The following is a 56,842-nucleotide window of genomic DNA, read 5'->3' as shown; positions in this document are numbered from 1 at the left end:
CTCGGACTGCTCGCGGCCTGTGGTGGCAACCGGGCGCACATCCGCCGGGTGGTGCTCGGCGGCGGCATCGTGCTCGGCGGCGTGGGCGCGCTGGCGGGTGTGGGGCTCGGCGCGCTCACCGTGCTGGCCGGCCGGTCCTGGCTGGAGGGCAGGTCAGGGGCACGCTTCGGACACTTCGCGCTGGACCCCACCGACCTGCTGGGCATCGTGGCGATCGGTGTGGTGACCGGGCTACTGGCCGCAGTCGTACCGGCGGTGCAGGCCGCCCGGCAGCCCGTGGTGGCAGCGCTCAGCGGCCGGGTCACCGCCCGGCCGCCGGCCAAGTGGCTCGCTGTGGCCGGCGGGCTCACGGCCCTGGCCGGCGCGGCCGTCGCCCTGAGCGGTGAGCTCTCCTCCTCCGGCTCGCACGCCGTCCTGGCGGGCTCGGTGCTCGCCGAACTCGGACTGATCGCCTGCACCCCGCTGCTGATCAGCCTGTTCGGCCGGCTCGGCCGCTTCCTCCCGCTCTCCCCCCGGCTCGCGCTCCGTGACTCGGCCCGCAACCGGGGACGTACCGCCCCGGCGGTCGCCGCCGTGATGGCAGCCGTCGCCGGCGCGGTCGCGGTGCTGACCTTCCAGACCAGCAGTGACTCGGCCGCCCGGGCCGCGTACGTGGCCTCGGCCCCGTCCGGCGCGGTGGTGCTGGACGTCTACCCCGTCAGGGGGACCGCCCCGGGCGCGGCCACCGAGCGGAACGGCGCCGCGCTGCGGACCGCCGTGGAGAGCGCCGTACCCGCGCTCGGGCAGCGCGCCGACCTGAGCACCCTCACGTACGGGGTCTGCGACGGTACGCCCGGCTCGTTCTGCGGCGGGGTCCGGGTGGTCCCGGCGCCCGGGAACGACTGCCTGGCCCCGCCCGGACCCGGCGGCCTGGACCTCCGCTGCGCGCGCGCCGCGCAGGACCCCGACGACATCAGGGAGGTCATCAGCGGCGACGGCACCGTGCTGCACAACCTGCTCGGAGTGGACTCCCCCGCCGCTGCCCAGGCCCTCACGGCCGGTCAGGTTGTGGTGGCGGACCCCGGCTACCTCCGGGACGGCAAGGTGACCCTGCAGCTGATCCGGTACGGCGCCACCGGCCCGCAGGACAACCAGGTCAGCACGGTCAGCCTGCCGGCCGTGGTCGCTCCCGGCACCGTCCGGGCCGCCCGCGCGGTGCTGTCCCCGGCGGCCGCCGCGGCGATCGGGCTGGTCCCGTCCGTCCAGCAGTCGGTCTGGCGGCCAGCGCACACCCTGGCCCCGGCCGAGGAGCAGCGCGCCACCGCCGCCGTGACGGAGGCCGGTTCCGGAAAGCTCGCGGTGGAGCGCGGCTACCAGTCCGGTTCCACCAACGCCATCGCGCTCGGGCTCGCCATCGCCGCCTCGGCGGTGGCCATCGCCGCCGCCGCCATCGCCACCGGCCTCGCGGCGACCGACAGCCGGGGTGACCTGGCGACCCTGGCGGCCGTGGGTGCCACCCCGGGCATCCGGCGGCGACTGTCCGCCTTCCAGTGCGCCGTGGTGGCCGCGATGGGCGCCGTGATCGGAGCACTGGCCGGGCTGGTGCCCGCCGCCGCCCTCCAACGGGTGCAGAACCTCGGTGTCGAGGCCCGGTTCGGCTCCGCCGGCTCGCTCCGGATCGGCAGCAACCCGCTGGTGGTCCCGTGGCCCGAGCTGGCCGCCCTGGTGATCGGGCTGCCGCTGCTGGCCTGGGTGCTGGCCGCCGTCTTCACCCGCTCCCGGGTGGCGCTGACCCGGCGGGCGCAGTAACACGGGGCGACATGGTGCGGCCCCGCCGGGAACCCCGGCGGGGCCGCACCATGTCGTCAGCCGCATCCGCGCCGGGCGGTGGCGGCCCGCACCGTTCCGCCGGGTCGGCGCGATCGGGTTTGATGGGGGGATGAGCAACGAGAAGAGTCCCGTACCGGAGTGGGAGCAGCGGTTCCGGGCGGCACGGGTCTCCCTGCCGGACTGGGCCGAGCAGGCCCCCGAACGCGCCCTGTACGTCTCCAACTCCACCGGCACGTACGAGATCTACGCCTGGCACCGGTCGGCCGACAGCCACCGCCAGGTCACCTCTCGCCCGAACGGGACCACCGACGCCGAGCTCAGCCCGGACGGCGAGTGGATCTGGTGGTTCGACGACACCGACGGCGACGAACTGGGCGTCTGGCGCCGCCAGCCGTTCACCGGCGGCCCCGACGAGTTGGCCGTCCCCGGCGTGCCCGCCGCGTACGACGCGGGGCTGGCGCTCGGCCTGGACGGCACCGTGGTGGTCGGCACCTCGGACGAGGAGCACGGCACCACCCTCTATCTGCGCCGACCGGGCGCCGCCGAGGTCGAGACGGTGTACCGGCACGAGGAGTACGGCGGGGTCGGCGACCTCAGCCACGACTCCTCCCTGCTCGCCGTCGACCACACCGAACACGGCGACGCGATGCACTCGGCGATCCGGGTGCTCCGGCTCTCGGACGGCGCCACGGTGGCCGAACTGGACGAGGTGACGGGACGTCGGAACCCCAGCGGGGTGGCCTGCCTGGGCTTCGCCCCGGCCGACGGCGACACCCGGCTGCTGATCGCCCACCAGCGCACCGGCCGCTGGGAGCCCGCCCTCTGGGACGTGACGACCGGCACCGAGACCGCGCTGCCGCTCCGCGACGACCAGGGCCGGGAGTTCCCCGGCGACCTGTCGGCGCAGTGGCGCCCCGACGCCCGCGCCCTGCTGGTCGAGCACGAGTACGAGGCGCGCAGCGAGCTGTTCTCGTACGAGCTGGCCACCGGCGAGCTGACCCGGCTGGACACGCCGCGCGGCACGGTCTCCGGCGCGACCGCCCGGCCGGACGGGACGGTGGAGTTCCTCTGGTCCTCGGCCGCGGAGCCCTCGGCGGTCCGCTCGACGGCGGGCGGCGTGGTGCTGCGGGCACCCGGACCGGTGCCGCCCGGCTCGGTGCCGGTCGAGGACGTCTGGGTGGAGGGACCGGGCGGGCGGGTGCACGCGCTGGTCCAACGCCCGTCCGGGGATGGTCCGTTCCCCACCCTGTTCGAGGTGCACGGCGGTCCGACCCACCACGACAGCGACTCCTTCGCGGCCGGGCCCGCCGCCTGGCTGGACCACGGCTTCGCGGTGGTCCGGGTCAACTACCGCGGTTCCACCGGCTACGGCCAGGCCTGGACCGACGCCCTGCACGGCCGGGTCGGCCTGATCGAGCTGGAGGACATCGGCGCCGTCCGGGACTGGGCGGTCGACTCCGGCCTGGCCGACCCGTCCCAACTCGTGCTCTCCGGCGGCTCCTGGGGTGGCTACCTCACCCTGCTCGGCCTCGGCACCCAGGCCGACAGCTGGTCGCTCGGCCTGGCCGCCGTACCGGTCGCCGACTACCTCGCCTCGTACGAGGACGAGATGGAGGCGCTGAAGTCGCTGGACCGCACCCTGTTCGGCGGCTCGCCCGAGGAGGTGCCCGAACTCTGGCACGCCTCCTCGCCGTTGACCTACGTCGAGCAGGTGAAGGTGCCCGTCTACCTCAGCGCAGGGGTGAACGACCCGCGCTGCCCGATCCGGCAGATCGACAACTACGTGGCCCGGCTGGAACAGCTCGGCAAGGAACACGAGGTCTACCGCTACGATGCCGGGCACGGCTCACTGGTGGTCGAGGAGCGGATCAAGCAGCTCCGCCTGGAGATCGACTTCACACTGCGACACCTGGGGAGAGCGCGTTGAGCATCAGACGTGGAGTGGTGGCCTCGGGCGCCGTACTGGCGCTCCTGCTGACCGCGGCGGGATGCTCGTCCCGCTCCGACGACGACTGCGACGACAACCGCTCGGCGGGCGGCGTGACCACGACGGTCGCGCCCGTCCAGGCCCAGCTGCTGGCCAAGTCCAGCAAGGGGTCGAAGAGTTCGAAGAGCTCCAAGAAGTCGAAGACCCACAAGAGCACCACGCACCGGAGTAGCAGCGACGACTGCGACGACTGACCGTCCGAGCCGTCACCGGGTCAGTTCGGGACCGGGTCCAGTCCGAGGGCCCGGTCCCTGGCGTTCTCCGCCTCGCGGCGCGCCAGCCGGAACCACATGAAGACCACGAACCCGCCGAAGACGAACCACTCCAGTGTGTAGCCGAGGTTCTGGAACGCCCGCAGGCTCAGGCCGTTCCCGCCCTGCGGCTGCACGGTCGGCACCACGGTGAGCCCGTCGGGCACCGCGTCGGCGGCCACCCAGCCGTCGTACGTACCGTACGGCAGCACGTTCACCAGCGCCGCGGGACTGATCGTGCCCAGCTGCCCCTCCGGCAGTCCGCCGGCCACCGCGCCGTTGCTGCCGCTGTTCTCCGGAGCCTGCAGCCGCCCGGTGACGGTCACCTGCTCGGGACCGACCTCCGGCGCCGTACGTCCCACGGCCTGGCCCGGCGCCCAGCCCCGGACCACCGCCACGCAGCGGCCGTCACCCGGGCAGAGCGGGGTGAGCACGTAGTAGCCCTGCTTCCCGGCCACCGTGCGGTTGGGGACGAGCAGTTGGTGAGCCGGGTCGTACCGCCCGGTCAGCGTGACCGCGCGGCCGACCGTCTCGGTGCTGACCCTGGCGCCCGCGTCCGGCAGCAGCTCGGCGAACGGGACCGCCTCTCCGCCGGTGGCCGCACCGGCGGAACGTACCGCGTCCCGGTGCCGGTTCACCTGGCCCTCGAACCGGCTGAGCTGCCACGAACCGAGGAACAGGCACACCACGACCGCCAGCAGGGCGACCACGGTGCCGCCGAGCCATCGCGAAGTCAGGAGAAACCGGTACACACGCACCACGGTAACCACCCCTACACCCACCCCCGACACCAGGGGCCTCGCACGGGAAGGCAGGTGATCGAGGCTGTCCTGATGTGCGACGCCGGCTCGGCGCCCCGCGAGGTTCAGCCCGTCGCCGACGGCGAGGCCGCCGGGATGCGTTCCGGCCCGTTCCGGTAGACCGTCCCGGCGCAGGCGGTGGTCAGCGTGGCGACCACCTGCGGCCCGCCCGGGTCCGCGGTGTGCGTGAGGGTGACGGTGGCCCGGGAGGCCGTCGGGCTCGAGGTCGGCTCGGGTGAGGTGACCGGCGACGGCGAGTTGCCGGAGCCCGGGGCCACCGTCGGTGCAGCCGCCCCGGACGCCACCGCCGGCGCCGCGGCCACCCGGCTGCCGGGCCCGTCACCGCTCGGACAGGCCCCGTCCGGCACCCAGCCGAACCGGACCTGGTACCCCGTTCGTGGCGGCAGCAGCACCGGCCCTTCCGGGACCGGCTCGGCCAGCCCGGTGGCCGGCCCTCCGGCGGTGTGCGGAGCCACCCGCACCATCGCGGAGTCGGCCGCCAACAGCCCGCCGCCGGCCACCTCGCAGGACCGCCCCGAGGTGTTGACGACCCGGAACCAGCCGTACACCCGGCCGTCCGCCTCGGCCGCCCCCAGGTGGGAGCTGCCCTGGCCGAGGTCGGCCGGACCGCACCCGGGCGCGGGCGCCGTACCCGCCGACGGCGAACCGGTGACGCCGGCCAGCGAACCGCTGGTGGTCACCTCGGGCACCGGACCGGGCGGGGAACCGGCAGGCGTGGCGGTGATCACCGGCATCGGCAGCGCGGTCGGCCGCCCGGCGCCGCCGCTCACCGACGGCCCCGGCGAAGCGGTCGAGCTGGCGGGCCCGGCGGCGAGCGGACCGTCCACCGGGCCGCCGGAGAGGTCGAGTCGCTGCGCGCCGTGGATGGTCGGCAGCACGGCGGCGGTGAGCAGTGCGGCCGCCGCCGCACCCGTCCACAGGTTGCGGTGCCTGGCCCGCCGCCGGGGCACCTGGTCGCGCAGCCGGGGCAGCGCCGTCGGGTCGGGCTGAACCTCGGCCACCGCCCGGTGCAACCGCGCGCGCAGCTCCCGCACCAACGGGTCCTCCCCCGGAGACCGTTGATCGTCAGTCATCACTGCTCTCCATCAGCACCCGCAGCGCGGCCAGCCCACGCGAGCCGTACGCCTTCACCGACCCCACCGAGATCCCCAGCGCGTCGGCCACCTGGGCCTCCGTCAGATCGGCGAAGTAGCGCAGCACCAGCACCTCCCGCTGACGGCGTTGCAAGCGTCGGAGCGCGACCTTCAACTGGTCCCGCTCCAGCGCATCGTAGGCGCCTTCTTCTGCACTGGCCATGTCAGGCATCGGCTTGGGCAGCAGACGCAGGCCCAGGATGCGGCGGCGCAGGGTGGAGCGGGACAGGTTGACCACGGTCTGCCGCAGGTAGGCGAGCGTCTTCTCGGGCTCCCGGACCCGGCGCCGGGCGGCGTGCACCCGGATGAACGCCTCCTGCACGACGTCCTCGCAGGAGGCGATGTCGTCCAGCAGCAGGGCCGCCAGCCGGAGCAGGGAGCGGTAGTGCGCCTGGTAGGTCGCGGTCAGGTGGTCGACGCTGGCTCCCGCCGCGTCCGCTGCGGCGGTTCCCATCCGGCTATCGACCGGTCGCGCCGCCACGCGCACCGTGCCCACCCGCACTGCCCCCACCATGTTCGCCACGCATGTCGGACACTTGATCCCCTGTCATGGTTGCCCCCGCCTGCCGGGCCATTCTCCCGCACCGGCCGGAGCGCCTCCAGTGCCCCTACGGGGGAATCTGACGGATCGTCTCCCGTTCACCACCACGCAACTTCACCCGGGCTCCACGTCACCGGGCCAGGCTTCACCGGGTCACCCCAGCAGGGAGAACTCCGCCGCCACGAGTTCGGCGATCTGCACCGCGTTCAGCGCGGCGCCCTTGCGCAGGTTGTCGCCGCAGACGAACAGGTCGAGCGCGGTGGGGTCGTCCAGCGCCACCCGCACCCGGCCGACCCAGACCGGATCCGTACCGACGGCGTCGTTCGGCGTGGGGAACTCCCCCGCCGCCGGGTCGTCGTAGAGCACCACGCCGGGGGCGTTCTCGAGGATCTCCCGGGCGGCGGCCTGGCTCACCTCGCGTTCGAAGACCGCGTGCACGGCCAGCGAGTGGGTGGTGATCACCGGGATCCGTACGCAGGTGGCGGAGACCTTCAGGCCGGGCAGGCCGAGGATCTTCCGCGACTCGTTGCGGACCTTGAGCTCCTCGGAGGACCAGCCGCCGTCCTCCAGCGTGCCGGACCACGGCACCGCGTTCAGCGCGAGCGGCGCGGCGAACGGGCCGTTGTCGCTGACCACGGCCCGCAGGTCACCGGTCTGCTCGCCGACGGAGCTGCCCGCCACCTCGGCGACCTGGGCGCGCAGCGCGTCCACCCCGCTCTGCCCGGCACCGGAGGCGGCCTGGTACGCGGCGACCACCAGCTCGCTCAGCCCGTACTCGGAGTGCAGCGCGGCCAGCCCGCCGATCATCGTGAGGACGGTGCAGTTGGGGTTGGCGATGATGCCGCGCGGCCGGATCTGCGCGGCCGGGGCGTTCACCTCGGGTACCACCAGCGGGACGTCCTGGTCCATCCGGAACGCGCCGGAGTTGTCGATCACCACCACGCCCTTGGCGGCGGCGATCGGGGCCCAGCGGGCGGCGACCTCGTCCGGTACGTCGAACACCGCCACGTCGATCCCGGCGAACGCCTCCTCGGTGAGCCCGACCACCTCGGTCTCCACCCCGCGGACCGTCAGCCGACGGCCCGCCGAGCGCGAGGAGGCGATCAGCCGGATCTCGCCCCAGACGTCCCGTCGGAGGGAGAGGAGGCCGAGCAGCACGGCTCCGACGGCGCCCGTGGCGCCGACCACCGCGAGGCTCGGCCTCCTCTCCGGCGTCATCGGCCGGTACCGCCGTAGACGACCGCCTCGTCCGTCTCGCTGTCCAACCCGAAGGCGCTGTGCACCGCCCGGACCGCCTCGTTGACGTCGTCCGCCCGGGTGACCACCGAGATCCGGATCTCCGAGGTGGAGATCAGCTCGATGTTCACGCCGGCCTCGGAGAGCGCCTCGAAGAAGGTCGCGGTGACGCCGGGGTTGGAGCGCATGCCCGCGCCGACCAGCGAGATCTTGCCGATCGCGTCGTCGTAGCGGAGCGACTCGAAGCCGATGCCCTCCTTGACCCGGCCCAGCGCGTCGATGGCCTTCTGGCCCTCGGTCTTCGGACAGGTGAAGGAGATGTCGGTGAGACCGGTGGCCGCCGCCGAGACGTTCTGCACCACCATGTCGATGTTGACCTCGGCGTCCGCGATCGCGCGGAAGATCCGGGCGGCCTCGCCCGGCTTGTCGGGCACGCCAACGACCGTGACCTTGGCCTCGGACGTGTCGTGGGCGACTCCGGAGATGATCGCCTGCTCCATCTCGCCCCCTTCGGGCTTGGTCGGGTTGATGCTGCTGACAATGGTCCCCGGCAGGCCGGAGAAGGACGAGCGTACGTGAATCGGGATGTTGTAGCGCCGCGCGTACTCCACACAGCGGTCCAGTAGGACCTTCGAGCCGGACGAGGCCAGCTCCAGCATGTCCTCGAAGCCGATCCAGTCGATCTTGCGGGCCTTCTTCACCACCCGCGGGTCGGCGGTGAACACGCCGTCCACGTCGGTGTAGATCTCGCAGACCTCGGCGCTCAGCGCGGCGGCCAGCGCCACCGCGGTGGTGTCCGAGCCGCCCCGGCCCAGCGTGGTGATGTCCTTGCTGACCTGGGAGACGCCCTGGAAACCGGCCACGATCGCGATGTTGCCCTCGTCCAGGGCGTTCCGGATCCGGCCCGGCGTCACGTCGATGATGCGCGCCTTGTTGTGGACCGAGTCGGTGATGACCCCGGCCTGGCTACCCGTGAAGGACTGGGCCTCGTGGCCCAGCGACCGGATCGCCATGGCCAGCAGGGCCATCGAGATCCGCTCTCCGGCGGTCAGCAGCATGTCGAACTCGCGCCCGGAGGGGATCGGGGAGACCTGCTCCGCGAGTTCGATGAGCTCGTCCGTCGTGTCGCCCATGGCGGACACCACGACGACGACCTCATGGCCGGCCTTCTTGGTGTCGACGATCCTGCGGGCTACGCGCTTGATGCCCTCGGCATCCGCAACGGATGAGCCGCCGTACTTCTGCACGACAAGGCCCACGAAAGCTCCTCGACTAGTGTCGTTTTTCGGGGGACTGGTGGCCCCCGCACCCCCGGCGGACGGGGGCTCTGCGGTCGGCGCCAGTCTAGCGAGCGCCCCGGGGCCGACCGGCGGTTTCCATATGCTGAGACGCGAATATCACGAGGTGGGCAGCGGTCCGACCGGCAGGACAGGCAGGTCTGCGGGCCGCCCCCGGCCTCCCCGGAGAATTGCCGGGGAGGGGGGCGCGACACCTCGAATTTCGCTCCGCCGCCCGCGCGGTGACTGTTTCGTCACACCGCGCTGGTTCAGAGGCCGAGCTCGGCCGCCATCAGGTCGCCCGCCTGCTGCTCCAGCTGCTCGTCCGTCAGCCCGTCGTCGTCGGTGTCCGCACCGTCCGCCGCCGCACCGATCGGGCTGTCCAGCCGGACGTGCGCGATCAGCGACTGCAGCGCCCGCAGCACCGCCGTACAGGTCGAACCCCAGCTGGACAGGTACGAGAACTGCCACCACCAGAGCGCCTCGCTGACCCGGCCCTCCTGGTAGTGCGTCAGCCCGTGCCGCAGCTCGGCGACCACACCCGCCAGATCGTCCGAGATCCGGAACGCACTCGGCTTCTCCGGCGGCCCGTACGGGTCGAAGACCTCGTGGAAGACGTCGATCGGGGCGAGCAGCCCGGCCAGCCGCTCGCGCAGCTCGACACCGTCCGGCTCCGGGCCCGCGTCCGGCTCGAACCGGTCCTCCGGTACGACGTCCTCGATCGCGCCCAGCCGGCCACCGGCCAGCAGGAGCTGCGAGACCTCCAGCAGGAGCATGGAGACCACGCTCCCCGGCTCGTCGCCCTTGGCGACCTCGGTCACCGCGAGCACGAAGCTCTCCACCGAGTCCGCGATCTGCACCGCGAAGTCGTCGGGCTCGTGCTTGTGCGGTGCGCCGCCGGCCGGGGTGCCGGTGGACGGGATGCCGGTGGTCGAGGTGGCGCCCGGCGGGGTGCTGGGCGGAATGCTGCTGGGATGGGTGCTGCTGGGCTGCTCAGACATCGAGAAGTCGTCTCCCTTCGAAGGCCCGTCCGAGGGTGACCTCGTCGGCGTACTCCAAATCCCCACCGACCGGCAGGCCGCTGGCCAGCCGGGTCACCTTCAGGCCCATCGGCTTGCACAGCCGGGCCAGGTAGGTGGCGGTCGCCTCCCCCTCCAGGTTGGGGTCGGTGGCCAGGATCAGCTCGGTCACCGTGCCGTCCGCGAGCCTGGTCATCAGCTCCCGGATCCGCAGGTCGTCCGGACCGATGCCCTCGATCGGGCTGATCGCGCCGCCCAGCACGTGGTACCGGCCGCGGAACTCACGGGTCCGCTCCACCGCCACCACGTCCTTGGGCTCCTCGACCACGCAGATCACCGCGCGGTCGCGCCGTTGGTCCAGGCAGACCCGGCACTGCTCGGCCTCCGCGACATTGCCGCAGACCACGCAGAACCGGACCTTCTCCTTGACCTCCAGCAGCGCATGCGCCAGTCGGCGGACGTCCACCGGGTCGGCCTGCAGCACGTGGAAGGCGATCCGCTGCGCGCTCTTGGGCCCGACGCCGGGCAGCCTGCCCAGTTCGTCGATCAGGTCCTGAACCACGCCCTCGTACAACTTCGCGCCTTCCCTCGGGCCCTGGCCGCCGGCGATGCCGTCGGCTCCGGTGCCATCATCCAACGAATCGGGCGCCGGACACACCGTCCGACGCCCGACTCACCATAAATCTCCACGGCCCTCGGAGAGCTCCGTCAGAACGGCAGACCGGGGATGCCGCCGCCGAGGCCCTGGGCCAGCGGGCCCATCCGCTCGGCCTGCATCTTCTGCGCCGTGGCGTTGGCGTCCCGGACCGCGGCCAGGATCAGGTCGGCCAGCGTCTCGGTGTCCTCCGGATCGACCGCAGCCGGCGCGATGGTCAGCGCCAGCAGCTCACCCGCACCGGTCACCGTCACCTCGACCAGACCCCCGCCCGCCGAACCGGAGACGTGCGCCTCGGCCAGCTCGCGCTGCGCCTTGGCGAGCTCTTCCTGCATCTTCTGCGCCTGCTTGAGCAGCTGCTGCATATTGGGCTGGCCACCACCAGGGAACACGGCTCACTCCTGTACCTGTGCGACTACTACTTGTACGACTGGCTGTACGACTACGGAAAGCTTCCGGTCCGAGCCTACGTCGCCCGGGCTCAGCGGTTGTGGTGAATCTCCTCCAGGACGGTGGCCCCCAGCTCACGCACGATCAGCTCCTGGCTGTTCACGCCCTGGTCGACCTGGGTGGGCGACGGGCCGGTGAAGCTGGCGTCGCCCTCCAGGTCGTAGTCGTCCGGCGGGTACTCGTCCGCCGGCGGCCCCTCGACCGGCGCGGGCGCGGGCGCGCGAACCGGCGCGGGCGCCCTGGGCGGAATGGACGGGGCTACCGCCTGCTGCGGGGGCGGGGTCGACTGCGCCTGCGGCGGCGCTGCCTGGGTGGGCGCCGGGCGGGGGGGCTGTGGCTGCTGCTGCGTTGGCTGCGGCTGCGGGGCTCCCCAGCCTCCGGCCGACGACGAGGGGGTGCTGCCGCCGGCCGCCACGCCGCCGCTGGTGCCGCCGGACGGGTCGACGATGCACTCGACCCGCCAGTCCACCCCGAGGGCGTCGGCCAGCGCCTGCTTGAGCACGTCGTCGCTGTTGCTGCTCACGAAGCTGTCGCGGGCGCCCGCGTTGATGAACGAGACCTGGAGGACACTGCCGTCGAAGCCCGCGACCTGGCCGTTCTGGCTGAGCAGGATCCAGGTGAAACGGCGACGGTTCTTCACCGCCTCCAGGATCTGCGGCCAGAGCTGCCGGACCTGGCCCGCACCCTGCTGGGCGGAGACCGAGGGCTGACCGGCCGTCGACTGCGGGGCCGGTGCCACCGGCGCGGCGACGGGTACGGGAGCGGGGGCGGCTGCCGGGGCGGGGGCCGCTGCTTCCTGCGCCGTCGGCGCGCCGGCGGCCGAGAAGCTGCGCGGGATGGGCCACGCGCCGGGCGCGGCTGCGGGCTGACTCGGCGTCACCTCCACGGGCGGGGCCGCCTGGGGCTGTACCGGCTGGGGCGCCGCCTGCACCGCCTGCACCGCCTGCATCGCCTGCATCGCCTGCATCGGCGGAGCCTGCTGTGCCTGCATGACCGGCTGGGCCTGCGCCGCGAACCCACCCGTCGTGGCCCTGCGCTCCAGCTTGTCCAGCCGCGCCTGCAAGGAGAGCTCGTCCCCGTACGCGCCGGGCAGCATCACCCGGGCGCAGATCAGCTCCAGCTGCAGCCTCGGCGCCGAGTTCCCCCGCATCTCGGTCAGCCCGGTGTTGACCAGGTCGGCCGCCCGGCTCAGGTCGGCCGGGCCGAACCGGTCCGCCTGGGCCTGCATGATCGCGACCCGGTCGGCCGGGGCGTCGATCAGCCCCTTCTCCCCCGCGTCCGGCACGGTGGCCAGGATCACCAGGTCACGCAGCCGCTCCAGCAGATCGGTGACGAACCGCCGCGGGTCGTGGCCCCCCTCGACCACCCGGTCGACCACCTGGAACACCGTCGCGCCGTCGTGCGCGGCGAACGCGTCCACCACCTCGTCCAGCAGCACCGAGTCGGTGTAGCCGAGCAGCGCAGTGGCCATCGGGTACGTGACGCCGCCCTCGCCCGCCCCGGCGAGCAGCTGGTCCATCACCGACATCGAGTCGCGGACCGAACCGCCACCGGCCCGGACCACCAGCGGGAACACCGAGTCCTCGACCGCGATCTGCTCCCGCTCGCACACCTGCGCCAGGTAGTCCCGCAGCGTGCCGGGCGGCACCAGCCGGAAGGGGTAGTGGTGTGTCCGGGACCGGATCGTCCCGATCACCTTCTCCGGCTCCGTCGTGGCGAAGATGAACTTGAGGTGCTCCGGCGGCTCCTCCACCACCTTCAGCAGCGCGTTGAAGCCGGCCGAGGTGACCATGTGCGCCTCGTCCAGGATGAAGATCTTGTACCTGCTGTGCACCGGCGCGAAGAAGGCCCGCTCCCGCAGCTCACGCGCGTCGTCCACACCACCGTGCGAGGCGGCGTCGATCTCGATCACGTCGATCGAACCCGGCCCCCCGGTCGCCAGGTCCGTACAGGACTGGCACTCACCGCAGGGAGTGGGCGTCGGCCCCTGCGCACAGTTCAGACAGCGGGCCAGGATGCGCGCACTGGTCGTCTTCCCGCACCCGCGCGGGCCACTGAACAGGTAGGCGTGGTTGACCCTGTTGTTGCGCAGGGCCTGCTGGAGCGGAGCGGTCACGTGCTCCTGCCCGATGACCTCGGCGAAAGTCTCGGGGCGATAGCGGCGGTACAGGGCTAGGGACACACCCCCGACGATATCGGGACGAGCCGACAAACGCGGTCCCCCGCAAACGCGAAGACCCCTCGTGCACCCGCCAGAGCCCTCCTACCCTTGCTGCCTTCCGGCCCTGGGGGAGTTCAGAGAGATAACGCCGCACGAGGGGCTGCCCCAAGAGTACCGGATCCCCGACCGAAGCCCCACCACCACCCCACCACCCCGATCCGCAGGCCACCACCCCCCGCTCACCTGCGGAAGGGTGGTCGCGAGCACCCCCGAACATGTACTAAGCTCTCCCACGGAGGATTCGCCTAGTGGCCTAGGGCGCACGCTTGGAAAGCGTGTTGGGGGCAACCCCTCACGAGTTCGAATCTCGTATCCTCCGCCATGGCTGAGCAGCCATAACGAAGGCCCCGACCGCCCAGCGGTCGGGGCCTTCGTCGTTCTCTGGTTGCAGTTTTGGTTGCAGTTACCGCAGCGACCGCAGGTCACGGCGCTGAAGCCACTCCGCAAAAGGTATTGGCGTGGTAAAGATGTCAGTGTGACTGACCTAGTTGGGGGCTCCGGCATGGACGAGCAGGCGTTCAATAAAGAAGTGGGTGCGCGAGTTCGCGCTGCTCGGGAGAAGGCGGAGCTGACCCAGAGTGCGCTGGCGCGCCTGACCGGGCTGACGCGGGGGTCGATCACGAACATCGAGTCCGGCACCCAGTCCACCTCTTTGTTCCGATTGGCCCGGATCGCGGCAGCAGTACGAGTACGGCCGGCAGATCTCATCCCGGACCTGGTCGAGGCCCCGGCTACGAGCGGCCTTCCCGATCACCTGGCGGACGCTGTTGCCGCTGTTACGCAAGCCGCCCAGCGACTGATGAAGGTGGGCCATGGCGAGGGCTGATGCGGCGGCCAAGGCACTGCTGGAGAAGTTCAGTGTCATCAGGCCCCCGATCGATCCATACCGGCTGGCCGAGCAGCTCGGGGCGACTGTCGTCCCACAGAAGCTGGCCCCCGACGTCTCCGGCATGCTGCTGCGCAACGACGGGCAGCAGGTGATCGGCGTGAACGGGACCCACGCAAAGAACCGTCGAAAGTTCACCGTGGCGCACGAGCTCGGCCATCTCCTGTTGCACCGCGGTCGGCCGCTGATCTTGGACACCGATCTGCGCATCAACTACCGCGATGCCATCTCGGGCATGGCGACCGACCGGGAGGAGATCGAGGCCAACCGCTTCGCCGCAGCGCTGCTCGCCCCGGAGGAGATGGTCCGGGCCAGCGCGGCGAAAGCTTCGGCACTCTCCGCCGACGAGCTCGTGGATGTACTGGCGGGCGAATTCGAGATCAGCGCACAGGCGATGAGCTTCCGCCTGATGAACCTCGGCTTCATCTCGGCGGGCCAGTAGGGCTCCGCGCGGACACTCCGCCTCGATCTTGGGGCGGCGGTTTGGCATTCAGTAGAAGGACAGTTTGGCTGACATTAGACAGATGCTTGCCAAACTGGTGGCGGGTGTGCATCCTGGGACTGGCGAAACCTGCCGAGGCGTGTACCGCACCACGGCAGCATCCGTCCGGAGCGCGCACCGACGCGTCGCTCCGCTCTGCCGCCTCCTGTAAGGAGCAACTCATGACCGAGCAGGTCAACACCCCCGACCACGCCGAGGCTGGCCCGCAGCATGGCCAGCTCACCGTCACCGTCTACGCCCCCCGCGACCCCGGCCCAAAGACCTTCCACTTCCCGCGCACGGAGACCGTCGGCGCTGCGGCCGCCCACGCAGCCCAGCAGTTCGGCTACGCCGGTGGCACGCCCTCGTTCCAGAACAGCGAGGGCGAGGTCCTCAACCGCGACCTCAGCCTGGTCGCCGCCCGCGTCCACAACGGCGACACCCTCGAGCTCGTCGACGTCGGCGGCGGGGTCTGACATGCTCCCGGAGCAGGTGACCCGCGCGGTGATGGCCAGCGAGATGCTGGCCATCACCGCCTGGGCCGAACGCCACCGGTGGACGGTCCACGTCGACCCCGACAGTCAGACCCTGACCGCGCAGACCAACCACCCGGCCATGGCCGAGGTGACACCGGTGATCTTCCACGCTGAGCTCACCGGCTACCCGGCCGTCCCTCCCGCGTGGACCTGCCGCGACGACCAGGGCGGCACACCCCGCAATGCCTTCCCCCTCGCTGGCACCGGCGCCGGGCTCCCCGGATCGGTCTTCCATCCGCTCCCGGTCATCTGCGCCCCCTGGAACCGGCTCGCGTACAAGGAGCACGACGGCCCGCACCAGGACTGGGGCGGCCCCACCCAGTGGAAGACGGCGGCCCCCGCCTCCACCCGCGCCCACACCCTCGCCGACATGCTCAACACGTTGCGCGCGCACCTGGCCGTCAGCCCCGGGATGACGACATGACCGTTCACCGCCTCACCCCGCTGCCCACCGGCCCGGCCCGCGGACAGCTCCTGGTCTCCGAGAACGTTCTCGCACCGACCCAGGCGGCACTACAGGCCAGTAGCGGAGCCGACGGGCGCCGCCACGAAGGGGCGGTCCTGTGGCTCGGCCGCGTCCTGGACACCGCAACCCTCGTCCTAGCAGCCGCCACACCACCCGCCGTCACCAGCCCCGGCCGCGTCCACCTCGACGAGCACACGGTGGGCGCCGTCGCCCGCACCGCCCGAGCACACGGTCTCGGTGTCGTCGCTCAGGTGCACTCCCACCCCGGGGCAGACACCCGGCACTCCGACGGCGACGACCAACTCGTCCTCATGCCCTTCGAAGGCATGTTCTCCCTCGTCGTCGCCTCCTACGGCACCGGCGCGCTCCGTCCCGACCGCGGAGCCGGACTCCACCAGTACCAAGACGGGCGCTGGGTCCGCATCACCGACCTCACCGCGATGATCATCGTCCCCTCCCACCTAAGCATCCAGGAGCCCCGGTGAACGAGATCGCCAGGCGCTTCTACGCCGAGCGCGATGTCCGCACCCTCCAGTACGGCGCGGACACGACCGTCTTGGAACGCCCCGTTGCTCTCCTCGTCGGTATCGACGCCACCGGCCGCGCGGCGCAGGTCGCGGCCCTCGCCCTGGTCAACATGCTCGCCCGGGTGCACCGACGCCTCCACCTCGTCGTGCCGCCGGCTGACCTGCAGGCTCGAGCACTGATCGACGCCCCGACCCTGGCGGACGCCCTGTTCGCTATGGCCACCGCCATCAACCCGGTCCTGGACCTCACCACCGCCCCGATGTCCGCGTCGATCCCGACCAACGCGATCACCATCGGCATCGGAACCGACCTGCCGGACGAACTCGACATCTATCTGGGCTGGAACGGCGGCCGCGGGGAAATCGCTGCAGTCCCCTGCCGGTGCCCCTCAACGGGGCCGGAGGAGCACATCCTCGGCGCCGCCACCGCGGCATGCCTCGCCGCAGCCATGGCCTTCCGCGCAGCCCACGGCAGCACTATCCGCCCCACGCGCCTGAACCTGCTCGAGCGCACCGCCGACGCGGACGCCGGCACCACCAGTCGGACCAGTCCCATCGACGTGGGCCGCGTCCTGGTCGTCGGTGCCGGAGCGGTCAGCCAAGCTCTGTTCTACTGGCTGCGCGAGATCGGCGTCGTCGGCACCTGGGACGTCGTCGACGCGGACCTCACCGAGCTGCACAACACCAACCGATGCCTGGGCACGACCGCCGCCGACGCAGGCTGGCCGGACGCACTCCCGAACGGAGAGCAGAGGCACAAGGCGAGCATCACGGCTGGGCTCACCGGTGCCCAGGAGCACCTCTATTGGCTCGACACGTGGCCCGACCTGGCCGACGCACCCCGCTACGACCTCGTCCTGCCCCTTGCCAACGAGCGCGGCGTCCGCGCCGAGGTCGCGGCTCTGGGACAGCCGGTCCTCCTCCACGCCACCACTTCGTCCAACTGGACCGCGGAGCTGCACCGCCACATCCCCGATCGCGACGACTGCCCGGCCTGTCGCATCCCCACGGCCCCGACCGGCAGCTTCCTCTGCGGTACCGGCCCCGCAATCCCCACCACTCTGGGGAGCCCCGACGCGGCTCTACCGTTCCTCTCTGCAGCCGCTGGCCTCCTTCTTGCGTCAGCTCTCCTCGAACTCCGTGAAGAGAGCCGACTCATCACGGGGCGCCAGAACCACTGGCGCCTCCACCTCGAACTCGGCCACCGTCTGTGGCAGTCGGCCATCCACCCGAACGACGGCTGCCCCCACACCCTGCCTCCTGAGGCACGCCAGATCCTGCACACTCCTACCCCAGGACGCTGGAGCACCATCGACCCAGCAATGTGACTCTCAGTGCGACGGTCTGCCCGACTCGGAACGACGGGAAGGGCGGGTCGGAGCCTTGAGGTATTCGACTGCCGACACGGTCCCGGGCCTGCGTTCCGCGTAATTCAGCGGCCTGGAGTCACGAATCTGGGGTCTGACCTGCGCGGACATGGGTGAGGGCGCCTGAGAAGCGTTTCTCTAGGCGCTGGTGTTCGTGCTGGTCAGCGGGGTGCGGGTTCGAGGGCGATGATCTGCTTCGGTGCGGGGATGCCGAGCTTGGCCAGGAGGTCGGTCTGGGGCTTGGTGAGGGTGGTGACCTGCCGGAACAGGCCGGTGGGGCCGGTGAACGTGCCGAGGTGGAGCCGGTCGAGCTCGCGGCGGACAGTCGTCCAGGTCTCGCCGGTGGTGGTCTCGATGATGCGGATCAGCAGCAGGGCGAGCCAGCAGAGGACGACGTGTGCGCGTATGCGTTCCTCGAGCCGGTGATAGACGGGCCGCAGGTCGATGATCTGTTTCATGTCCCGCCAGCCCCGCTCGACTTCGAGGAGTTGCTTGTAGCCCAGGGCGATGTCCTCGGCCGACAGGTGCGGGTCGGAGCATCGCAGCAGGTATTTGCCGTCGAGGTTCTCCTCGGTCTTGATCTTCGCGGTGTCGATGCGGAGCTTGCCGGCCGGGGTGGTGCGGAGGTAGCGGTTGAGGCCGGGCTTGTCGGCGAGCTTGCCGCGGAGCTCGCCGCGCTTGAAGTCGCTGAGCTTGTCGGTGCCTTCGATCAGGGTCGTGAGCTGGGCGACGAGCTGTTCGCGTATGTGCTGGTCACGGGTGGCGGCTTCGGGGTTGTGGCAGATCACGAACCGTTCGGTCTCCGAGATCCGCACCTCCTTGACCCGCATGTTCCCGGCGATCTCGCTGTAGCGGCCCTGGCGGGACAGGGCGGCCTTCACCTCCGGGCTGCCGGAGCGGAGTTTCTCGCCGACGATGTAGGCGTGGTCGCCCTGGCGGAGGTAGCGGCGGTTGCGTTCGCTGGAGAATCCCCGGTCGGTGACCCACACGATCTTGCTCAGGGTCCAGTCCCGCATGTCGTCCTTGACCTGCCGGATCAGCTTCTGGTCACCGGTGTTGCCGGGCCAGGACCAGACGCGGACCGGGATCCCGTCCCGCGTCACGGCCATCCCGATCACGATCTGCGGCAGGTCGTCGCGGGAGTCCTTCGACTTGCCGAAAGTGCGGAACCCGGCCTGCTCCGCGGGCTCGCCGTCCTCTTCGGCGGTTGGGCCATCGTCCGTCAGGAGACGGCCCCTGTCGTCCCGGGCGGCGGGTTCGTCGGCCTCCTCCAGCTCGAAGTAGGTGCTGGTGGTGTCGAAGAACAGCAGGTCGACCTCGAGGTTGAGGAGGTTCGCGACCTCGTCGAACACCCGCTTCTCCAGGTCGTCGGTCACCTCGTGGAGCCAGTCCATCGCCCGGTAGCAGGCGTCGTCGTCGGTGGCCGGCAGGCCCTCGATGTGCACGTCGTGCGTGACCCAGTCCGCGGCTGCCAGCTTCGACGACGGGGCCAGGGCCCGGTTCGCGACCAGCGAGAACAGCACCCGCTCGGTCACTGACATGTCCCGGCGCCGGCCCCGTTTGTGCTGCCCGACCTGCCCGACGATCCTGTCGATCCTCAGCTGCCGCCAGAGATGATCGAGGACGTAGGTGCCGCCGAAGGGGACCGATGAGACGAACTCCAGGTCACCCGCTGCCGTCGACGCCAGTGCCTCGCCCGGCTCCAGCAGCCTCGATAGAGACGCGACCAGGCGCTTCACCGCGTCCCGGTCGAGGTCGTCCTCACGGCCGAACGTGAACAGGACCTTCGGGACCGCCCGGCCCTTCACCGGATCCCACTCGTTGTGGGCCAGGTGCAGGTACCGGACCGTGCCGGACTTGTTCTCCCGCTTCGTCGTCTTCACGTACACGACTCCAGACCCTATGGACCAACTCCAGGTCAGCGCAGGCGAATCAGAAAAATCGCGTCTCTAGGCGAATCCGGCCGCGTCACCAGCCCCCAGCCCACTGACCTGCACCTTCAACCCGGCAGGGACTCCAGAACCCCCGAATTACGCGGAACGCAGGCCGGGCGGCGATGGCGATACTTTCTCCGTGACGAACCCCCAGAAGCCGAAGATCGAGCACTCGGCTCCCGTCGGATCCGTTGATCTGGCGGCCTTCGACGACGACGGCAGCCCTTACGAAATCTGACCCTGCCATGACTGCTACCCCTGGCATGCCGAGGTGGTTCGCGACGGCCCTGACGTCGTCATACGGGAGTGGCCCGCCATCGAGTGCCCGCACTTCCAGCAGCTGATCGCTGACGAGTAACGCAAGAGCTTCGGATTCGGAGCAACAGGTTGGTCCGAATCCGAAGCTCGGGTCTAGCCATAGCACCCGCCTACCAGTCGGCGCTGTCGCCGTACTTGCCGGGATTCTGGGCACGATCAACGGCTTGGGCTCGGGCCTCGGCAAACGCTGCAGCGACAGCGCTCTTGTCCGTACCGCGGACCTGGGCCTCCACCAGCCCCTCCGGGCCTGGGCGATGGGCCGTACGCCAGGACGCGGAGCGATCGGTATAGAGGTCAGCTTCGAAGTCCCAAGCGGAGACCGTCCACTGCTCCGGCATGGCCAGGTCCAGCCGACCGCCATCGGGGCGAAAGACTGCGTAGGCGTGGAACACGACCCGCTGTTCAAGAGGACGCTGCCGGACCGCCAGGAGGCCACCTGGTCCTGCCTGGTCCCACTTCTCGCGCTCCCACTGCTCGACCTGAGCGACACCGCCTGGCCGCTCGGCGGTCCAACGGCCGACCAACTCTTGGGCGTGCTCGGCGTGCAGGAAGGGGATCCGCTGCTGGCCGATGTAGGCGACGAACACCAGGGACTGGCCCACGGCGACAGCGGGGCTCGGGTCGGGCACGTCGGTCCCCGATGAGTCGGCAGCCTGCGGCGGCTCGGCCCGGGGACCGGTGGTGTCTGCGTCGGCAGCGGCTTCAGCGGGCCAGAGCAGGTCACCGATCTTCTCGGCGGTCTGCTGCAGGACTGGGTTGGTGAGGTGCTGGTAGCGCCGACGCATCCGAGCGGACTTGCCGGGCTCCCAGCCCATGATGGCGTCGACCACCGCGTCCGAGACGCCGAGAATCAGGAGCACGGTAGCCGCCGTGTGGCGGGCGTCGTGGAGACGTCCGTCGCGAACCTCCGCCGCCTTCAAGAGGTCCTTCCAGCGGTGGTAGTCGGTGTTCGGGTTGAGGGGCTCGCCGGTCGGCGAGGTGAACACGTAGTCCTTCTCCATCCAGAGGTCGCGGGCGAGGACGCGCTCGCGGTCCTGCTGCCGCTTGTGCTGGAGCAGGAGCCTCATCAGCTCGTCGGGGGCGCCGATCGGGCGCTTGCCCGCGCGCGTCTTGGTGCCCTTCGTCTCCCGCCGGATGTTGATCTTTTTCGGGCAGTAGCCGGGCTTGCGCCCGCAGCGGTCTCCGCAGCCGTGCTGGTAGCGGGGCCGCAGTCGGCCGCGCCGGACCCGGATCACGTTGGCCACGAAGTCGACGTCGGACCACTGCAGGCCCAGGACCTCGCCCTGCCGCAGGCCGAGCGCCAGGGCGATGACCCACCGGGCGGTGTTGCGGTGCGTGGCGGCCTCAGCGAGCAGTCGCTGCACCTCCTCGACCGAGTACGGCTCGACCTCCTCCTCGTCCGGGGTCGGGGCCTTCGCCACGGTCGCCGGGTTGTCGGTGAGGTGGCGCCGCCGCACTGCCTCGTTCAGAGCCGCGCGCACAGTGCGGTGGACCTGGTTCGCGGTGCCAGCCGCGCTGCCGTTGTCCTGCATCTTCTTGTAGAAGAGTTCCAGGTGCTCCGGCTCCAACTTCTGCAGCTGGTGGGCTCCCAGGCCGGGTATGAGGTGGTGGTACACGGCGACGCGGTAGCCGTCGATCGTGTTCTCGCCCACGTGCAGAGCGGCGATGTTCTCGACCCAGTGGGTGAGCCAGGACTTGAGCGTCCACCTCTGGCCGGCCTTCGGCACCCGGCCGGAGTCACGCTTCTTCTCCAGCTCGCGGACCGCCTTGGTGATCTCGGGGCGAGTCTTGCGGGTGACGTGCCGACGGTCGGGGCGACCGTCGTCCTTGATGCCGACAGTGACGTAGCCGTGCCAACGGCCTTCCTTGTCCTGGGAGATCGAAGAAGCGCCGTTGGGCTGACGGGAGGTTGCCATGTCCGCCCCCTCAGGCCGCAGCGACGAGGTCGACCGCGCGAAGGCGCTTGGCAAGGAACGCGCCCACTGCCTCGGCAGGTATCCGGCGTAGGCTGCCGATCTTCACGGAGGGGATCTCGCCGGAGACGACGAACTCGTACATCTTCGTGCGCCCGATACCGAGTCGGCGGGCAGCTTCCTCGACCGTGAGCGCGACCAGGGCGGGGTCGGCCGCAGAACCGTCCTGATCGGCGATCAGGCGAAGGAGCAAGCGCTCGGTGGTACCCAGGGCGTGGGCCACTCGGGAGAGCTCGAACGGCGTTTCGGACATGGGTGTCCTATCCCGACGGCGCTTTCGGCTATGCGCCGCCGTTGTCGATGTTCCAGGGATGGGCGATTGGGTTGAGCGGGTCCGCGTGGCGACCCCCGGCGTTCGTAGCGCCGGGGGGCTGCGGAGGGCATGACTGGTCAAGGGGTTCACGGGCTGGCGAAGCCTGTGGTCGGACCGGCGGGACGGGACGTTAGCCGGTGATTCCGGCCGCACCAAACCACCCGGGGCCCGGCATGATGCCGGCCATCATCGGATCGGCGATGGGACTGACGTGCGGAACCAGCGGAGTGCAACAGGTGCCCTCTGGCAGCCAGGGCATGCTCTCGGATGCTCTGGCTATGCCTCGGTTCCCGGGTCGCCGAGACCCTCCGCGGCGGGCGAGCCGGGCGGGAAGTTCGGCGAGCGGTAGTCGTCACCGGCCGCATCCGCCACGACCCGAGTGATCATCGCTCTGATGAGCTCTTCGAGGTTCGGGTGAGCACGGCCGTAGGAGTCGAGCGCCTCGCGGGCGCGGTCCATCTCCTTGCGAGCGGCGACTGACTTCTGCCAGCTCCCTGCGAACTCTGCCAGCAGCCGTTTCACGTGGGCATTCGCGGCGATCTCGGGTGGTCCGACCAGGTTGTCCAGGGAGATGTCGAAGACCTTGGCGAAGCCGATGGCCTCGTCCAGGTTGACCCTACGGCGCGGCTCGCCGCTCTCGATACGCCACACCGCCGACTGGTTGAGCGGGTAGCCAGCCTTGGTCAGGCGCTCAGCGAGCGTGGCAGTGCTCCACCCACGCGCCTCGCGCTCCATCTTGATGCGCCGGGCGACGTTCTCCTCCCCTTCCAGCCGTTGTCGCCGGTCCTCGTCAGCCACAGCCACAGCCAACCCTCCATGCATCGTAGTTAAACCCATTTGCAATGCGTCGAGCACGACGTTAACGTGATGCAAGATGAAACGCAACTGAGCCGAACCGCATCGGCCAGCCGGGCCAGTCACCCGGCACCACGACGAAAAAGGCCCCCAGTGCTACGAACACCGGGGGCCACAGCAGAAACCTCGAAACCGCCCATCCCTGGAACAGTCGACAACGGAGGACCCGGGTAGCCGCCCGAATCCTCCGAGTGAGGACACCGCTGTGGACAAGCCTACGGCCCCGCCGCCAGGCCCGTCATCCCACGACCGGCGAAGGGACCAACGCGCGTCGGACCCCTATCCCGCGCTCGTCGGCACCACCTCCGGGGAGCCGCCGCACAACATCGACGCCGAACAGGCGGTCCTCGGCGCGTGCATGCTGAAGCACCAAGTGGTGGACCAGGTCCGGGGCACGCTGGACGCGGGCGACTTCTACCGGCCCGCCCACGAGACCATCTGGCGCGCGATCCTCGCCCTGCGCGCCGAGGACGCCCCGACCGACCCCATCGCCCTCGCGGACCACCTGCAGAGCAAGGGAGATCTCTCCCGCGTCGGGGGCTCGTCCTACCTCCACACGCTGGTCACCGTCGCGCCGCCCTCGACGGACAACGCCGACTACTACGCGCAGATCGTGCGCCGCGACGCCCAACTGCGGACCCTGCACAGCACCGGCATCCGCACCGTCCACCACGCGCTGACCCCGGGTGCCGACCCGGACGAGATCCGCACGGCCATCGAGACGGAGATCCGTGCCGAGCGCGAGCGCGCCCTGGCCTCCGGCGGCAGCCGCCTGTCCCGCTACATCGTCAACGGCTGGGACTTCGTCACCAAGACCGGCGCGGACAAGGAACCCCTGTGGGGAACCCGCGAACAGACCGCCTGGGCCTCCGGCGAAAGCCTGATGATCGTCGGCGCACCCGGCGTCGGCAAGACCACCATCGCTCACCAGGTCGTCCTCGCCCGCCTCGGCCTGCAAGCCTCCGTGCTCGACCTGCCCGTCGCCGAGGGAGAACGCGTCCTCTACCTCGCCATGGACCGCCCCCAGCAGATCGCCCGCGCCATGGCCCGCCGCATCACCCCCGCCGACGAGGCCCACCTGCGCGACCGGCTCGCCGTGTGGCAAGGGCCTCTCCCCGCCACCCTCGACAAGGAACCCGACCTCCTCGCCGAACTCGCCGCCACCCACCGCGCCGACACCATCGTCATCGACAGCCTCAAGGACGCGGTCAGCACCCTCGTGGACGACTCCCTGGCCGTCGCCTTCAACAACGCCCGCATGCGCGCCCTGCGCGCTGGCGTCCAGATCATGGAGCTCCACCACCAGCGCAAGGCCGCAGCCGACGCCCCACGAGGAATGCGACCCACCCTGGACCGGGTGTACGGGTCGACGTGGCTGACCGCCGGAGCGGGCAGCGTCCTGTTCATCGCCGGAGAGGCCGGCGACCCGGCGGTCACCATCCACCACCTCAAGACCGTGACCGGCGAGATCGGCCCCCTGCCAGTCGTCCACGACCACCAGCGCGGCACCACCTACGTCGAGCCCACCCTCGACCCGGTCACCATCCTGCGCGCCGCCCCGGACGGCCTGACCACCCGTGACCTGGCCACTGCCCTGACCGGCGAAGCCAACCCCGACCGCGCCGACATCGAGAAGGCCCGCCGCCACCTCGACCGCCTGGTCAAGACCGGACTCGCGGTCAAGGCCGAAGGCACCTCCGGAGGCACCGGAGGCGGCCAGCAGGCCCGCTACCGCCCCTCCGCCCGGCACATCACCGCCGTCTCGTAACCGCCACCACGGTTACCGGACTGACCGGGGGCAACGCAGTGACTGCGCCCCCGGTCAGTCCGTCGTACTGACCGACCCCAGTGACCGAGGCTCCGGTCAGCCGGTTCCTCCGACCGACCGAACTGACCGGAGTGCCACGCAGGCCAGCAGCCCGTCGAACGACCAACGGACGGTACCCGCCAGGGCCACCGGGCGGCCGGTCAGTGAGCGGATCACCAGCCCAACCGGGCACCGACAACCAGGCGCGGATCGTTCACGGGACCGTACACGCACCCCTCCCGCGAAGGGCCCGGCGAAAACCGTTCACACCGTCCACGCGGAGCAGAGAAACCGCAGGTAAAGCGACCACGGAGACGTACACGCCGTCCACGCGACCCAGCGTTCACGCGCGAGCCCCCCTTTAGAAGGGGGCTCGCGTGTACGCCCCACCGTGAACGCCCCGCCTTCGAGCAGATCTCCGAACTTCCGCCGCCCGCTGTAGCCAGGTAGACCCACAACAAGAGATCACCGTGATCCGAATCCTGATCAGACCACCGGAAGCCGGAGCAAGTTGTGGGGTAAGGACTCCTTACCCGGCCTCGCTCCTGGCGGAGCAAGTTGTCGCATCGGACGGTCCTACGGCCCGCCGCACGCAGTTGCCCTCGCCCAGGGGTGCGAGAGCAAGCCTGGAACCAGCGGCAGCGGGGAGGCATGGAGCCACCGATGCTCACGATCGGACAGTCACGGTCCGCCGTCAGTCATTGGCCGTGGGCGCGAAGTAGTCGCGGAGCATGACAGTCGTCCATTCGGCCTGGCGTTGCTCTCCGCGAGGTCCCATCTCACCGAACCACGGCTTCACGTCCAGGACCGGAGTGCCGTCGACGGCGTCGAGGTCTTCGACGTGGAGGTCCAGGCCGTCGACCTTGATCAGGCGGCAGCGGGAGACCCCGAGCCAGTTCAGGCGTCGCATGTTGCGGTGCCCGAAGATACCGACCTCCGGCCACTCTGGGTTGTCCCGAGGCCGGCGGGCGCCGAGGTTCAGGTCGGTCGGGTCGGTGAGGTGGAATCGGAAGACGATCTCCAGGTGCGAGAAGTCCTCAAGGCCCTTGGTCGCGTCGGTGGTGAAGAGGGATCCGTCCAGCCGGATGATCGCCCGGGTGCCGCCCCAGAAGTCGTCTGTTGGTTCGATCCGCCCGCCGACCACGTGGCCGAGGGCCTCGACCTCGAACGTCTCACGGTCTGCCATCAGTGACTCCTCATCAGGCTGTTTCGGTCAGGTATGCGGCAGCGCGTGCGTCGATCTCGGTGATCGCCGCGGTACCGCGCCGCCGGTAAGGGGAGAGCAGAGTGCGCATGTCGGCGGCGGCCTGGCGGGTGCGGCCGGACCGTACGCCGTCCATGGCATCGAGCGCCTGCGACCAGGTGGCACAGGCCCGGTCGATGTTGTTCATCTGCGCGTACACGGAGCCGAGATATCCCAGCGTCACCGCGTGAGTGCGGGTGAACTTCGTCGCCTTGCGGGTGCGGACGCTGTGGTGGAACTCGCGCACCGAGCCGTCGAGATCGCCTATGTCGCGCAGGGCGCACGCGGTCTCGTGGGCGAGGCTCGCCTCGCCGAAGAAGAACACCCTGTCCGGCTCGGCGATGTCGTCGCTCGCGGCGGACAGGTCGTCCTCGGCCCGTAGCAGCGCCTTTGCGGCGGCGTTCTTACGTCCGGCGGCGGCCAGGCTCCGGGCGTGGACGACGCCGAGGAGAGCCCGCTCCCGTGGGGACGCGAGCGCGTACCGGTCGCCGTCGACGGATGCGGCAGCGAGGTTGAGAGCCTGCTGGTGGTGTCCGAGATCGATGGCCTGGTGCGCCATGGCCCGCAGCACGTGAGCGGCCATCGGCGGATCGCCGGCCTCAGCCGCAAGTTTCACCGCCTCGGCGAAGTACCGCTGCGCCGTCGCGTGCTGGCCGCCGTCGAACGCCATCCAACCCGCCAGGTAGGCGAGTTCACTGGCTGCGGAGAAGAGATCACGGCGAACACGCTCGTCCGTGAACTTCCCCCGCAGGTAGGCGGTGACGTCGGTCGCCAGGTACTGCACCACGGATGTCCAGGCGTGACCACCGCCCCGCCGCTGATCGACCTGCGAGAACAGGGTGGTCATGTCGCGGACGGCTGCCAGGTCGCCAGGGCCAACCCGCCGCGTTGCGGCAGAGCTGCGCGCACTGCCCCGCTCGGCCATGCGCTGCCACCAGTCTTCGCCGGGCAGGGAGAGCGCGGCCACCGAGTAGACCGTCACCCCCAGGGCCCGCCTGCGTTCCACGTCCACGTCGGTTCTCCCGAGTTCGGCCAGCGCGCTCAGCGTATCCGCGTCCCAGTCGGGTTTTCGGGGAGCAGGCGCGATCAGGCCGATCTCGTCTAGCGTCACGACCCGTCCGCCGAGCGCGCGGCCTAACGCCTCGGCCAGGAAGGCACCGACGTTCCCGGCCGGCTGACCGCCGTTCTTCCAGTGCGTGATGCTCGACTTGTTGGTCTCCAAAAGCTCGTCATGCTCGGCCGCCACCCGCCTGACCAGGCGCGCGATCGCATCGCCGGAAAGCTTCGTCTCCCTGATGACCGCCCGCAGCCGCTCGTTCGGTTCCCTCGTCGGCGCCAAAGCGCACCTCCCTGACGGGCCGTTAAACCGCTTAAACCGCATAGCGTGCCCAACACCGTACTCCCAGTAGCGTTTAGGCGGTTCACTAACTGCATGCCGCTCCGCACGGTGGAGCCGACTCGGGTCCTGGACCCCTGCGGAGCGGCGGCCTGCGGCGGCTCCAGCCATGCATCCGGCATCGAGAGCCGTCCCGCCAACTCGCGACCCCGGAGAGGCTGATGACGACTGCCGACGGCACACCGCACCCGTGGAGCCTCAACGTCGCTTCCACGCTTGTGGACCCCACCCGGCCGATCTCGGGCCGATCCACGAGTCCGACGCGGGAGGGCGCCGCAGCGACCAGCAATCGCATGCTGCTGGACGAGCACCGCAGCAAGGACGGGCTGTGCGTCCGGTGCGAGAGCCCATGGCCCTGCGACGTGACCAGGAGCATCCGCTTCGGGAGCGCCGGGTGAGCAGCGCCGAGATCCACACCCAGGCCGGCGACCGGACCGTCATCTTCGTCCCGAACCGGGAACGCGCCCGCCGACGTGCCCTGGTCCTGCGTCAGCTCGCTGCCGGTCGTCGCCGCCGCAGGCGCCACCGGGAGTCGGCGGCGTGAGCACCGAGAACTCCGCGGACTTCAAGCTCCCCGAGGAGCGCCACCAGGGCCTGTACATCCGCACGTTCAAGATCGCGAAGGACGGCACCCGGTACGACAACTCCGGCGTCATCACCGTGGAATCAGAACCCGGCGCCCACGCCTACCACCCATCGGCCAGCTGGCCCGCCTGTCGCTGCCCTCAGCACCGCGACAGCTGACCCGCGCGTCGCCGCAACACGCCCATCCCACGTGCGAGAGGAAGAGCCTCCCTTGTCCCTCGAACAGCTCTCAGGAAAGACCGTCCTGGTCACTGGTGCCGGTGGCCTCATCGGCAGCCGCATCACGGCCCAGCTCCGCCGACTGGGCGCCCGCCCCATCTCGGTATGCAAGCTCGACGCCTACCCGCACGAGGTGTACCGCGAGCGGTTCGGCATCGACGCCTCCGCCCCGGACTTCATCGTCGGCGACATCGCCGAGCCGGACCTGATGCGCAAGGTGATCTCCGGCTGCGACTACGTGATCCACGCCGCCGCCCTGGCCGACGTGGCGGCCTGCACACGTCGGCCGCTGGACGCCATCGACACCAACATCACGGGTACCCAGCGGGTCCTGGACGCTGTCGCGGCCTCGGACCGGGTGCGCAGGATGGTGTTCGTCTCCTCCGCCAGCGTCTACGGCAACGGCAGCCCGCAGTTCGTGGAGAACGCGGCGGTCCAGCCGGTGTCGGTGTACGGCAACAGCAAGGCGTGGGGCGAGTACCAGACCGCCGCAGTGCTCGACGGTGCCGGCATCTCGTATGCCGTCGTGCGGTACTTCTCGGTCTACGGCGAGCCGCAGGTCGTGAAGGAGCGGAGCCACTCCTGGGTGGTCGCCTGGTTCGCCATGCGGGCCGCACTCGGCCTGCCGCTGCACCTCAACGGCGGCGGTCACCAGATCCGCGACATGGTCCACGTGGACGACATCGCCACTGGCACGCTGCGGGCTCTGGTCGCGCCTCGCACACACAACGAGACCATCAACATCGGTACCGGAACCGGCACTTCGATCCGGCAGGTCGCTGAACTCGTCCGCAGCCACTACCCGGACATCCAGCTGATCGAGACGCCCATGCCGCCCGGCGACCCCGAGGGCGGATACGCCTCCGTCCAGCGGATGGAGGAGCTGCTGGGCTGGCGGCCGAACATCACGATGGCGGAAGGCATCGACCGCTACGTGTCCTGGCTGAAGGCCACCCCCGAGGCCATCCCCGACTGGATGCGCCAGGCGGCAGCGGCCTAGATGATCGGCGGCCGACCCAGTCGGGTCATGGCCCACACCGTGCGCCAGCGCATCGGCTGGCGTCGACCGCACGCTGTGCGCCAGCCCTCGGCGAAGCCCGCGCACCACGCCTTCAGCCCGGTCGTGTCCCGGGTCCGGGCGATGGTGAGTGCCACCCACACCCCGAGGTAGACCGGCACCAGCAGCGCGGGCAGGTGGCGGCGTGCCAGGTAGACCCGGTTGCGGGCGTTCACCCGGTAGAAGAAGGAGTGCCGGGTCGGGCTGGTGCGCGGGTGCTGGAGCAGCAGCTCGGGCACGTACAGCACCCTCCACCCGGCATCCAGCGCCCGCCAGGCCATGTCGGTCTCCTCGTGCGCGAAGAAGAAGGCGTCCGGCCAGCCCCCGACCTGCTCCAGCATCTTCGAGGACAGCGCGTGGCCACCGCCGAGGAAGCCGGTCACCTCACCGCCACGCATCGGATCACCCGCCCGCAGACGGGGGACATGACGCCGCTGGGTGACACCGGTCTCGTCCGCGATCCGGAAACCGACGATCCCCAGCCTGGGATCGCCTTCGTACAGGGCGGCGATCCGTGCGAGGACGTCGTCCGCGACCAGCAGACCGTCGTCGTCCAGGTCGATCACCACGTCCACGTCCCGCAGGTGCTCCAGGGCAACGTTCCGGCCGCCGGTCACCCCGAAGTTGTCCACGAGCTCCACGCCCTCCACCCCGGCGGGCAGTTCCGGCAGCGCGCACCCGTTGCCGACCACCACGACCTTCGCGGCCTTGACCGTCTGCATCTCCACCGAGGCCAGCAGCTCGGCCAGCTCCTTCGGCCGCGTGCCCATGGTCAGGATCGCCACACCCAGCTTGACGCCCACCGAACCTCTTCCCTTCGAGGAACCAGAGATGACCTCACGAACGCCGGAGCACAGCACCGCGTCGCTCAGAGAACTCGCCGAGAACCGGAGCCTTCCAGCTCACCAGGTCATGGACCAGGACACACTCGCCTGGATCGCCAGAAACCGGCCCGAACCCTCAGCAGCGCCGCCCACCCTGCCACATCCGCCGCTCATGCTGGTACCGGACATCACCTGGCTCGCGGAGTCCCGGCTCGTTGACTCCATCCATGGCGTCCGGCACAACGCCCGCGTCTCCCTGCTCGCCGGTCTGCTCGCCCAGGAGCACGGACTCGACCGCGATCACACCGCGGCCCTGTGCGCCGCGGCAGCCGTTCACGACTGCCGTCGACACGACGACCGCGAGGACCGTGGGCACGGCTGGCGGGCAGCCGGCTGGTTCACCGCGAACCAGACCGCCGTGGGCAGCCTGCTGGGCCGCACGCTGCCACCGGCTGTGGCGGCACTGGCCGCCGACGCCATCGGCCTCCACGACGTCCCGTACACGGCCTTCACCGCCGAGCAGAAGCGCGGCTACCAACAGGCCCCGCACTTGACCGACTTGCTCAAGGCAGCCGACTGCCTCGACCGCTACCGCCTTCCCCTAACCCGCTGGTGGCCCGACCCGTCCCAACTCCGCGTCATCATCCCCGCCTGGCTCCACCCCGTCGCCTTCGACCTGGTCGTCCTCAGCGAACAGGCCCGGCTCGACGGCGCCACCAACCACGGAGCGCTCATCCACGCGCGCCAGATCCTCAGCCGAGAGCAGTAGGAGGCCACCTATGCACAGCGAGTGGGACATCGCTCATACCGACCACACCAGCAGCACCGTCCGCCTCGGCCCCACCGGGCTCGCTGAGACCGAAGGCGACTGGCGCCACCAGCTCGAACGGGAGACGCCCAACGGCGGGCTGCTTCGCAGCAACGCGATGACGCAAACCCTGACCGCCGGACGACCCATCCACCTGATGCACACCACCGTCGCCCTCGACGCGATCCGCTCCAGCGGCCAGCTGTTCGCCTCCTCCGGGTGCCTGGTCGCGGCCCTCTACTGCGCGACCCTCTCCCCCGAGCCCGCCGGCCTTCGCCCCCACAACCTCGGCACCTACCTGCTGGAGACCAAGAAGCACACCCGCACCCTGGTCTTCGAGATCACCCCCGACGCCCCCGTACCGCCCAAGGGCATCGACTACCTCCGCCTCGGTGCCATCCACCTGCGGACCTACCTCACCCACCGCAGCTTCCTCACCGAGACCGAAGACGCCAAGCTCCGCCGAGCCGTGCTGGACCGGCTCCGTACAGCGGCCCCCTTCCTCGACGTCCTCCTCGCCAACGCCACTGGGAAGGTGACGCCGAAGGTCGAGTTCATCGACCAGCTCGCCGCCACCGTGCCGACCTTCCCGTTCCTCGGCTACCTGTACTTCGAGGTGCTGTCCGAGTACCTGATGCTCAACTCCGTGACGCCCGAGACCAAGGCGTACGCCCAGCTCGGCGAGATGAACAACCGCCTCTACAAGCGGCTGGCCTTCTCAGCCGTCCAGGGCATGGACCAGCTCTTCGACCTGTCCCGCTTCAACCCGGGACACGAACGCTTGCTGCAGCTCGTCGGGCAGATCGAGGCCGGCCTGGCCCCTGGGGTGGCCGACTTCACCAGGCGGCGCCTGTCACACCTGTTCGCCAGCGTGGCGCTCGCACCCGACCAGGACGCGGCGTCCTTCACCTTCCGCAGCGCGGACTTCGACCTTCTCGCCACAACCGCGCCGTACCTGCTGGGCCAGCTCGTCTTCCGCGAGATGCGTATCGTCGACCGCTACCCGGAGCTGTACCTCGCCTTCGAGCAGGCCAAGGCGCTGGAAGCGTGGAGCTACTGGAACGCCGAGGGCATCCCGACGCCGTTCAACGGCACCATCCCGAAGGGCGAGATCGGCATCAACCCGGCCTACCCGCGCGCCCGCTGCGCCGTTTGGACCGCAGAGACCTGTGAGCGCGGCCTGCTGCACCCGGTGGAACAACTCGAGGTGAGTTTCCTGCCCCGGCTCGCCGAGCTGGGGATGACCGCCATGCGGCGGGACGGGACGGGGAAGGCTGCAGGGCACCTCCAACGGATTGTGGCGGTCTGACTCAGTTTCGAGTCAGACGTTGTGATGCTGTGTGCTTTCAAGTAGCAGGAACGCTCTGCAGGCGATATTCAGACAACAAGGATGGGTCGGGCACTGCCCAAACCAGCAGATCGGCACTTGAACCGACTGGCGTTTCCCCGAGTACCTGAGTGTAGTCAGAAAGCTACCGCAGGTGAGGGCGGCCCGTTGCCCGCTGGATCCACCACGGCGATCATGGCTGGATCTATCTGCCAACAACTTGCGCCGTTTGCCTCGCGACTGGCTTCCGCACATCCTGGAAGGCTTTCCAAAAGCGACAGTTGGAGGGGTAAGCCTTGAAGCAGCCAGCGCTGCGCGCGGATGATCCGCAGGTTGTCAGGCACACACGTGACCTGGTCGAGTTCCTACGGGAGTTCGTGCGCAGTTCCTACAAGCCAGTGCGTGACTGTTCGAAATACAAGCAGGTGCTCTGGCTTGCCGAATGCCCCGACGATCTCGTTCCCTCGAAGCTGGCAACCAGCGGGGTGCTGTTCAAGGTCAAGCACTATCCCGTACGACCCGCACCGACGGTTCCCGACGTGCTGCAAGGTTGGATCGAGCCACAGGACGTGGCCTCCGCGACAACCGGGGACCCGCTTCTGGCTGAGGTCGGACCCGGCCGCGGCTATGTGGAGGACGAGGACGGCAACACCTACGAGACGGACGAGATCGCCAGGGCCGACGCCCTGGACGTGCTGAACGCTTACAGCCGCTGGCTTCCCGAGTGGAAGCGCTGGGCACAGCGCGAACAGGAAGAAGAGCCGTACCGACAGCTACACCGCCGCCTCTACCGCATGGCGACCCAGATCCAGCGGGAGGGAGAGGTCTTCGAGGCAGTCCTGAGCACCGGACTGTTGGCCTTGGACCGTGGGACCAAGAGAGAGCGGGTGCACAGGCACGTTCTGACGGTCCCCTTGGTACTGGCAGTGGACCAGGAGACGGTGCACATCACTGTCTCCCTGTCGGACGGTGACAGCCCGAGGCTGGAGGACGGGGACTTCCTGGACGAGACCCACGGCTACACCGCGCAGTTGCTGAACGCGCTGCGGTCCCGGGTCGAGGGGGACACCTTCCACCCTCTGTCCACGGATGCCATGGAAGTGTTGCGCGCCTGGTGCGAGCGGGCCTTCGGCATGGAGCACGTGGCCCGCTTCGACGATACCTGGAGCCGCCCGGACGAGACTTCCCCAGCCGAGCCCAGCGTCTCGTTCACGCCGGCGATCGTTCTGCGTGAGCGCGGCCAGGGGGCGCTGGTCACGTTCTACGACGGCATCGCCCGCCGCTTGGCTCAGCCGGGCGCTGTGAGCCCGCTCGGGCTCGCGCAGTTGCTGTTCCAGATCGAGCCTGAGGACCGTACAAGCTGGGCGGCCGAAGGGACGGGAGGTTTCGAGCCCGCGCTCGGACCAGATCCGTTGTTCCCCCTCCCGGTCAATCGAGCACAGCGCGAAGTGCTGAGCCGGCTGCAGAAGGACACCGGTGTCGTGGTCCAAGGACCGCCCGGAACCGGCAAGACCCACACCATCGCCAACCTGATCTCGGCGCTTCTGGCCGACGGCAAGCGGGTCCTGGTGACCAGCGAGAGAGCAATGCTCAGGACTTGTGGATCGGGTTCCGGGAGGGCATGCGGAGGGCGTACCTTCCCGAATGATCCGTAAGGTCTCCGAGTAGGCCCGCGTTGCAGCGCGGGTCGGGAAGGTACGCCCGTGCTCAGCGTAGTCACCGACGACGGCTCCACACAGTCCGGCTCCCTGATTGACGAGATCGTTCGGGAAGGCGCCCGCCGGATGCTGGCCGCCGCACTGGAAGCGGAAGTCAACCAGTACATAGCCGAGTTGTCGGCCGAGACCGACGAGTACGGTCGACGTCTCGTGGTCCGCAACGGCCACCACCGGCCTCGGACCGTGGTCACCGCGGCCGGACCGGTCGAGGTCATGGCACCGCGGGTGAACGACCGCCGTGTCGACGATGAGACCGGCGAGCGCAAGCGGTTCTCCTCGAAGATCCTTCCGCCGTGGTGCCGCAAGTCGCCGAAGATCTCCGAGGTGCTGCCGCTGCTCTATCTGCACGGCCTGTCCTCCGGCGACTTCGTCCCGGCGCTTGAGCAGTTCCTGGGCGGCACGGCTGGCCTGTCGTCGGCGACCGTGACCCGGCTGACCAGGCAGTGGAGCGACGACCACGCCGCCTTCCAGAACCGTGACCTGTCGGATCGCGACTTCGTCTATGTCTGGGCCGACGGGGTCCACCCGAAGGTCCGGCTCGGCCAGGCCCACTCGTGCGTCCTGGTCCTGCTCGGAGTCCGGCTGGACGGCACCAAGGAGCTGATCGCCCTGGCCGAAGGCCTGCGCGAGTCCACCGAGTCGTGGGCCGACCTGCTGCGCGACTGCCGCCGACGCGGCATGCGCGACCCCGAGCTGGTCATCGGCGACGGTGCCATGGGCCTTTGGCGGGCACTCGCCGAGGTGTTCCCGGCCGCCAGGCCGCAAAGGTGCTGGGTTCACAAAGCCCGCAACGTCAACAACTGCCTGCCCAAGTCCGCACAGCCCGGCGCGACGAAGGCGATGCAGGAGATCTACAACGCCGAGGACCGCGCCCACGCCGAGAAGGCGATCGAGGCGTTCGCGAAGACCTATGGGGCGAAGTTCCCCAAGGCCGTCGCGAAGATCACCGAGGACCGGGACGAACTCCTCGCGTTCTACGACTTCCCCGCCGAGCACTGGATTCATTTGCGGACCACCAACCCCATCGAGTCGACCTTCTCCACGGTCAAGCTCCGCACCAAGGTCACGCGAGGCGCAGGCAGCCCGGCGGCCGCGCTCGCGATGGTGTTCAAGCTGGTCGAGTCCGCTCAGGCGCGATGGCGCGCGATCACCGGCGCCCATCTGGTGTCCCTGGTCCGAGCGGGTGCCCGGTTCGAGAACGGCGTCCTGGTCGAGCGCGAGGAGCAGGCCGCATGAACGTCCACGAGATCCTGCAGAACCCGGACGAGCATGTCCGCTTCGCGGCCTACCTCGACAAGCTGAGGCACGTTGCCGACCCGGAGGAGCTCGACCTGGTCAGCCGCGTGCTCACCGATCCGGACCGGACGATGGCCCAGTCCGCCGTGCTGCGGCACCTGGACCGTCGAGCCGCCGGCCTCTACCCCGCTCCCGCCTACGAGGGGTGGGCGCAGGCGATGACCCGGGCCACGATCGACCACCCCTTCCTGGCCCAGCGCCTGCGGGAGTGGTCACTCTTCCGAGCCGTCACGCTCACGCTGCCCTGGCAGCCGGACGACCTGCTCGCGTCATCCAACTGGCTCCAGCTCAAGACCGCCACCGGGACGAACACCGAGGCCATCGAGATCCTCGCCGAGGCCGGCCGCACCAAGCGGATCCGCAACACTGCCAGGACCGCCCTCAACCACCGCAGCAAGAGCTGAAAATCAGCCCATCCACAACTCTTGACTATTGCTCCCAGCGAGAAGGCACAGGCGCTGAAGGTCCTACGCGACAAGATCCCACAGAAGTTGCGCCAACTCTGCGTTCTTCAGGGAGACTTCAGGTATGAGGGCGGGGATGAACTTGGGCGGTCCGTCCGCTCCCTGTCCCATCTCAGCGCCTCGGTGACAACCGATCAGCTCACTGAGCGCATCGAGGGGCACCAGCAGGACCGGTCGGACCTGGAGAAACTGCAGGCCGAACTGCGTGAGGACCTGCGTGATCTGCGGGAGGCCGAGTGGGTTGAGCACCCCGAGTCCGCAGTGGCGCCGGGATACTACGGACGGCTCGCAGAGATCGTCGAACTGGTCTCCGGGCGGGCGGCGTCCTACGAGTGGCTTCCCGAGCTGCCAGCAGATGCGTCTGTTCGTCCGCCGATCACGGCCGAAGAAGCCCAACGCCTCCTCGGACTTGTGGGGCGCCACGGGTTCGAGGTGCTCACTTCGCGCGCTTTCCTGTGTCCCGCCCCCGAATCCCTGCCTGCTCCAGCTCGGTTCGAGGAACTCGTGCGAAGCCTGCAGGCCGCTCTGGAGGTGTCAGGCAGCGCGCCCTCGGAAGCGGCGCTGACGATGGCGGATCGAGGAGAGGAACTGATCGACACCGTCATCGGACTCCTCGACACCGCTGAGCGGGCGCTCCAGCAGGAGGGTCTGCCGGCCGATCCGACGACGTGGTCACAGGACCATTGGCAAACCACCGCACTGGTCGACGGCATGACTGACAAGCGTCAGCAGCTTTGGGAAGGAGTGCGCCGCCACTCCGCCCGTGCCGTAGAGGTACGCAACCGACTGCTTGGTATGCCGCTGACGGAGGTCGTGCTGCCGCAGGTATCGCAGACCGAAGAGCCACACCAGCGGGCGGCTGCCCGCGAGTTCGCGCGGTATCTGAGGACGAACGGCCAGCCGAGCAGATGGGCGCTGAAGAAGCCCTTCCACAAGCAGGCTCGTCCTCTGCTGGAGAACTGCCGTGTTGACGGCCGTGTCCCGCGGACGTCCGAAGAGGTGGAGACCGTGGTCGTACACCTCGAACTGCGGGAGTGCGCGCGGCAGCTCCAAGAGCGGTGGCAGGCGTTCCGCACCCCCAAAGCCGAGGGTGACCCCGAGGCGGTGCTGTCCGAACTGCTGGACCGTTACACGCTGTTGCAGGCGGTGGATGCATTCACCTCAGCGGCGCGGGCGGTGCACGACGCTCTGGTAAAGGCCGGAGTGAAGGGGCTCATGGTGCGGTCGCCGGAGCAGTGGAACGAGGTGCGGCAGACGGCCGGACGCGCGCGGCTGGTGCTGTCTGCCAGACTGGCGGAGCGCGAACTGGCTTCTCTGATCGGGTCCCTTCCCAACCCGAGCGGCGCCGATGTTCCCGAGCTGGCCGAGGTCCATCGCGCGGCGTCGAACCGTGACGCGACCGCGTATACCAGGGCGATCGACGCCGTGGCGGCTGCCTACCTGCGGGAAGCCGACCGCAGGCAGGCGTACGAGCTGCTCGCGCAGTTGCAGAAGGGACTGCCCGAACTCGGGCGCGCATTCGCCGCTTCACCTGCGGACCCGCAATGGCAAGGGCGGTTCGCGGAGCTTGACCGGGCGTGGTCCTGGCAGTTGGCGAAGCGCTTCATGGATCGCATGCTGTCTCCGGGGCGAGAGCCGCAGCTCGAGAGCAAGCTCGCAGACGTCGAGGAACAGCTCAAGAGCGTCAAGGAACAGCTCGCCGCGGACCGAGCACTGTTGCACTGCCTCAAGCGGATGACAACCAGGCAGAAGCAGGCGCTGAGCGCCTACGCCACTGCGATGTCGCATGCCGGACGCGGCACGACGGCACAGGGAAAGCGGCATCTGGCCGCAGCCCGGTCCGCGATGCGCGACGCGCGGGGAGCGGTGCCCGCATGGGTCATGCCGCTGCGACAGGTGGTCGAGATGCTGGATCCGGAACCTGACGCCTTCGACGTCGTCATCGTCGATGAAGCCAGCCAAGTCGGCTTGTCTGGGCTGCTGTTGCTTTGGTTGGCGCCCCGTGTAATCGTCGTCGGCGATGACAAGCAGTGCGCACCGTTCTACACCGGCAACAAGCATGACAAGATCAACCAGAAGGTCGATGAACGGCTGGCTGGCTTCGCCGACTGGCAGCGGGACGGCTTCAACCCGAAATCGAACCTCTACGAGTTGCTGTCTGCTCGCTTCCCCGAGGTCATCCGGTTGACCGAACACTTCCGCTGCATGCCGGAGATCATCAAATGGTCCTCGCGGCAGTTCTACCCGGACAACGAGTTGGTCCCCCTTCGCCAGTACGGCGCCGACCGGCTGAGGCCCCTGGAAGTCGTCCATGTGCGCGAGGGCTACTGCGAGGGGATGCGTGAGCGTCTCGTCAACAGGCCCGAGGCGGAACGCCTGGTCGGCAAACTGCGGGAGCTGATCAGCGACCCGGCATACGCCGGCCGGGAGATCGGCGTCATCGTCCTGCGGTCCGGCGCACAGGCACGGTTGCTTGAGGACCTGATCGACACGGAGATCGGCCCTGAGGCCAGTGTGCGACACAACATCCGGGTCGGAACCGCCGAACAGTTCCAGGGGGACGAGCGGGACGTGATCCTGCTCTCCATGGTGGTGGACGCTGACCACGCCCGGGCGCTGACCGGCCTGAACGACGGCAGGCGCTTCAACGTCGCGGCGAGTCGGGCGCGTGATCAGATGTGGCTCTTCACCTCGGTGACCTCGGATCAGCTGAGCAGCAAGGATCTACGGCACTCCCTGCTCACTTACATGCAGAAGCCGCCGTCTCTGCACGTCGCACCACCGGCCCTATCGATGGTCACTCCCGATGAGAAGTGCGACCCGTTCGACTCTCTCTTCGAGCAGAAGGTCTTCCTGGAGATCAGGCGACGCGGATACCACGTCGTTCCGCAGTGGGAGGTCGCCGGAAAGGTCATCGACCTGGTCGTGGTCGGGGACAACGCGCGACTTGCCGTGGAGTGCGACGGCAGCCCCTACCACTTCACCAGCAGGCAGATCCGGGACGACTACGAGCGCGAGCGGGACCTGCGACGTGCAAAGTGGACGTTCTGGCGGGTCCGCAGCAGCGAGTTCACCCTTGCACCCGACGAGGCTCTCGCTCCCCTGTGGCGCAAGCTCACGGCGCTCGGTATCCACCCGGGCGCGGCCGAATTCGAACAGTTTGCCCCCAGTGAGGCGAGTGACTGGAAGCCGGTCGCTTTGCACGACGAGTCGCAAGACGCGGATGTCGATGACGAAACGACCGATGACGAGGATCTGACCGCTGATGACATCCGAGGAGACCTGACGTGAGCCAGTCGTTCGACGAGAGCGTCCTCATCGAGATCGCCTATTTGATCTGTGGCGACGATTCACCACTGCTGTACCGCAAGGGCTACGAGATCGCCGAGTTCCTGCGGCGCGCGAAGTGGGAGGACGTCCCCGACCCCGATGGCACATCGCGGCACCAGTGGACGCTCGAACTGCTTCGCGAACGCCAAGAGGAGGGCGAGGGCGATGCCCTGAAGGCAGTGCTGCGACTCGCCGACCAGCGTGAGTACGTTGGCCAGCCGCGCGAGTACAAGGCCACTGTCGCTCGACTCGACGAGGTTCTGGCCCTGGAAGGGTGGCGAATCAGCTACGCGGAGGGACAGCCAGTCCTCGTACCGGTCGAGGCCGACGCCGGCGAGTCGGTGCGGATGCCCAGGGTCGAACTGCAGGTCTCCGTCTCGCAGGTAATCAGCGACCCGGCGTTGGCAGCGGCGGTCCAGACCAGGCTCGACGAGGCGCACACGTGTTACGAGCACGGTGCATACACGGCAGCCGTGATCATGCTGGGCAGTCTCCTGGAGGGGGTTCTCGTGCACGTCGCCCAGGTGCGCGCAACTGCTCGGACACTGAGAAAGCGACCGGAGGACATGGGCCTGAAGGAGCTCGTCGATCTCGCACACGACAACGGCTGGATCGAGCACGACGCGAAGCTCGCTTCGGAACTCGTGCGGCATTACCGCAACCTGGTGCATCCAACGGCGGAACGACGAACCGGACACGGGCCCAACCGCGACACGGTCAACATGTGCTGGCCGGTAGTCAACGCGGCTCTCAACGACCTGGCCGCCACTGCGTCGGCCGCACCCGCCCGGCCGGCCCCCTCGGCTCCGGCCATCTCCGCCACGAACCGCCCAACCCCGGCAACCGTCGCCCGACCTCGACGTCCTTCCGGGCCGGCCAACGGACGGGCGAGCCGTTCGCGTAGTGGGGCAGGGCCCGCACAACCGACGACGAATCCTGGATAGCCCGCAGGCCCGAATCGGACGCGTCGGCAATCTCGGCATGCCACTTTGGTAGGTGGCCGCCGCAAGCGCGGTCGAGGGCTACGGCCTGGTTGCAGTTCTGGTTGCATTCACCCCCGTCCAGCGCCGTTCAGAGCCCAGTCACCAAGCCACTCCGCCGCAGGTCAGGACGTCTGCGACCGTCCTCGGACGGCCGGACGAACATTTGGAAAGCGTGTTGGGATAAAACCCTCACGAGTTCGAATCTCGTATCCTCCGCCTCCACGAAGGCCCGGACCGCACAGCGGCCCGGGCCTTCGTCGTTCACGGCTCATTTGCAGTCTCGGCGAGCACGACATCCCCCACGACTCAGGTCGATCCGCCCGGGCCTGCCGGCCGAGTTGTCCGGCAGCGCCTACAGATGGCGATAGACATCGCGCCGGTTGCCACCTGTCATGACCCAGATGATCAGTTGACCGTCCTCGACCGTGTACACCACGCGATAGCTCCCGACCCTCAGACGCCACCTCGCACCGTGCCCTTGGAGGGCCTTGATGTCGAAGGCTGAGGCGTCACCCTCGCCCAGAGCGTTCTGCAGTTCGGTGAGGCGGTAGAGGATCCGCAGAGCGTCGGGGCGGGGAATCTTGAGCATGTCCCGCTGGGCATGCGGCGCGAACCGCGTGACGTAGCCCATGGGTCAGGCGTGGTGAGCGCGAAGCATGGCGGCCATCTCTTCGAGCGATACCGACCCCTCAGAGCCTTCGGCCTCCGCTTCGTCCGCCAACCGGTTGAGCCACACCTCTTCGGCTTGTTCCGCCAGTCGGCAGATGCTGGTACTCGCGAATATCGAGTACTACGGCTTCCTGCTTGCCCCGCCGCGTGATGATCGTCGGGGTCTCGTCCCGACGCGCACGATCGAGGACGTCCGCAAGGTGGCCGCGAACCTCGGCCGTTGATTCGATCACGGGCTCACTCATGCAACAAATGCAGCAGATGTACATCTGTGCCAGTCCTCGACGGCTGCACGTTTCGGACAGGGCGGTTGACGCCAGACCCGACTGGTTCCCCGCCTGATCGAAGCCCCGGACCACCCGGTGCTCCGGCCTTTGCTGCTTTCTACCTCGCTGGTGCGCCATCCTGGTGTTCCCCGGACGGCTTCAGCAGGCATGTGGCGTCCTCTACGCGGTGAGGTGTCCCATCGGCAAGAAGAGCGAGTCAGCGCTGGCCTCATGGCTACGCGGTCTGGATGCTGCGGAGTTGGAGCGGATCCTGGCGGCGCGCCCCGACACCGTGTCGGCTCCGGAGCCGCAGTCGCTCGGTGAACTGGCGGACCGTCTTCAGCGCCCGGGGTCAGTGGCGCTGGTCCTCCCCCGGATCGCACTGCCATGCCTGCAGCTGGCGGAAGCCCTCGCCGCGCTGACGGTCGCATCGCTGGACGAACTGGCAGCCCTGCTGGGGGCCACGCACGGTGAACGCGCCCGCGAACTCGCCGCCACGCTGCAGGCGCTGACCGACCGCGCTCTGGTGTGGCCGGATGGCAACGGCCGGCTCCGTATGGCGGCAGCGCTGCGGAACACATGGGCCTCGCCGCTGGGGCTCGACGCACCACTCGGGCAACTGCTCGCAGGCTCGACCTCCGACGAAATTGGCCGGATGCTGGCGAAGCTCGGCGTCAAACCCGAGGCCAACAGGAAGGAGCAGCGGCTGGCGGCACTGCTCGATCACCATGGCAATCCTGCGCGGGTCGCCACGCTGGTGGCAAAGGCGCCGGCAGCCACCCGAGAACTCCTCGAGCGGCAAGCACGAAAGGCTCCGAAGCAACCGGACTTCGTCATGTTCGGGACGCCGCAAGCCGGCTCCAGGCCCGGCGAACAGTGGGCGGTGGAACGGGGACTGCTGATCCGGGACCGGTACCGCTATGGGCCGCCTCGGATGCCCGCAGAGGTGGCACTCGCCCTGCGCGGCTCCGACTGGCACGCTCCGTTCACACCTGCCCCGCCCGGCGTGCGCTCTGTTCCCGCCACCGGCTCGGATGTCGAACGGGAAGCCGCAGCCGCCTCCATGGCGTTCGCCGGCCATGCTGTGTCCGTCCTCGGGCTGTGCGCCGCTGCTCCACCGGCCCGGCTCAAGGCCGGCGGGATCGGCGCCCGCGAGCTGTCCCGGATCGGCAGAGCGGCACAGTGCGACGAGATCCCGGTACGCCTCGTGCTGGAGACGGCGAGCGCGGCAGGCCTGCTGGCCCGGGACGGCGACAGGGTCGCGGCGACCACCGCCTACGACACCTGGACCGAGCAGGAACCAGCCGACCAACTCGCCGCGCTGCTCCGGGCCTGGTGGGCGCTCCCTCTGACCCCTGGCGGAAGCCGCGACGAGGACGGGAAGGCGCTGCCTGCACTCGCCGGGGCACCACCCTGCGGAGGTTGCATCCAGGCCCGGCACGGGCTGCTCACAGCCGCGTCGCAGCTCCCCGCCGGCGAAGGCGCGGCAAAGTCGGCGGACCTCGGGGCACTGCTGAGGTGGCTCCGCCCACTCGCCGACGAACTCCCCCAGGACGCCACGCCGTTCGCCACTGTGGTCCGGGAGGCGGAATATCTCGGTGCGCTCGCTCTCGGGGCCGTGTCCCCGATCGGGACCGCCCTGCTCGCCGACGACACCGAAGCACTGACCGACGCCTGTCGGCGGCTGCTGCCCGCCGCCAGCGGGACCGCTCGCTTCGGCAGCGACCTCACGGCCGTAGTCGCCGGCACGCCCGCGGTGTCCCTCCTCTCGCTGCTGGACTCCGTCGCGGACCGGGAGACCGCCGGTGCCGCGTCCGTGTGGCGGTTCAGCCCGGGCAGCGTCCGCCGCGCCCTCGACGCGGGCTTGACCCCCGACTCCCTCACGGCCGACCTGGCCGCCGTCGCCGTCGAGCCGCTTCCCCAACCGCTCTCGTACCTGATCCACGACACTGCGCGCAGCCACGGCCGGGTGCGCGTCGTCTCCGCGGTCTGCGTGATCCATGGTCAGGAGCCGGCCCTCCTGGCCGAACTGGCCGCCCACCGCAAGCTCGCCCAGTGCGGCCTGCGACAGTTGGCGCCGACGGTGCTGATCAGCCGGACCCCGGCGGACAAGACCATCGCAGCACTGCGCGCTGCGGGCTACGCCCCGATCGCCGAGAAGCCCGACGGATCGGTCCGGATCGAGCGGGCCCAGCACCACCGCGCGGCGAACCCGGTCCCACGCCCGCGCCTGCCCGGTGGCAGGAGCCGCACACAGCGGCCGGACGCCCGCACCGCGGACGCAAGGACGGCCGTCGATCTGCACACCCTCGCAACCCGGCTCCGGAACGCCCCACAGGACCTCACAGAGCCCGACCCGTACGACGGCCACCCGTATACCAGCGACACAGAGGAGATCATCGCCGGGAACGCAGGCAACCTCTCCTTCACCGATGTCCGCCAACTGGCCCATGCCATCGACGAAGGGCAGTCGATCACCATCGAGTACGTCGCCACCTCGGGCAGCACGACCGTCCGCACCCTCAGTCGAGTCGAGCTCAACGCCCCCTATCTCCACGCTTGGTGTCATCTGCGGGACGACGAGCGCATGTTCACAATCTCCCGCATCCACGGCGTGATGCCCGCGTAGCCCGGGCCAGGAACCCACCGTCCGCAGCAGGACGGCTGGTCTCAGTTCTGGTCTCATTCACCCTCGTGCGGGCAGGTTCAGCCGCCGCCCAGCCGTGCGCTTCGCCGCAGGTCGGGACGGGCGTGAACCCCGGCGGACGGCGTTCGGGAGACTTGGAAAGCGTGTTGGGATAAAACCCTCACGAGTTCGAATCTCGTATCCTCCGCACCTGCCCGCCAGGGCAAACGCGAGGCCCCGACCGCACTGCGGTCGGGGCCTTCGTCGTCTCCCGGCCGATTCCCGCTTTCACGCCATGAGCCGACCGGCTGTGCTCCGCGGGACGACGGGGGATGAACGCTGGCCTTGTCGAAGGGGGGCCGACCGGCTGGGGGTGGCTACTTGAGCGGCGTGCCGCCCGAGTTGTGGTTGGCGATCGTCTTGTTGATCAGGTTCCCGCCGTCGGTCTCGGGCGTGGTCTGTTCCGACCAGCCGGCGCCGAACAGGAGGCCGCCGACGTGTGCGTTCGCCACCTGGTCCAGGTGCGAGAAGAACCAGTCGACCTTGTCGTCCTTGAAGTGGCCGGGGGTGTTGTTCTGCGCCATGTTGCCAAGGGGGACCTGCCACAGGACCACCGGCTTGCCCACCGACTCGGACATCGTCTTGTAGAACCCGAGCGCGGCGAAGCCCTTCTGGTCGTTCCAGTAGGTGTCACGGCTGCCGTGGGCGGGCAGCGCGTACCAGCCCGCGTCGCGGTCCGTCACGTCGCTGACCAGGAAGTCGGCGTTCTTCGCCCCGAGGTCCGCGTAGTCCTTGACGCACTGCGGGGTGTTCTGCTGCCAGTCGAAGCAGGTCAGGTGCAGTCCCACGCCGGCGTTCGGCGCGTACTTGTGCGCCATCGAGATCAGGCACTGGGCCAGGCCGGACGCGCTGTTCTCCTGCGCTCCGCAGTCGGTCGGGTTCGCGGCCTTCACCTGCGCGGGCACCTGGTGCAGGTTGCCGAGCGACCGGGCGAAGCCCCAGAAGTCGGGCTCGAGGTCGATCATGTCCTGGGAGTTGCCGATCTTCTGGAGGAAGAAGCGGTAGTCGTTCATGTAGCGGGTGAGCAGGTCGCTCCTGTTGATGGCGACAACCTCGCCCGGACCGTCCCCCTGGCCCGCCGCGTCTCCGAGGTCGCGCAGCGAGTACCAGGTGAAGAGATACTTCTGCGGGCGCGGCTTGCCCTGGTACGTCGCCTTGGACGCCCGGTCCTTGTACACGGTCACCTGGGTGCCGGGCGCCGTGGTGTCGCCGGTCCAGCAGCCCCACCAGCCCGACCACTCGGCCTTGCAGCGCGAGGCCGTGTAGGCCTCGGCCGAGGGCGCGGGCTGGCTGTGGATGTAGGCGTACCGCACGTCGAACGGCGCGGCGTTGGCCGTGGAGTCGTCCATCAGGCCGCCGAGGAGCATCGTGCTGCTGCCCATGAGACGCTTCGCCGAGCTGCCGCCGCCCGCGGGGGCCGGAGCCGCCGACGGCGACGACGCCGGGCGGGTGCTCGGCGCCTGGCTCGCCGGGACGCTGCCGCCGGGCGTGGCGGGCGTGGCGGGCGTGGCAGGCTTGGTGGGCGCAACGCTGCTGCCGGAGCTCCCCGTGTTCCCGGTGCCGCTGACGCTGCCGGCCGGGACGAGCTGCCACTGCTGGTTGGGGCCACCCCAGTCGTGATATTGGGCGATGCGGCCCCCGTCGGCCTTGGAATCGAGCGGGACCTCGACCGCCTTGCCGCTGTGGCGGTTGATCAGACGCACGTAGCCGTCCGACGACTTCTCCATGTGGAACTGCTGGTTGGCGCCGTTCAGGTCGCGCCACTGCACCAGCTCGGCGCCTTCGGCCTTCGACCAGTTGTAGTCGTCCAGCACCTTGCCGGAGTTCCGGTTCTGCAGCCGGTAGTTCCCGTCACCCGAGTCGATGAACTTCCACTGCTGGTTGGTCCCGCCGGTACGGCTCCACTGCCCCAGCGGAGCACCGTCGTACGTGGCGTAGCCGAGGCCGTCCAGCGCCTCGCCGGTGTTGTGGTTGACCAGCACGTACCAGGCGTCCGTGTCCACGGTTCCCGCTGAGGCCGTGTTGACCACGACCACGGAGCCGCCCACGACCGCCAGACCGACGGCTGCCCAGAAGCTCCGGCGCTGGTACAGCCGACGGGCACGATGCGTCTGCCGCGGCCCCGGAACGGCCGAGCGCAACGACGCGCGACCACGGCGGGCGCGACCACCGGGAGACGCCTCCGGCGACGTGGATGGGCGAGGGAACATGTCGATGCTCTCTTTCAGCCGTTGCCTCTGGCCGGACCGCCTGTCCGGACACCACCCAGTTGTCACCACCCCCGGAAAAGTTGCCCCGGACCGCGAAGATTTTTTTGGGGCGCCGCGCGCCGGCCGGCGCTCACGTCGTCGGGCGGGGCCGGGGGAGGCGGCCGGGGCGGGGGCGCGAGGCTGTGGCACCTGGCAGCACAGAGTCGGCTTGCTCTGGTTGCGGTTCTGGTTGCGTTCACCCCCGTCCAGAGCCGTTCAGAAGCCAGCCAATAGCCCGCTCCGCCGCAGGTCAGGACGCCTGCAGTCAGGCCTGGACGGCCAGACGAACAATTGGAAGGCGTATTGGGATGAATCCCTCACGAGTTCGAGTCTCGTATCCTCCGCAGGTCAGAGGGCCCGCACCGCTTCGGCGGTGCGGGCCCTCTGCGTTTCCGTCTCCTGCTTTCAGCTCAGTTGACCCGACGGGCCTCGCTACGGCGGGCCCGCGGAGCTACGGACGGGTGAAGGTCATATGGGTGATGCCGCTGGGCGTCGTCACCGACTCCACCTGGAACCGCTGTTCCAGCCCCTCCAGCCCGTCCCACAGCCGCTCACCGCGGCCCAGGATGATCGGTACGACGGCGATGTGGAGGTGGTCGACCAGGTCCTCCGCGAGGAACTGCTTGATCGTTGTCGGGCCTCCCCCGATCCGCACATCGAGGCCACCTGCCGCCTCGCGGGCCTGCCGCAGCACCTCCTGCGGCGAGGCATCCACGAAGTGGAAGACCGTGCCGCCTTCCATTTCCAAGGACGGGCGCGGGTGGTGCGTCAGCACGAATACCGGGGTGTGGAACGGCGGGTTGTCCCCCCACCAGCCCTTCCACTCCTCGTCGGTCCACGGGCCGCGCTGGGGGCCGAACTTGTTGCGGCCCATGATCTCCGCCCCGACGCCGGCACCCCAGGCCCAGGCAAGGGCATCGTCGACACCGCTGCTGCCGCCAGCCTCGCCGTGCATCTCATTGAACGCGCGGGTATGAAGAAACCAGTCGACCAGCCGAGTCCCGGCATGGCCGAACGGGGCCTCCAAGCTCTGTCCCTCCCCGGTGGAGAACCCGTCCAGTGACACGCTGAAGTTGTGCACCCGAACACGCGACATGACAATCACGTTCCTCACTCGGACTCCCTGGTCAAACGGAGCCTAAACGCGCCCACTGACATCAGCCGGACCACTCGCCGGAAGAGCGACTTTCTGGTGCAGCATCGGCTGCCCTCCTGGTCGGACAGCCGACGGACCTTGCCCGGAGGTCTCGACGGCCAGCCGCGCGGATCCCAGCTGTCCGCCTCGCATCTTCGGCGACCGGCACCCTGGGAGAGTCGTCAGCGCGCGGCAGCTCTGCCGTAGCGCGTGAGGACGAGGGCACCGACCTGCTCCGCAGACACGCACTCCAGATCCCTGTGCGGTCCGTCGGCCGGGAAGAGCCTCTGGCCGGCGCCGAGGATGGTGGGGAAGGTCATCAGCCGGTACTCGGCGACCAGGTCCTCGGTCATCAGCTGGCGCACGATGTCGAGACTGCCCATGACGACCACGTCGCGGGCCTCGCGCTTGACCGCGCTGGTGAGATCGCCGTCGAGGGGCCCGGAGTTCGGCCAGGGTGTGGAGCGGGACGACCCGCTGCCGCCGCACCCGTGGTACCCGCTCCAGCCGTCCCCGCACGCGTTCAGGTACACGCTCGCGCGGGTGCCCGAAGTCAGGGAACCGTGGTTGCGGGCGATCTACGACCGAGGATGCTCACCAGCCAGAGTTCGTGCAGGCAAGCCAGCCGACCGGTCACCCCATGCTCTTGGCTCCGTCCAGGGACTCGCGGAGGATGTCGGCGTGCCCGGCGTGCTGAGCGGTTTCGGCGATGACGTGCATCAGGACGCGCCGGGCGGACCATTCCGCGTCGGCCTCGAACCACGGCGCCTTCGGGAGCGGCTGGGTGGCGCTGAGGTCGGGCAGGGTGACGACCAGCTCGTCCGTGAGGCGGGCGACCTCTTCGTAGTCGGCCAGGACGCCGGCGAGCGTCTCCGCCGGCAGCAGCCGGAACTCGTCGGCGCGGCGGGCGAAGTCGGCCTCGGTCCAGGTGGTGAAGTCGGGCATCGCCGACGGGCCCTCCAGGATGAAGTTCGCCCAGAGCCGTTCGACCGAGGTCACGTGCTTGATCAGGCCGCCCAGACACAACTCGCTGGCGGTGGTCCGCAGTCCGGCCTGCTCGTCGGTGAGGTCACGGGTGGTGAAGCGCAGGAAGTGCCGCTGCTTGGCGAGCGCCACCAGCAGGTCGGCACGCTCTCCGGTGGCGGCCTGCGCGGGGACGGCCTCCGCAGAGGTGGTCGGCTTGTCGGCAGTCAGGGTCTCGTTCATGGTCTCCGCCTTCGGTCGCTTGTCGCTCTGTCGGACGAGTCCCACGCTAGGAGCCATAGCGGCCACTTCCTGTCCTGAATCCGGGAATGATCGGAGTCATGGCAAACACCAGCACCCGGACGCTGCGGCTGCTCTCCCTGCTCCAGACCCACCGGTACTGGCCGGGCGCCGAACTGGCCGATCGGCTGGGCACCTCGGTCCGTACTCTGCGCCGTGACATCGACCGGCTACGTGAGCTCGGCTATCCGGTCGAGGCGCAGCGCGGCGTCGACGGCGGCTACCAGCTCGCCGCGGGCGCGGCGCTGCCGCCGCTGGTGATCGACGACGAGGAGGCGGTCGCGCTCGCCGTGGGTCTCCAGGCTGCTGCCGAGAGCCCGCTCGAAGGCATCGCCGAGGCCTCGGTGCGGATGCTGGCCAAGGTGGCGCAGGTGATGCCGGCCCGGTTGCGGCACCGGGTCGAGGCGCTGCGCGCGATGACCGTACCCGGCGACTGGGGTGGCCCGGCCGGTTCGGGCATCGCCCCGGGCGAGCTCGTCGTGGTGGCGCTGGCCTGCCGCGACAGTGAGCAGCTCCGCTTCGCCTACACCGCCGCCGACGGCCGGCACGCCGAGCGGCACGTCGAACCGCATCGGTTGGTCTGCCTCGCCCGCCGCTGGTACCTGGTCGCATACGACCTCGCCCGGCACGACTGGCGCACCTTCCGGCTGGACCGGCTCACCGCACCGCAGGGCACCGAGGTCCGGTTCAGGCCCCGCGAGCTGCCCGCCCCCGACGCCGCCGAATTCGTCCGGGCCGGGCTCAAAAGCGCGCCCCGCCCCTACCGGGTCGAGGTCCTGGTGGACGCCCCGGCTGCGGTGGTTCGCGACCGGATCGGCCGGTGGAGCACGGTCGAGGAGGTCGATGCCGAGCACTGCCGGGTCCGTATGACCTCCGACTCCCTGGACTGGCCCACGACAGCACTCGGCACGCTCGGCGCGGACTTCCGCATCGTCGAGCCTCCCGAGCTGGTGGACCGGGTCGACGACTGGGGCAGGCGGTTCAACCGCGCGGCCCGCCAGGCGCAGGCGCCGTGCCGGGCACAGGCGGACATGCCGGGAGGGGAGGCGGGCAGCACGCCCGACCGGGGAGAAGCCTGACCATTGGCACGGGTCGGTCTCACATCTGGGCAGTGGTCAGCAGATGCCGCCGCCCCCAGGCGTCGGCCGGCCCAGCGCGACGACCGTCGGCGGGGCGGGCCAGGTTGATCGCCTGGCACACCCCGGCACCGACGTCAGCCGGCTGCGGGCGGCTCCTGGCCGAGGCGGGAACGGCGGAGCTCTTCGTTGATACGGAGGGCCTCTTCGAGCTGGTCCTCGAGGATGATGATGCGGCAGGCGGCGTCTATGGCCGTCCCCTGGTCGACCAGGTCGCGGGCGCGCATCGCGATGCGCAGCTGGTAACGGGAGAAGCGGCGGTGGCCGCCCTCGGAGCGCAGTGGGGTGATGAGGCCCTGTTCGCCGAGTGAGCGCAGGAAGCCGGGGGTTGTTCCGGTCATCTCGGCGGCGCGGCCCATGGTGTAGGCGGGGTAGTCGTCGTCGTCGAGGAAGCTGACGGCGTCATGTGTCTCGGGAGTGTGGGGCCGGTTGGTGGTCGTGGTCACTGCACCTCTTTCCTTTACCTGTGTGGGAACGCGTCGAGGGGCCCCGGCGCCGTTGCGGCTCCGGGGCCCCGAAGGGGAACATCACCATCTACCGGCCCTGGGCCGGATTCCTTGTGTCCGCGACTACCCCCGGAGAGGGGGTGTGCGGGGATCGCGTATGCGTGACCGGAAACCACCGTCCTTCGTGCTTTGGGGGGTCTGCGGTGTCCGCCCGGACGAAATTGCTACCTCACGGGCCGGGCGATCCTGATGGCGCTGTGCCCTCCGTTCTTCCTCTGCGTCACTGAGAACATCCTGCGAACTGCTGTGGTGGCGATACCGCTCCACCTGGTCGGCAACCAGCCCCGTCGCCCGTCCTGCACACCTGCTTCGGCTTGGAACCCCGCTGCCCGACCTCCCAGCACGCGCGCCCGCAACCCGGCGCCTTTGCTGAGATCCCGCGTACTACTGGGTACTGCTGGTGGTTGCGACTGCAACTAGCGACTGCAACTTGACTCGACTGAACTGCGGTACTGCTCGTGGCCGCCCCTGATCACTGCGGGCTGCCCGGCCCGGCCACCAGCCCTGTCGCCGTACTGCACCAACCCTGGCTTCAGGACTCCGCAACCGTGCCGACCTGCGAACTTCTGCACTGCAACCCGCCAGTTCGTGTCTGGCGGGTACCGCTGACTGCGTCTTACGAGAGAAACGCTAGCCCGCACCGAGGGCAATGTCTACTCCAGCCAGCACAGATTTTTCGGTGTTCGAAGCGGAGGTAGTCTCCGGGGCGCGGCGGGACGGGCCGCCTCAGGCGGCGACGGTCAGGTTGGCTCGGCCGAACAGGAACGCGTAACCGACGGGGAGTCGGGCGGTCAGCCGGTCGGTGAGCCGGTCGCCCGCGAGGTCGGCGAGGACCGCCAGGACCGATGAGGCGTCCCAGCGGGCGGACGCGAGGGTGGTGTCCAGGGCGGTGGCGACGGCCGCCACGAACGCGGGAGCGTCCACCGGCTGGGCGAGGGGGATCTGCGACACCAGGAGAGCGCGTGCGCGGTCGGGCAGGGTTGCGGCCAGGTCGCAGCGTTCGTCGCCGACGAGCTGGCGTCCCAGTGCGGTGAGGACCGCCTCCAGGACGCGTTCGGCCTCCTGGTCGGTGTCGTAGCGGCCGAAGTCACGTACCTGCTGGACGAGGTGGGGCCAGGTCATGTGGGAAGCCTTCCGGGTGCGGGCCGCCGAAGCCCGGGACAGTCAGGGGTGCCGACCTGCGGAGAGCCGGAGCAGGACACGCTGCGCCCGGCAGCGGGGTCGGGTCGCCGTCCCGCACGGCGCGGATCGGCGGTGCGGGACGGCGGTTCGGAGCGGCGGTTCGGAGCGGGGTCAGGCCTTGATCTGCCTGCGGTCACCGCTCTGCGTGACGACGATCTTCCGGGGCTTGGCCTTCTCGGCGACCGGGATGCGCAGGGTCAGTACACCGGCGTCGTAGTCGGCGCTGATCCCCTCGGGGTCAAGCGTGTCCGACAGCATGATCTGGCGGGAGAAGACGCCCAGGGGCCGCTCGGACAGCTCCAGGCGTACGCCTTCGGTCTCGGGGCGCGGGCGGCGCTCGGCCTTGACGGTCAGCATGTTCCGCTCGACGTCGATGTCGATCGCCTCCGGGTCGACGCCCGGGAGGTCGAAGCAGATCACGTAGTGGTCGCCGGTGCGGTAGGCGTCCAGTGGCATGGAGGCCGGGCGGGACCAGGTGCCGGTGGCGGCCAGGAACTGCTGGGAGAGCCGGTCCAGGTCACGGAAGGGGTCGGTGCGCATCAGCATGGGATACACCTCCAGGCGTTCGGGCTGTGGGAGCCAGTGCGCTTCACCTGGGACTGTTCTAGCATGTCATCCATCCGATGACAAACACTCACGTCGCCAGGAGAGTGACATGAAGCGCCAGACACCCGGACCACCCTTGGACGGTGGCGGCACACCCCCCGCCCCCGCCTCCTTCCTCGCGGTGGCCGCCGCCCTCTCCGCTATCAACGACGCCGTACGCTCCACCCAGGACCCGACGTCCGCCGGCCGTACGGCACCCCCTGATCCGTCCGGGCCGGAACAGGCCCTGGGTGCGTTGCTCCTGCTGCGCGAGCTGCGCTCACAGCTCGCGGGATGGGAGGCCGGGCTGGTCGAGACCGCCCGCGACGCCGGGGCCACCTGGGCCGACCTCGCCCGCCCGATGGGCGTCGCCAGTCGGCAGGCCGCCGAGAACCGCTACCTGCGGCTCCGGCCTGCGACGGCCGGGACGCCGGACGGGGCAGCCACGGGCGTCGAGCGCGTGAAGGCCGTTCGCGACCGCCGGGCGGCGGAGCGGAGCATCACCGCCTGGGCTCGCGACAACGCCGCCGACCTGCGGATCCTAGCCGCCCAGATCACCGCTCTCACCGACCTGGGCTCGTCCGCCGGACCCGAGCTCGCGGCCCTGCGCACCGCGCTCGCGGCCACCGATGCCGCCGAGCTCGTCCACCCGCTGGCCGCGATGCGCCCGCACCTGGGTTTTGACCACGGGGACCTGGGCACACGGCTCGACACGCTCGCCCGGCACACCGACCGCCTCCGACACGACAGCAACCACCGTCGCACGTGACGCGCCGTGCCCGGTCGCGGTCCGGTACACCCGGCGTAACACTGAGCACTGGAGCCGTTACGGTACGGCACCGCCGACACGAGAGGCACAGAGCGATGAGCACTCCGTCCGACAAGATGAAGCACAAGGGCCAGGAATTCGTCGGCAAGGCGAAGGAGACCACCGGCGACATGACCGGGGACGACCGGCTCAAGGGCGAGGGCCAGGGCGACCAGGCCGAGTCCAAGGTGAAGCAGGCCGGCGACAAGGCAAAGGACAAGGTCCAGGAGGGCATTGACAAGGCCAAGGGCCTGTTCGACCGCTGAGACGGGCCGCAGACACCTGCGGCAGGAAAGGTGCCCGGCTGGAGCTGCTCCGGCCAGGCACCTTCCTGCTTCTCCGGCCCACCTCGGTCGAGCGGGCTCTCAGCCTCCCCGGCGCGCCGGCACCGCTGACCCCAGCGCGCGTACGGCGGGCACGGCCACGGTGGCGGCTACGGCACCCAGTTGCCACAGTGCGCCGGCGGCCAGCACTGCGGAGGTGCCCAGGCGGTCTGCGATCGGTCCGGCTGCGGCCAGGCCGAGCGGGCCGAGGGCGAAAGCGCCCAGGGCGCCGAAGGAAGTGACGCGGGCCAGGACGTCGGGCGGTACGTGCTGCTGCGTGGCGGTGGCGTAGAGGGTTCCGCAGACGGCGGAGCCGGCGCCGGCGAACAGCGCGGCGAGGACCGTGAGGGGCAGCGGCGCATCCGCGGCGAGCGAAGCCGAGGGCAGCGCCCAGCCGAGGGCGGCGACGGTCGCGACGACGAGAGGGCGTCGAGGGCGGCGGCCCAGCATGGCCGTCCCGGCCAGGAGGGCACCGGCACCGTACACGGCCATGATCAGACCCCACGCCCGCGCCCCGCCGAGCCGCTGCTGCGCAGTGAGCGGGCCGAGGACCAGGAACGGTGCCCAGACCAGGAGATTGAACAGCCCCATCTGGAGCGTCGTGACCCACAGCCAGGTCAGTGATCGGAATGCGGACCAGCCCTGCCGGAGGTCTGCCAGGAGCGACCCTGCCTCGGCGTCTGCCGCCCGTGGGGGCAGTGACAGCCGGGCGAGAGCCGCGGCGCCGACGGCGTAGGTGGCGGCGTCGACCAGGAGCACGGTGGCGGGCCCGAGCGTCGCCGTGACGATCCCCGCGACGGCCGGGCCCGCGACGGTCGTGACAGATCTGGCCAGGCCCAGGAGGGCGTTGGCTTCGGACAGGAGCTGCTTCTGCCGCACGAGATCCGGCACGAGCGCTCCCTGCGCCGGGAGGAAGAACCCCTCCCCGACACCCCAGACCGTCACGAGCACGACCAGCACCCACAGCGGCGGACGCCCGCACATCAGGGCGACCGCGAACACTGCCTGCACACCGCCGCGGAGGAGTTCCGACATCAGCATCACGCTTCTGCTGCCCAGACGGTCGGCGAAGACTCCGCCGACGAGCAGAACGAGCACGATCGGCAGAATCCTGGCCGCCATCACCCAGCCCAGTTCGGTCCCGCTCCCGCCTCCGTCGAGCACCGCGAAGGCCACCGCCACCGGCGCCATCGACGAGCCGAAAAGCGAGGCCGTGTACCCGATGAAGAACCGGCGGAAGTCAGGCTCCGACAGGACAGCCAGACGATGCCTCAGCCCGGGCGCAGCCGGTTCTGATTCCCGTGAATCGATTGCCATGGGCGGCAAGTCTGCCTTCGGCGGGGAATCCTCCACAAGATGATTCCGGGAAAAACTTGAGCCGAATCGAAGCAGTGTGGGCGAGCATTTGTTTGCCGCAGTAAATAGGCCTGCAGATAGCTGCTTTACAGCGATAACCTTCCGGCGAGACTGGATTCCTGGTGTACTCGGAGCAGTGATTTACTGCGGCGGCAAGTGGAAGGGCCTCGCACCATGACAGCAACCGAGCGCGAGCCGGTGGAACCGGTGGAGTACACCGTCGCCGTCGAGCGCTACCTCGCCGCCGCCGGCGGCCTCGGTCCGGGCTCTCGCCGGATCTATCGGATCGCCCTGACCACCTGGGCGTGGCCGCTGGCGGACCGGCCCGTCCCCACCGGCCGTGAGCGGCGCCGCGCGCAGCCACCGGTCCTCCCGCTGGCGCTCCTCGACAGCTCGCGATGCGCCCCTCGCCTGGGGCAGGCGCTCACCCGGCGAGCGGCCGAGAGCGACGTACGAACCTTGAACCGCGAGCTGTCCATCCTGCGCAGCGCCGTCTCCTGGTGGCGGGCCCAGGGCTGGATCCGGACGGACCCGCTGGCAGGCGTCCGGCCGCAGGCCCTGCCCGCCAACGGGCCGACGCCGCTGACCGCGGCCGACCTCCAGAGCGTGTTCCGTCTGCGCGTGCCGCTGCGGGAGCAGGTCACCTGGCGGCTGCTGTACGAGACCGGCGCCACCGTCGAGCGGGTGCTCGCCCTGGATGTCGACCACCTCGACCTGCTTCACCGGCGGAGCCGGCATCCCGCTGACACGCCGTCCCTGCACTGGAGGGCCGGAGCCGCCCGGCTGCTGCCGCTCCTCGTGGTCGGCCGCGCGGACGGCCCCCTCTTCCTCACCGACCGGCGCGCGCCGGCCCGTACCCCCAGCGGCGACCTGTGCCCGTACAGCGGCCGCGGCCGCCTGTCCTACCGGCGCGCCGCAGAGCTGTTCACCGGCGCCACCCGCTCCCTCGACCCTGCGGGCCGGGGCTGGACGCTCAGGCAGCTGCGCACGGCGGCGGCACACGATCGGCTCGTCGCGCCGACGCTCCCGGACGGCACGAGCGACTGAGGGCGGACGCGTGTCCGGATGTGACGGAGAAGCGTCATTGCGGCCGTCGGCGGTCGCGACCACGATGGAGTCATGCCCACTCCCCACCGCGTCGTCATCGCGGTCTTCCCCGACGTCGATCTGCTCGACGTGACCGGTCCGGCCGAGGTGTTCGCGTTGGCCAACCGGGAGACGGCGGGGCGGGCCGGGTACTGGCCGGGTTCATGACCCACATGCGCGTCAGCTGCACCGCCCAGGGCGCCTTCAACCTCGGGTACCGGCCGACCGTCGTCGCCGAGGCCACCGCCACCCGGGCGCTGCCCGGCCCGGACGGCACCGTCCTGCCCGCGTCCGTGCTCCAGGCCGCCGCTCTGACCACCATCGCCGACCTGTTCGGCGTTGTCGTCGTCGGCGTGGACGACCTTCCCGCCTGAGCACCGCGAAGGCCCCGACCGCGCGACGGTCGGGGCCTTCGACGTGCGGAGCGGATCAGGCCGCCGCCTGCTCCTGGAGCAGGCCCGAGATCCGGGAGAGGTCGTTGACGACGTCGAGGAAGCCGCTGATGTCGGGCGTGGAGGCGCCCGTCACGGCCAGGTAGAAGGTGTGCAGCCGCCCGTTGCCCGCGTCCAGGTAGCCACCCAGGGTCTCGCCGCCGACGGCCAGGCGCTGGTTGACCGCGTCGTACCCGATGACGGAGCCGGGTTTGGCCCACACCTTGCCCTTGCCCGGACAGGTGGGACAGCCCGCGCACGCGGTGGCCAGCGAGCCGTCCACGCCCAGGATCGGCTGTGCCTCGCGGAACAGGTCGGCGTCCGGCGTGCCCTGCCAGTAGTGCAGGATCTCGTTCTCGACCCGGGGTGTGACCCGGTCGACGGGGTTTCCGCCGCGGCCGTCGAGCAGCTGCACCTGGGTCGGGTCGATCCCGGCCTGGCGGAGGAACCCGGTGAGCACCGGGAAACCGTCGGCGCACTGGTGGCTGCCCGCGCTGACGGCCATCAGGCAGACGGCCAGGTTGGCCCCCAGGTTGTGACTGACCTTCAGGATCAGCCTGGCGTACTGGGAGAAGACCGGGGAGACGTACGCGCCAACCCGCTGGGTGCCGTCGTACGAGGCGGGCAGGGCACCGACCGGGTTCGGTCCGGTCGGCGGCGCGGTGACGGTGACACCCGCGCGGGCCAGCGCCTCGATCAGCGCCGTCCGACCGAACGCCGAGGGGTCCTTGACGTGCGAGATCCGCAGGGCCGGCGGTGCGTCGGCCGCGATGGTGCCGGAGAGGGTGATGTGGGTGCCGTCCGGCGAGGCGGTGACCGCGATGTCAGTCGTCCCACCCGGAGCGACCGTCTGCACGGTCGACTCCACCTGGTACGGCGCGACCTGGGGCCGCCAGGTGAGCTGGGCGGGCTGCCCGGCGGCGGCCGGGGTGGTCAGCAGGTCGATGACGTTGTCGTTGATGATCAGCGGGTCCGGGCTCGGGTCGAGCTCGGGGTCGACGGCGAAGAGGCGCGCGTCGACGGCGACGTCCCCCCGGATCTCGGTGAG

51 protein-coding genes, 1 tRNA gene, 1 other RNA gene and 3 pseudogenes (2 of these 56 cut by a window edge) are annotated in these 56,842 nt (G+C 69.9%); 28 read left to right on the top strand and 28 right to left on the bottom strand.

Annotation, left to right across the window (positions count from 1 at the left end; all coding sequences use genetic code 11):
* From ACKUU6_RS17510 to ACKUU6_RS17500, 3 genes are all read left to right on the top strand, one after another.
* Positions 1–1,788, top strand: partial view of an FtsX-like permease family protein gene (locus ACKUU6_RS17510; RefSeq protein ID WP_407989508.1) — the 3' portion only. Its footprint begins 1,014 nt before the window's first position; 1,788 of the gene's 2,802 nt are visible here — the last part of the coding sequence; the start codon falls outside the window, past its left edge; the stop codon is at positions 1,786–1,788.
* Positions 1,789–1,918: 130 nt separating this feature from the next.
* Complete coding sequence (locus ACKUU6_RS17505) at positions 1,919–3,736, top strand: prolyl oligopeptidase family serine peptidase (protein WP_407989507.1); 1,818 nt, start codon at positions 1,919–1,921, stop codon at positions 3,734–3,736.
* Positions 3,733–3,990 carry a hypothetical protein gene (locus ACKUU6_RS17500; RefSeq protein ID WP_407989506.1) on the top strand — a complete coding sequence of 86 codons (258 nt, stop codon included), beginning with the start codon at positions 3,733–3,735 and terminating at the stop codon, positions 3,988–3,990. The genes ACKUU6_RS17505 and ACKUU6_RS17500 overlap by 4 nt, the downstream gene beginning before the upstream one ends.
* A gap of 20 nt (positions 3,991–4,010) precedes the next feature.
* On the opposite strand, the gene ACKUU6_RS17495 is transcribed toward ACKUU6_RS17500, so the two are convergent.
* From ACKUU6_RS17495 to ffs, 10 genes are all read right to left on the bottom strand, one after another.
* Positions 4,011–4,799, bottom strand: a complete 789-nt coding sequence (locus ACKUU6_RS17495) for an SURF1 family protein (RefSeq protein WP_407989505.1) — start codon at positions 4,797–4,799, stop codon at positions 4,011–4,013.
* A 113-nt stretch (positions 4,800–4,912) separates the two neighbouring features.
* Positions 4,913–5,941 (bottom strand): hypothetical protein, encoded by a 1,029-nt coding sequence (locus tag ACKUU6_RS17490; RefSeq protein WP_407989504.1) that lies wholly within the window; start codon positions 5,939–5,941, stop codon positions 4,913–4,915.
* Positions 5,934–6,455, bottom strand: coding sequence for a SigE family RNA polymerase sigma factor (locus ACKUU6_RS17485; protein ID WP_407989503.1), 522 nt, complete (start codon positions 6,453–6,455; stop codon positions 5,934–5,936). The genes ACKUU6_RS17490 and ACKUU6_RS17485 overlap by 8 nt, the downstream gene beginning before the upstream one ends.
* Positions 6,456–6,695: 240 nt before the next feature.
* Positions 6,696–7,760, bottom strand: coding sequence for an aspartate-semialdehyde dehydrogenase (locus ACKUU6_RS17480; protein ID WP_407989502.1), 1,065 nt, complete (start codon positions 7,758–7,760; stop codon positions 6,696–6,698).
* Positions 7,757–9,037 (bottom strand): aspartate kinase, encoded by a 1,281-nt coding sequence (locus ACKUU6_RS17475; RefSeq protein ID WP_407989501.1) that lies wholly within the window; start codon positions 9,035–9,037, stop codon positions 7,757–7,759. The genes ACKUU6_RS17480 and ACKUU6_RS17475 overlap by 4 nt, the downstream gene beginning before the upstream one ends.
* Positions 9,038–9,324: 287 nt before the next feature.
* Positions 9,325–10,056 carry a DUF5063 domain-containing protein gene (locus ACKUU6_RS17470; RefSeq protein ID WP_407989500.1) on the bottom strand — a complete coding sequence of 244 codons (732 nt, stop codon included), beginning with the start codon at positions 10,054–10,056 and terminating at the stop codon, positions 9,325–9,327.
* Positions 10,049–10,648, bottom strand: a complete 600-nt coding sequence (gene recR, locus ACKUU6_RS17465) for a recombination mediator RecR (protein WP_184924795.1) — start codon at positions 10,646–10,648, stop codon at positions 10,049–10,051. Before recR ends, ACKUU6_RS17470 begins: the two co-directional genes overlap by 8 nt.
* A 134-nt stretch (positions 10,649–10,782) precedes the next feature.
* Complete coding sequence (locus tag ACKUU6_RS17460) at positions 10,783–11,121, bottom strand: YbaB/EbfC family nucleoid-associated protein (protein WP_407989499.1); 339 nt, start codon at positions 11,119–11,121, stop codon at positions 10,783–10,785.
* An 89-nt stretch (positions 11,122–11,210) separates the two neighbouring features.
* On the bottom strand, positions 11,211–13,361 hold the full coding sequence (locus ACKUU6_RS17455) for a DNA polymerase III subunit gamma and tau (RefSeq protein ID WP_407989498.1): 2,151 nt from the start codon (positions 13,359–13,361) through the stop codon (positions 11,211–11,213).
* Positions 13,362–13,408: 47 nt separating this feature from the next.
* Positions 13,409–13,505, bottom strand: an RNA gene (gene ffs, locus ACKUU6_RS17450) — signal recognition particle sRNA small type.
* Positions 13,506–13,634: 129 nt separating this feature from the next.
* On the opposite strand from ffs, the gene ACKUU6_RS17445 reads away from it, so the two are divergent.
* From ACKUU6_RS17445 to ACKUU6_RS17415, 7 genes are all read left to right on the top strand, one after another.
* Positions 13,635–13,722: transfer RNA gene (locus ACKUU6_RS17445), tRNA-Ser, on the top strand.
* A 180-nt stretch (positions 13,723–13,902) separates the two neighbouring features.
* Positions 13,903–14,226, top strand: a complete 324-nt coding sequence (locus ACKUU6_RS17440) for a helix-turn-helix domain-containing protein (RefSeq protein WP_407989497.1) — start codon at positions 13,903–13,905, stop codon at positions 14,224–14,226.
* Complete coding sequence (locus ACKUU6_RS17435) at positions 14,213–14,728, top strand: ImmA/IrrE family metallo-endopeptidase (protein ID WP_407989496.1); 516 nt, start codon at positions 14,213–14,215, stop codon at positions 14,726–14,728. Before ACKUU6_RS17440 ends, ACKUU6_RS17435 begins: the two co-directional genes overlap by 14 nt.
* A 221-nt stretch (positions 14,729–14,949) precedes the next feature.
* Positions 14,950–15,243: a hypothetical protein gene (locus tag ACKUU6_RS17430; RefSeq protein WP_407989495.1), complete on the top strand. Its 294-nt coding sequence runs from the start codon at positions 14,950–14,952 to the stop codon at positions 15,241–15,243.
* Between the two features lies 1 nt (position 15,244).
* Positions 15,245–15,727, top strand: a complete 483-nt coding sequence (locus ACKUU6_RS17425) for a hypothetical protein (RefSeq protein ID WP_407989494.1) — start codon at positions 15,245–15,247, stop codon at positions 15,725–15,727.
* On the top strand, positions 15,724–16,254 hold the full coding sequence (locus ACKUU6_RS17420; protein ID WP_407989493.1) for a Mov34/MPN/PAD-1 family protein: 531 nt from the start codon (positions 15,724–15,726) through the stop codon (positions 16,252–16,254). Before ACKUU6_RS17425 ends, ACKUU6_RS17420 begins: the two co-directional genes overlap by 4 nt.
* The gene (locus ACKUU6_RS17415) at positions 16,251–17,624 is read left to right on the top strand and encodes a hypothetical protein (RefSeq protein WP_407989492.1); all 1,374 of its coding nucleotides are present in this window, start codon (positions 16,251–16,253) and stop codon (positions 17,622–17,624) included. Before ACKUU6_RS17420 ends, ACKUU6_RS17415 begins: the two co-directional genes overlap by 4 nt.
* Positions 17,625–17,824: 200 nt before the next feature.
* Here ACKUU6_RS17415 and ACKUU6_RS17410 read toward each other — a convergent pair whose 3' ends face one another.
* The 4 genes from ACKUU6_RS17410 to ACKUU6_RS17395 all read right to left on the bottom strand — a co-directional run bounded on the left by ACKUU6_RS17410 (position 17,825) and on the right by ACKUU6_RS17395 (position 22,999).
* Positions 17,825–19,546, bottom strand: a complete 1,722-nt coding sequence (locus tag ACKUU6_RS17410) for an IS1634 family transposase (RefSeq protein WP_407986339.1) — start codon at positions 19,544–19,546, stop codon at positions 17,825–17,827.
* Between the two features lie 479 nt (positions 19,547–20,025).
* A complete protein-coding gene (locus ACKUU6_RS17405) occupies positions 20,026–21,831 on the bottom strand; it encodes a tyrosine-type recombinase/integrase (RefSeq protein WP_407989491.1) in 1,806 nt (601 codons plus the stop codon).
* Positions 21,832–21,841: 10 nt separating this feature from the next.
* Entirely contained in the window at positions 21,842–22,141 is a 300-nt protein-coding gene (locus ACKUU6_RS17400) for a helix-turn-helix domain-containing protein (protein WP_407989490.1), read from the bottom strand.
* 336 nt (positions 22,142–22,477) lie between these two features.
* Positions 22,478–22,999, bottom strand: a complete 522-nt coding sequence (locus ACKUU6_RS17395; protein ID WP_407989489.1) for a helix-turn-helix domain-containing protein — start codon at positions 22,997–22,999, stop codon at positions 22,478–22,480.
* 262 nt (positions 23,000–23,261) lie between these two features.
* Between ACKUU6_RS17395 and ACKUU6_RS17390 the strand changes: the two genes are divergently transcribed.
* Complete coding sequence (locus ACKUU6_RS17390; protein ID WP_407989488.1) at positions 23,262–24,824, top strand: DnaB-like helicase N-terminal domain-containing protein; 1,563 nt, start codon at positions 23,262–23,264, stop codon at positions 24,822–24,824.
* Between the two features lie 733 nt (positions 24,825–25,557).
* Here the strand turns inward: ACKUU6_RS17390 and ACKUU6_RS17385 are convergent.
* Entirely contained in the window at positions 25,558–26,049 is a 492-nt protein-coding gene (locus ACKUU6_RS17385; RefSeq protein WP_407989487.1) for a TrmO family methyltransferase domain-containing protein, read from the bottom strand.
* 13 nt (positions 26,050–26,062) lie between these two features.
* Entirely contained in the window at positions 26,063–27,445 is a 1,383-nt protein-coding gene (locus ACKUU6_RS17380) for a Tat pathway signal protein (RefSeq protein WP_407989486.1), read from the bottom strand.
* Between the two features lie 451 nt (positions 27,446–27,896).
* Between ACKUU6_RS17380 and ACKUU6_RS17375 the strand changes: the two genes are divergently transcribed.
* The 3 genes from ACKUU6_RS17375 to ACKUU6_RS17365 are packed head-to-tail and all read left to right on the top strand — an operon-like array spanning position 27,897 to position 29,306.
* Positions 27,897–28,046 carry a hypothetical protein gene (locus ACKUU6_RS17375; RefSeq protein ID WP_407989484.1) on the top strand — a complete coding sequence of 50 codons (150 nt, stop codon included), beginning with the start codon at positions 27,897–27,899 and terminating at the stop codon, positions 28,044–28,046.
* The gene (locus ACKUU6_RS17370) at positions 28,043–28,246 is read left to right on the top strand and encodes a hypothetical protein (protein ID WP_407989482.1); all 204 of its coding nucleotides are present in this window, start codon (positions 28,043–28,045) and stop codon (positions 28,244–28,246) included. The genes ACKUU6_RS17375 and ACKUU6_RS17370 overlap by 4 nt, the downstream gene beginning before the upstream one ends.
* A 52-nt stretch (positions 28,247–28,298) precedes the next feature.
* Positions 28,299–29,306 (top strand): NAD-dependent epimerase/dehydratase family protein, encoded by a 1,008-nt coding sequence (locus tag ACKUU6_RS17365; protein WP_407989480.1) that lies wholly within the window; start codon positions 28,299–28,301, stop codon positions 29,304–29,306.
* Here ACKUU6_RS17365 and ACKUU6_RS17360 read toward each other — a convergent pair.
* Positions 29,303–30,133, bottom strand: coding sequence for a glycosyltransferase family 2 protein (locus ACKUU6_RS17360; protein ID WP_407992155.1), 831 nt, complete (start codon positions 30,131–30,133; stop codon positions 29,303–29,305). The two genes, ACKUU6_RS17365 and ACKUU6_RS17360, sit on opposite strands and share 4 nt — an antisense overlap.
* A gap of 61 nt (positions 30,134–30,194) precedes the next feature.
* On the opposite strand from ACKUU6_RS17360, the gene ACKUU6_RS17355 reads away from it, so the two are divergent.
* The 7 genes from ACKUU6_RS17355 to ACKUU6_RS17325 all read left to right on the top strand — a co-directional run bounded on the left by ACKUU6_RS17355 (position 30,195) and on the right by ACKUU6_RS17325 (position 40,074).
* Complete coding sequence (locus ACKUU6_RS17355; protein ID WP_407989479.1) at positions 30,195–30,956, top strand: hypothetical protein; 762 nt, start codon at positions 30,195–30,197, stop codon at positions 30,954–30,956.
* A 10-nt stretch (positions 30,957–30,966) separates the two neighbouring features.
* Positions 30,967–32,304 (top strand): hypothetical protein, encoded by a 1,338-nt coding sequence (locus ACKUU6_RS17350; protein WP_407989478.1) that lies wholly within the window; start codon positions 30,967–30,969, stop codon positions 32,302–32,304.
* A 314-nt stretch (positions 32,305–32,618) separates the two neighbouring features.
* Positions 32,619–33,977 carry an AAA domain-containing protein gene (locus tag ACKUU6_RS17345; protein WP_407989476.1) on the top strand — a complete coding sequence of 453 codons (1,359 nt, stop codon included), beginning with the start codon at positions 32,619–32,621 and terminating at the stop codon, positions 33,975–33,977.
* 48 nt (positions 33,978–34,025) lie between these two features.
* A complete protein-coding gene (locus ACKUU6_RS17340; protein WP_407989475.1) occupies positions 34,026–35,276 on the top strand; it encodes an IS256 family transposase in 1,251 nt (416 codons plus the stop codon).
* Positions 35,273–35,740, top strand: a complete 468-nt coding sequence (locus ACKUU6_RS17335) for a hypothetical protein (protein ID WP_407989473.1) — start codon at positions 35,273–35,275, stop codon at positions 35,738–35,740. Before ACKUU6_RS17340 ends, ACKUU6_RS17335 begins: the two co-directional genes overlap by 4 nt.
* Positions 35,741–35,923: 183 nt before the next feature.
* Positions 35,924–39,091, top strand: a complete 3,168-nt coding sequence (locus ACKUU6_RS17330; RefSeq protein WP_408649635.1) for an AAA domain-containing protein — start codon at positions 35,924–35,926, stop codon at positions 39,089–39,091.
* Positions 39,088–40,074 carry a hypothetical protein gene (locus tag ACKUU6_RS17325; protein WP_407989471.1) on the top strand — a complete coding sequence of 329 codons (987 nt, stop codon included), beginning with the start codon at positions 39,088–39,090 and terminating at the stop codon, positions 40,072–40,074. The genes ACKUU6_RS17330 and ACKUU6_RS17325 overlap by 4 nt, the downstream gene beginning before the upstream one ends.
* A gap of 391 nt (positions 40,075–40,465) precedes the next feature.
* On the opposite strand, the gene ACKUU6_RS17320 is transcribed toward ACKUU6_RS17325, so the two are convergent.
* Entirely contained in the window at positions 40,466–40,744 is a 279-nt protein-coding gene (locus ACKUU6_RS17320) for a type II toxin-antitoxin system RelE family toxin (RefSeq protein ID WP_407989469.1), read from the bottom strand.
* A gap of 3 nt (positions 40,745–40,747) precedes the next feature.
* Positions 40,748–41,015: pseudogene (locus ACKUU6_RS17315) on the bottom strand (type II toxin-antitoxin system Phd/YefM family antitoxin).
* A 220-nt stretch (positions 41,016–41,235) separates the two neighbouring features.
* Between ACKUU6_RS17315 and ACKUU6_RS17310 the strand changes: the two are divergent.
* Complete coding sequence (locus tag ACKUU6_RS17310) at positions 41,236–43,677, top strand: helicase C-terminal domain-containing protein (RefSeq protein WP_407989468.1); 2,442 nt, start codon at positions 41,236–41,238, stop codon at positions 43,675–43,677.
* Positions 43,678–44,051: 374 nt separating this feature from the next.
* On the opposite strand, the gene ACKUU6_RS17305 is transcribed toward ACKUU6_RS17310, so the two are convergent.
* From ACKUU6_RS17305 to ACKUU6_RS17290, 4 genes are all read right to left on the bottom strand, one after another.
* Positions 44,052–45,737, bottom strand: a complete 1,686-nt coding sequence (locus tag ACKUU6_RS17305) for an RICIN domain-containing protein (protein WP_407989466.1) — start codon at positions 45,735–45,737, stop codon at positions 44,052–44,054.
* Between the two features lie 697 nt (positions 45,738–46,434).
* Positions 46,435–47,079, bottom strand: a complete 645-nt coding sequence (locus tag ACKUU6_RS17300; protein WP_407992154.1) for a dihydrofolate reductase family protein — start codon at positions 47,077–47,079, stop codon at positions 46,435–46,437.
* A gap of 221 nt (positions 47,080–47,300) precedes the next feature.
* On the bottom strand, positions 47,301–47,651 hold the full coding sequence (locus ACKUU6_RS17295; protein WP_407989465.1) for a dihydrofolate reductase family protein: 351 nt from the start codon (positions 47,649–47,651) through the stop codon (positions 47,301–47,303).
* A 100-nt stretch (positions 47,652–47,751) separates the two neighbouring features.
* Positions 47,752–48,324: a DinB family protein gene (locus ACKUU6_RS17290; RefSeq protein WP_407989464.1), complete on the bottom strand. Its 573-nt coding sequence runs from the start codon at positions 48,322–48,324 to the stop codon at positions 47,752–47,754.
* A 98-nt stretch (positions 48,325–48,422) separates the two neighbouring features.
* On the opposite strand from ACKUU6_RS17290, the gene ACKUU6_RS17285 reads away from it, so the two are divergent.
* A complete protein-coding gene (locus tag ACKUU6_RS17285) occupies positions 48,423–49,460 on the top strand; it encodes a helix-turn-helix transcriptional regulator (RefSeq protein ID WP_407989463.1) in 1,038 nt (345 codons plus the stop codon).
* Positions 49,461–49,594: 134 nt separating this feature from the next.
* Here ACKUU6_RS17285 and ACKUU6_RS17280 read toward each other — a convergent pair whose 3' ends face one another.
* The 3 genes from ACKUU6_RS17280 to ACKUU6_RS17270 all read right to left on the bottom strand — a co-directional run bounded on the left by ACKUU6_RS17280 (position 49,595) and on the right by ACKUU6_RS17270 (position 51,751).
* The gene (locus ACKUU6_RS17280) at positions 49,595–49,876 is read right to left on the bottom strand and encodes a MerR family transcriptional regulator (RefSeq protein WP_407992153.1); all 282 of its coding nucleotides are present in this window, start codon (positions 49,874–49,876) and stop codon (positions 49,595–49,597) included.
* A gap of 873 nt (positions 49,877–50,749) precedes the next feature.
* Positions 50,750–51,145, bottom strand: a complete 396-nt coding sequence (locus tag ACKUU6_RS17275) for a DUF2267 domain-containing protein (RefSeq protein WP_407989461.1) — start codon at positions 51,143–51,145, stop codon at positions 50,750–50,752.
* A 171-nt stretch (positions 51,146–51,316) separates the two neighbouring features.
* The gene (locus tag ACKUU6_RS17270) at positions 51,317–51,751 is read right to left on the bottom strand and encodes an Hsp20/alpha crystallin family protein (protein WP_407989459.1); all 435 of its coding nucleotides are present in this window, start codon (positions 51,749–51,751) and stop codon (positions 51,317–51,319) included.
* A gap of 109 nt (positions 51,752–51,860) precedes the next feature.
* Between ACKUU6_RS17270 and ACKUU6_RS17265 the strand changes: the two genes are divergently transcribed.
* Entirely contained in the window at positions 51,861–52,559 is a 699-nt protein-coding gene (locus tag ACKUU6_RS17265; protein WP_407989458.1) for a hypothetical protein, read from the top strand.
* 95 nt (positions 52,560–52,654) lie between these two features.
* Positions 52,655–52,864: a CsbD family protein gene (locus ACKUU6_RS17260; RefSeq protein WP_407989457.1), complete on the top strand. Its 210-nt coding sequence runs from the start codon at positions 52,655–52,657 to the stop codon at positions 52,862–52,864.
* A 99-nt stretch (positions 52,865–52,963) separates the two neighbouring features.
* Here ACKUU6_RS17260 and ACKUU6_RS17255 read toward each other — a convergent pair whose 3' ends face one another.
* Positions 52,964–54,274 (bottom strand): MFS transporter, encoded by a 1,311-nt coding sequence (locus ACKUU6_RS17255; protein ID WP_407989456.1) that lies wholly within the window; start codon positions 54,272–54,274, stop codon positions 52,964–52,966.
* Positions 54,275–54,451: 177 nt separating this feature from the next.
* Between ACKUU6_RS17255 and ACKUU6_RS17250 the strand changes: the two genes are divergently transcribed.
* The 3 genes and pseudogenes from ACKUU6_RS17250 to ACKUU6_RS17240 all read left to right on the top strand — a co-directional run.
* Entirely contained in the window at positions 54,452–55,324 is an 873-nt protein-coding gene (locus ACKUU6_RS17250; RefSeq protein WP_407989454.1) for a hypothetical protein, read from the top strand.
* Between the two features lie 72 nt (positions 55,325–55,396).
* A pseudogene (locus ACKUU6_RS17245) lies at positions 55,397–55,516 on the top strand (AraC family transcriptional regulator); the annotation flags it as partial.
* A pseudogene (locus tag ACKUU6_RS17240) lies at positions 55,501–55,737 on the top strand (isochorismatase family protein); the annotation flags it as partial. The pseudogenes ACKUU6_RS17245 and ACKUU6_RS17240, both read left to right, overlap by 16 nt.
* A gap of 55 nt (positions 55,738–55,792) precedes the next feature.
* Here the strand turns inward: ACKUU6_RS17240 and dacB are convergent.
* Positions 55,793–56,842 carry the 3' portion of a D-alanyl-D-alanine carboxypeptidase/D-alanyl-D-alanine-endopeptidase gene (gene dacB / locus ACKUU6_RS17235; RefSeq protein WP_407989452.1) on the bottom strand. Its footprint extends 531 nt past the window's final position, so the window shows 1,050 of its 1,581 coding nt (coding positions 532–1,581); its start codon lies off the right edge, out of view; its stop codon occupies positions 55,793–55,795.

This window comes from Kitasatospora sp. CMC57 (genome assembly GCF_045866025.2).
Taxonomy (GTDB): Bacteria; Actinomycetota; Actinomycetes; order Streptomycetales; family Streptomycetaceae; genus Kitasatospora.
This window is presented reverse-complemented; position numbering and strand designations above follow the sequence as displayed.

Bases quoted from the DNA above. Each gene is read 5' to 3' on its own strand.
- ACKUU6_RS17280 (WP_407992153.1), bottom strand. From the start codon at position 49,876: ATGGGCCGCGCCGCCGAGATGACCGGAACAACCCCCGGCTTCCTGCGC.
- ACKUU6_RS17265 (WP_407989458.1), top strand. From the start codon at position 51,861: ATGAAGCGCCAGACACCCGGACCACCCTTGGACGGTGGCGGCACACCC.
- ACKUU6_RS17320 (WP_407989469.1), bottom strand. From the start codon at position 40,744: ATGGGCTACGTCACGCGGTTCGCGCCGCATGCCCAGCGGGACATGCTC.
- ACKUU6_RS17425 (WP_407989494.1), top strand. From the start codon at position 15,245: ATGCTCCCGGAGCAGGTGACCCGCGCGGTGATGGCCAGCGAGATGCTG.
- ACKUU6_RS17335 (WP_407989473.1), top strand. From the start codon at position 35,273: ATGAACGTCCACGAGATCCTGCAGAACCCGGACGAGCATGTCCGCTTC.
- ACKUU6_RS17420 (WP_407989493.1), top strand. From the start codon at position 15,724: ATGACCGTTCACCGCCTCACCCCGCTGCCCACCGGCCCGGCCCGCGGA.
- ACKUU6_RS17385 (WP_407989487.1), bottom strand. From the start codon at position 26,049: ATGGCAGACCGTGAGACGTTCGAGGTCGAGGCCCTCGGCCACGTGGTC.
- ACKUU6_RS17300 (WP_407992154.1), bottom strand. From the start codon at position 47,079: ATGTCGCGTGTTCGGGTGCACAACTTCAGCGTGTCACTGGACGGGTTC.
- ACKUU6_RS17505 (WP_407989507.1), top strand. From the start codon at position 1,919: ATGAGCAACGAGAAGAGTCCCGTACCGGAGTGGGAGCAGCGGTTCCGG.
- ACKUU6_RS17405 (WP_407989491.1), bottom strand. From the start codon at position 21,831: ATGGCAACCTCCCGTCAGCCCAACGGCGCTTCTTCGATCTCCCAGGAC.
- ACKUU6_RS17250 (WP_407989454.1), top strand. From the start codon at position 54,452: ATGACAGCAACCGAGCGCGAGCCGGTGGAACCGGTGGAGTACACCGTC.
- ACKUU6_RS17470 (WP_407989500.1), bottom strand. From the start codon at position 10,056: ATGTCTGAGCAGCCCAGCAGCACCCATCCCAGCAGCATTCCGCCCAGC.
- ACKUU6_RS17260 (WP_407989457.1), top strand. From the start codon at position 52,655: ATGAGCACTCCGTCCGACAAGATGAAGCACAAGGGCCAGGAATTCGTC.
- ACKUU6_RS17350 (WP_407989478.1), top strand. From the start codon at position 30,967: ATGCACAGCGAGTGGGACATCGCTCATACCGACCACACCAGCAGCACC.
- ACKUU6_RS17360 (WP_407992155.1), bottom strand. From the start codon at position 30,133: ATGGGCACGCGGCCGAAGGAGCTGGCCGAGCTGCTGGCCTCGGTGGAG.
- ACKUU6_RS17490 (WP_407989504.1), bottom strand. From the start codon at position 5,941: ATGACTGACGATCAACGGTCTCCGGGGGAGGACCCGTTGGTGCGGGAG.
- ACKUU6_RS17355 (WP_407989479.1), top strand. From the start codon at position 30,195: ATGACCTCACGAACGCCGGAGCACAGCACCGCGTCGCTCAGAGAACTC.
- ACKUU6_RS17480 (WP_407989502.1), bottom strand. From the start codon at position 7,760: ATGACGCCGGAGAGGAGGCCGAGCCTCGCGGTGGTCGGCGCCACGGGC.
- ACKUU6_RS17430 (WP_407989495.1), top strand. From the start codon at position 14,950: ATGACCGAGCAGGTCAACACCCCCGACCACGCCGAGGCTGGCCCGCAG.
- ACKUU6_RS17290 (WP_407989464.1), bottom strand. From the start codon at position 48,324: ATGAACGAGACCCTGACTGCCGACAAGCCGACCACCTCTGCGGAGGCC.
- ACKUU6_RS17270 (WP_407989459.1), bottom strand. From the start codon at position 51,751: ATGCTGATGCGCACCGACCCCTTCCGTGACCTGGACCGGCTCTCCCAG.
- ACKUU6_RS17485 (WP_407989503.1), bottom strand. From the start codon at position 6,455: ATGGGAACCGCCGCAGCGGACGCGGCGGGAGCCAGCGTCGACCACCTG.
- ACKUU6_RS17275 (WP_407989461.1), bottom strand. From the start codon at position 51,145: ATGACCTGGCCCCACCTCGTCCAGCAGGTACGTGACTTCGGCCGCTAC.
- ACKUU6_RS17435 (WP_407989496.1), top strand. From the start codon at position 14,213: ATGGCGAGGGCTGATGCGGCGGCCAAGGCACTGCTGGAGAAGTTCAGT.
- ACKUU6_RS17440 (WP_407989497.1), top strand. From the start codon at position 13,903: ATGGACGAGCAGGCGTTCAATAAAGAAGTGGGTGCGCGAGTTCGCGCT.
- ACKUU6_RS17400 (WP_407989490.1), bottom strand. From the start codon at position 22,141: ATGTCCGAAACGCCGTTCGAGCTCTCCCGAGTGGCCCACGCCCTGGGT.
- ACKUU6_RS17285 (WP_407989463.1), top strand. From the start codon at position 48,423: ATGGCAAACACCAGCACCCGGACGCTGCGGCTGCTCTCCCTGCTCCAG.